General features: G+C 65.5%; 57 protein-coding genes and 1 tRNA gene. 44 read left to right on the top strand and 14 right to left on the bottom strand.

Translation table 11 applies throughout. The features are described from left to right. The first annotated feature begins 192 nt into the window (after nucleotides 1-192). From SPR01S_RS06990 to SPR01S_RS06955, 8 genes are all read left to right on the top strand, one after another. Nucleotides 193-1299 carry an ABC transporter ATP-binding protein gene (locus SPR01S_RS06990; protein ID WP_066587030.1) on the top strand — a complete coding sequence of 369 codons (1107 nt, stop codon included), beginning with the start codon at nucleotides 193-195 and terminating at the stop codon, nucleotides 1297-1299. 108 nt (nucleotides 1300-1407) lie between these two features. Beyond that, nucleotides 1408-2412: a LacI family DNA-binding transcriptional regulator gene (locus tag SPR01S_RS06985; protein WP_066587027.1), complete on the top strand. Its 1005-nt coding sequence runs from the start codon at nucleotides 1408-1410 to the stop codon at nucleotides 2410-2412. Beyond that, nucleotides 2405-3814: a glucoamylase family protein gene (locus SPR01S_RS06980; protein WP_066587017.1), complete on the top strand. Its 1410-nt coding sequence runs from the start codon at nucleotides 2405-2407 to the stop codon at nucleotides 3812-3814. The genes SPR01S_RS06985 and SPR01S_RS06980 overlap by 8 nt, the downstream gene beginning before the upstream one ends. Next, a complete protein-coding gene (locus SPR01S_RS06975; RefSeq protein WP_218016720.1) occupies nucleotides 3811-5103 on the top strand; it encodes a sugar ABC transporter substrate-binding protein in 1293 nt (430 codons plus the stop codon). Before SPR01S_RS06980 ends, SPR01S_RS06975 begins: the two co-directional genes overlap by 4 nt. Beyond that, a complete protein-coding gene (locus SPR01S_RS06970) occupies nucleotides 5100-5975 on the top strand; it encodes a carbohydrate ABC transporter permease (protein ID WP_066587091.1) in 876 nt (291 codons plus the stop codon). The genes SPR01S_RS06975 and SPR01S_RS06970 overlap by 4 nt, the downstream gene beginning before the upstream one ends. Then, complete coding sequence (locus SPR01S_RS06965; RefSeq protein ID WP_066587090.1) at nucleotides 5972-6787, top strand: carbohydrate ABC transporter permease; 816 nt, start codon at nucleotides 5972-5974, stop codon at nucleotides 6785-6787. Before SPR01S_RS06970 ends, SPR01S_RS06965 begins: the two co-directional genes overlap by 4 nt. Then, complete coding sequence (locus SPR01S_RS06960; protein WP_066587014.1) at nucleotides 6784-7581, top strand: carboxylesterase family protein; 798 nt, start codon at nucleotides 6784-6786, stop codon at nucleotides 7579-7581. Before SPR01S_RS06965 ends, SPR01S_RS06960 begins: the two co-directional genes overlap by 4 nt. Further along, nucleotides 7578-8921, top strand: a complete 1344-nt coding sequence (locus SPR01S_RS06955; protein WP_066587011.1) for a GH1 family beta-glucosidase — start codon at nucleotides 7578-7580, stop codon at nucleotides 8919-8921. Before SPR01S_RS06960 ends, SPR01S_RS06955 begins: the two co-directional genes overlap by 4 nt. A gap of 167 nt (nucleotides 8922-9088) precedes the next feature. Here the strand turns inward: SPR01S_RS06955 and SPR01S_RS06950 are convergent, their stop codons facing one another. After that, nucleotides 9089-10888 (bottom strand): aminopeptidase P family protein, encoded by a 1800-nt coding sequence (locus tag SPR01S_RS06950; RefSeq protein WP_066587008.1) that lies wholly within the window; start codon nucleotides 10886-10888, stop codon nucleotides 9089-9091. Between the two features lie 215 nt (nucleotides 10889-11103). Between SPR01S_RS06950 and SPR01S_RS06945 the strand changes: the two genes are divergently transcribed. Beyond that, complete coding sequence (locus SPR01S_RS06945) at nucleotides 11104-13167, top strand: S9 family peptidase (protein ID WP_066587006.1); 2064 nt, start codon at nucleotides 11104-11106, stop codon at nucleotides 13165-13167. Nucleotides 13168-13300: 133 nt separating this feature from the next. Beyond that, nucleotides 13301-13732: an acyl-CoA thioesterase gene (locus SPR01S_RS06940; protein ID WP_066586999.1), complete on the top strand. Its 432-nt coding sequence runs from the start codon at nucleotides 13301-13303 to the stop codon at nucleotides 13730-13732. 64 nt (nucleotides 13733-13796) lie between these two features. Here the strand turns inward: SPR01S_RS06940 and SPR01S_RS06935 are convergent, their stop codons facing one another. The 3 genes from SPR01S_RS06935 to SPR01S_RS06925 form a co-directional block, all read right to left on the bottom strand. Beyond that, nucleotides 13797-14069, bottom strand: a complete 273-nt coding sequence (locus SPR01S_RS06935) for a hypothetical protein (protein ID WP_066586997.1) — start codon at nucleotides 14067-14069, stop codon at nucleotides 13797-13799. 104 nt (nucleotides 14070-14173) lie between these two features. Further along, complete coding sequence (locus SPR01S_RS21480; RefSeq protein WP_157082021.1) at nucleotides 14174-14833, bottom strand: hypothetical protein; 660 nt, start codon at nucleotides 14831-14833, stop codon at nucleotides 14174-14176. Nucleotides 14834-14914: 81 nt separating this feature from the next. Continuing rightward, the gene (locus SPR01S_RS06925; RefSeq protein WP_066586992.1) at nucleotides 14915-16372 is read right to left on the bottom strand and encodes a glycosyltransferase family 2 protein; all 1458 of its coding nucleotides are present in this window, start codon (nucleotides 16370-16372) and stop codon (nucleotides 14915-14917) included. 91 nt (nucleotides 16373-16463) lie between these two features. On the opposite strand from SPR01S_RS06925, the gene SPR01S_RS06920 reads away from it, so the two are divergent. Together SPR01S_RS06920 and SPR01S_RS06915 are read left to right on the top strand one after the other, a co-directional pair. Beyond that, nucleotides 16464-17039: a cytochrome b gene (locus tag SPR01S_RS06920; protein ID WP_066586990.1), complete on the top strand. Its 576-nt coding sequence runs from the start codon at nucleotides 16464-16466 to the stop codon at nucleotides 17037-17039. 91 nt (nucleotides 17040-17130) lie between these two features. Then, nucleotides 17131-17616, top strand: coding sequence for a methylated-DNA--[protein]-cysteine S-methyltransferase (locus SPR01S_RS06915; RefSeq protein ID WP_066586988.1), 486 nt, complete (start codon nucleotides 17131-17133; stop codon nucleotides 17614-17616). Between the two features lie 135 nt (nucleotides 17617-17751). Here the strand turns inward: SPR01S_RS06915 and SPR01S_RS21940 are convergent, their stop codons facing one another. From SPR01S_RS21940 to SPR01S_RS06900, 3 genes are all read right to left on the bottom strand, one after another. Beyond that, on the bottom strand, nucleotides 17752-18741 hold the full coding sequence (locus SPR01S_RS21940) for a cell wall hydrolase (RefSeq protein ID WP_245661903.1): 990 nt from the start codon (nucleotides 18739-18741) through the stop codon (nucleotides 17752-17754). A 99-nt stretch (nucleotides 18742-18840) separates the two neighbouring features. Beyond that, nucleotides 18841-21510, bottom strand: coding sequence for a phosphoenolpyruvate carboxylase (gene ppc, locus SPR01S_RS06905; RefSeq protein WP_066586982.1), 2670 nt, complete (start codon nucleotides 21508-21510; stop codon nucleotides 18841-18843). Between the two features lie 266 nt (nucleotides 21511-21776). After that, on the bottom strand, nucleotides 21777-22343 hold the full coding sequence (locus tag SPR01S_RS06900; protein ID WP_066587088.1) for an HNH endonuclease: 567 nt from the start codon (nucleotides 22341-22343) through the stop codon (nucleotides 21777-21779). A gap of 92 nt (nucleotides 22344-22435) precedes the next feature. On the opposite strand from SPR01S_RS06900, the gene gluQRS reads away from it, so the two are divergent. The 10 genes from gluQRS to SPR01S_RS06850 all read left to right on the top strand — a co-directional run bounded on the left by gluQRS (nucleotide 22436) and on the right by SPR01S_RS06850 (nucleotide 29919). Beyond that, complete coding sequence (gluQRS, locus tag SPR01S_RS06895; protein ID WP_066586979.1) at nucleotides 22436-23299, top strand: tRNA glutamyl-Q(34) synthetase GluQRS; 864 nt, start codon at nucleotides 22436-22438, stop codon at nucleotides 23297-23299. 94 nt (nucleotides 23300-23393) lie between these two features. Next, a complete protein-coding gene (locus SPR01S_RS06890) occupies nucleotides 23394-23696 on the top strand; it encodes a PadR family transcriptional regulator (protein WP_066586977.1) in 303 nt (100 codons plus the stop codon). Beyond that, a complete protein-coding gene (locus tag SPR01S_RS06885) occupies nucleotides 23693-24337 on the top strand; it encodes a hypothetical protein (protein ID WP_066586970.1) in 645 nt (214 codons plus the stop codon). The genes SPR01S_RS06890 and SPR01S_RS06885 overlap by 4 nt, the downstream gene beginning before the upstream one ends. Nucleotides 24338-24439: 102 nt before the next feature. Continuing rightward, nucleotides 24440-24919 carry a hypothetical protein gene (locus tag SPR01S_RS06880; RefSeq protein WP_157082019.1) on the top strand — a complete coding sequence of 160 codons (480 nt, stop codon included), beginning with the start codon at nucleotides 24440-24442 and terminating at the stop codon, nucleotides 24917-24919. A gap of 127 nt (nucleotides 24920-25046) precedes the next feature. Continuing rightward, entirely contained in the window at nucleotides 25047-25280 is a 234-nt protein-coding gene (locus SPR01S_RS06875) for a twin transmembrane helix small protein (protein ID WP_066586966.1), read from the top strand. Nucleotides 25281-25291: 11 nt separating this feature from the next. Further along, complete coding sequence (locus SPR01S_RS06870; protein ID WP_066586964.1) at nucleotides 25292-25852, top strand: cob(I)yrinic acid a,c-diamide adenosyltransferase; 561 nt, start codon at nucleotides 25292-25294, stop codon at nucleotides 25850-25852. A gap of 74 nt (nucleotides 25853-25926) precedes the next feature. After that, nucleotides 25927-27186, top strand: coding sequence for an ergothioneine biosynthesis protein EgtB (gene egtB / locus SPR01S_RS06865; RefSeq protein WP_066586961.1), 1260 nt, complete (start codon nucleotides 25927-25929; stop codon nucleotides 27184-27186). A 33-nt stretch (nucleotides 27187-27219) separates the two neighbouring features. Continuing rightward, a complete protein-coding gene (egtD, locus tag SPR01S_RS06860; RefSeq protein ID WP_066586958.1) occupies nucleotides 27220-28197 on the top strand; it encodes an L-histidine N(alpha)-methyltransferase in 978 nt (325 codons plus the stop codon). 11 nt (nucleotides 28198-28208) lie between these two features. Beyond that, a complete protein-coding gene (locus tag SPR01S_RS06855; RefSeq protein ID WP_245661902.1) occupies nucleotides 28209-28970 on the top strand; it encodes a class I SAM-dependent methyltransferase in 762 nt (253 codons plus the stop codon). Nucleotides 28971-29049: 79 nt separating this feature from the next. After that, nucleotides 29050-29919, top strand: coding sequence for a 3-hydroxyacyl-CoA dehydrogenase NAD-binding domain-containing protein (locus SPR01S_RS06850; RefSeq protein WP_066586951.1), 870 nt, complete (start codon nucleotides 29050-29052; stop codon nucleotides 29917-29919). Nucleotides 29920-29938: 19 nt separating this feature from the next. On the opposite strand, the gene SPR01S_RS06845 is transcribed toward SPR01S_RS06850, so the two are convergent. Next, nucleotides 29939-31246 (bottom strand): NupC/NupG family nucleoside CNT transporter, encoded by a 1308-nt coding sequence (locus SPR01S_RS06845; protein WP_066586949.1) that lies wholly within the window; start codon nucleotides 31244-31246, stop codon nucleotides 29939-29941. A 252-nt stretch (nucleotides 31247-31498) separates the two neighbouring features. On the opposite strand from SPR01S_RS06845, the gene SPR01S_RS06840 reads away from it, so the two are divergent. From SPR01S_RS06840 to SPR01S_RS06795, 9 genes are all read left to right on the top strand, one after another. Further along, on the top strand, nucleotides 31499-31948 hold the full coding sequence (locus SPR01S_RS06840) for a hypothetical protein (protein ID WP_157082017.1): 450 nt from the start codon (nucleotides 31499-31501) through the stop codon (nucleotides 31946-31948). 293 nt (nucleotides 31949-32241) lie between these two features. Beyond that, nucleotides 32242-32646, top strand: coding sequence for a hypothetical protein (locus tag SPR01S_RS06835; RefSeq protein WP_169803390.1), 405 nt, complete (start codon nucleotides 32242-32244; stop codon nucleotides 32644-32646). Nucleotides 32647-32721: 75 nt separating this feature from the next. After that, nucleotides 32722-33375, top strand: a complete 654-nt coding sequence (locus tag SPR01S_RS06830; protein ID WP_066586941.1) for a queuosine precursor transporter — start codon at nucleotides 32722-32724, stop codon at nucleotides 33373-33375. 301 nt (nucleotides 33376-33676) lie between these two features. Next, entirely contained in the window at nucleotides 33677-34576 is a 900-nt protein-coding gene (argB, locus tag SPR01S_RS06820) for an acetylglutamate kinase (RefSeq protein WP_066587081.1), read from the top strand. A gap of 63 nt (nucleotides 34577-34639) precedes the next feature. Further along, complete coding sequence (locus SPR01S_RS06815; RefSeq protein ID WP_066586935.1) at nucleotides 34640-34942, top strand: YggT family protein; 303 nt, start codon at nucleotides 34640-34642, stop codon at nucleotides 34940-34942. Then, nucleotides 34882-35238: a DUF167 domain-containing protein gene (locus tag SPR01S_RS06810; RefSeq protein ID WP_369405262.1), complete on the top strand. Its 357-nt coding sequence runs from the start codon at nucleotides 34882-34884 to the stop codon at nucleotides 35236-35238. The genes SPR01S_RS06815 and SPR01S_RS06810 overlap by 61 nt, the downstream gene beginning before the upstream one ends. After that, entirely contained in the window at nucleotides 35235-36131 is an 897-nt protein-coding gene (folD, locus tag SPR01S_RS06805; protein WP_066586933.1) for a bifunctional methylenetetrahydrofolate dehydrogenase/methenyltetrahydrofolate cyclohydrolase FolD, read from the top strand. The genes SPR01S_RS06810 and folD overlap by 4 nt, the downstream gene beginning before the upstream one ends. Beyond that, nucleotides 36128-36742, top strand: coding sequence for a hypothetical protein (locus SPR01S_RS06800; RefSeq protein ID WP_066586931.1), 615 nt, complete (start codon nucleotides 36128-36130; stop codon nucleotides 36740-36742). The genes folD and SPR01S_RS06800 overlap by 4 nt, the downstream gene beginning before the upstream one ends. Continuing rightward, nucleotides 36739-37365, top strand: a complete 627-nt coding sequence (locus SPR01S_RS06795; protein WP_066586929.1) for a MarC family protein — start codon at nucleotides 36739-36741, stop codon at nucleotides 37363-37365. The genes SPR01S_RS06800 and SPR01S_RS06795 overlap by 4 nt, the downstream gene beginning before the upstream one ends. A 111-nt stretch (nucleotides 37366-37476) precedes the next feature. Here SPR01S_RS06795 and SPR01S_RS06790 read toward each other — a convergent pair whose 3' ends face one another. Next, nucleotides 37477-39273 carry an AcrB/AcrD/AcrF family protein gene (locus tag SPR01S_RS06790; protein ID WP_245661901.1) on the bottom strand — a complete coding sequence of 599 codons (1797 nt, stop codon included), beginning with the start codon at nucleotides 39271-39273 and terminating at the stop codon, nucleotides 37477-37479. A 106-nt stretch (nucleotides 39274-39379) separates the two neighbouring features. Between SPR01S_RS06790 and SPR01S_RS06785 the strand changes: the two genes are divergently transcribed. Then, the gene (locus SPR01S_RS06785) at nucleotides 39380-39760 is read left to right on the top strand and encodes a GtrA family protein (protein WP_084251008.1); all 381 of its coding nucleotides are present in this window, start codon (nucleotides 39380-39382) and stop codon (nucleotides 39758-39760) included. Nucleotides 39761-39794: 34 nt separating this feature from the next. Beyond that, entirely contained in the window at nucleotides 39795-40526 is a 732-nt protein-coding gene (locus tag SPR01S_RS06780; protein WP_066586927.1) for a class I SAM-dependent methyltransferase, read from the top strand. A 41-nt stretch (nucleotides 40527-40567) separates the two neighbouring features. Here SPR01S_RS06780 and SPR01S_RS06775 read toward each other — a convergent pair whose 3' ends face one another. Then, nucleotides 40568-41623: a glycosyltransferase family 2 protein gene (locus tag SPR01S_RS06775; RefSeq protein ID WP_084251004.1), complete on the bottom strand. Its 1056-nt coding sequence runs from the start codon at nucleotides 41621-41623 to the stop codon at nucleotides 40568-40570. Nucleotides 41624-41634: 11 nt separating this feature from the next. Then, nucleotides 41635-41781 (bottom strand): hypothetical protein, encoded by a 147-nt coding sequence (locus tag SPR01S_RS21805; protein ID WP_169803389.1) that lies wholly within the window; start codon nucleotides 41779-41781, stop codon nucleotides 41635-41637. Between the two features lie 234 nt (nucleotides 41782-42015). Between SPR01S_RS21805 and SPR01S_RS06770 the strand changes: the two genes are divergently transcribed. From SPR01S_RS06770 to SPR01S_RS06750, 5 genes are all read left to right on the top strand, one after another. Then, nucleotides 42016-42090 (top strand) — tRNA-Thr (locus tag SPR01S_RS06770). A gap of 177 nt (nucleotides 42091-42267) precedes the next feature. Further along, nucleotides 42268-42822: a hypothetical protein gene (locus SPR01S_RS06765; protein ID WP_169803388.1), complete on the top strand. Its 555-nt coding sequence runs from the start codon at nucleotides 42268-42270 to the stop codon at nucleotides 42820-42822. Nucleotides 42823-42890: 68 nt separating this feature from the next. Then, entirely contained in the window at nucleotides 42891-43598 is a 708-nt protein-coding gene (locus SPR01S_RS06760; RefSeq protein ID WP_157082013.1) for a hypothetical protein, read from the top strand. Nucleotides 43599-43600: 2 nt separating this feature from the next. Continuing rightward, entirely contained in the window at nucleotides 43601-44107 is a 507-nt protein-coding gene (locus SPR01S_RS06755; protein WP_066586919.1) for a GIY-YIG nuclease family protein, read from the top strand. Nucleotides 44108-44336: 229 nt separating this feature from the next. Next, nucleotides 44337-44903, top strand: coding sequence for an SAM-dependent methyltransferase (locus SPR01S_RS06750; protein WP_066586917.1), 567 nt, complete (start codon nucleotides 44337-44339; stop codon nucleotides 44901-44903). On the opposite strand, the gene hutC is transcribed toward SPR01S_RS06750, so the two are convergent. Then, nucleotides 44900-45571, bottom strand: coding sequence for a histidine utilization transcriptional repressor HutC (gene hutC, locus SPR01S_RS06745; protein ID WP_066586915.1), 672 nt, complete (start codon nucleotides 45569-45571; stop codon nucleotides 44900-44902). The two genes, SPR01S_RS06750 and hutC, sit on opposite strands and share 4 nt — an antisense overlap. After that, a complete protein-coding gene (locus SPR01S_RS06740; protein ID WP_066586913.1) occupies nucleotides 45568-46914 on the bottom strand; it encodes a formimidoylglutamate deiminase in 1347 nt (448 codons plus the stop codon). The genes hutC and SPR01S_RS06740 overlap by 4 nt, the downstream gene beginning before the upstream one ends. Before the next feature lie 57 nt (nucleotides 46915-46971). Between SPR01S_RS06740 and hutI the strand changes: the two genes are divergently transcribed. The 5 genes from hutI to SPR01S_RS06715 all read left to right on the top strand — a co-directional run bounded on the left by hutI (nucleotide 46972) and on the right by SPR01S_RS06715 (nucleotide 52991). Then, nucleotides 46972-48162, top strand: a complete 1191-nt coding sequence (gene hutI / locus SPR01S_RS06735) for an imidazolonepropionase (protein WP_066587069.1) — start codon at nucleotides 46972-46974, stop codon at nucleotides 48160-48162. After that, on the top strand, nucleotides 48153-49673 hold the full coding sequence (gene hutH / locus SPR01S_RS06730) for a histidine ammonia-lyase (protein WP_066586901.1): 1521 nt from the start codon (nucleotides 48153-48155) through the stop codon (nucleotides 49671-49673). The genes hutI and hutH overlap by 10 nt, the downstream gene beginning before the upstream one ends. Before the next feature lie 178 nt (nucleotides 49674-49851). Next, a complete protein-coding gene (gene hutG / locus SPR01S_RS06725; RefSeq protein WP_066586898.1) occupies nucleotides 49852-50649 on the top strand; it encodes an N-formylglutamate deformylase in 798 nt (265 codons plus the stop codon). Continuing rightward, the gene (hutU, locus tag SPR01S_RS06720; RefSeq protein WP_066586895.1) at nucleotides 50646-52310 is read left to right on the top strand and encodes a urocanate hydratase; all 1665 of its coding nucleotides are present in this window, start codon (nucleotides 50646-50648) and stop codon (nucleotides 52308-52310) included. The genes hutG and hutU overlap by 4 nt, the downstream gene beginning before the upstream one ends. A gap of 66 nt (nucleotides 52311-52376) precedes the next feature. Next, a complete protein-coding gene (locus tag SPR01S_RS06715) occupies nucleotides 52377-52991 on the top strand; it encodes a DUF4142 domain-containing protein (protein WP_066586892.1) in 615 nt (204 codons plus the stop codon). 115 nt (nucleotides 52992-53106) lie between these two features. On the opposite strand, the gene SPR01S_RS06710 is transcribed toward SPR01S_RS06715, so the two are convergent. Further along, nucleotides 53107-53700: an NADPH-dependent FMN reductase gene (locus SPR01S_RS06710; protein WP_066586890.1), complete on the bottom strand. Its 594-nt coding sequence runs from the start codon at nucleotides 53698-53700 to the stop codon at nucleotides 53107-53109. A gap of 128 nt (nucleotides 53701-53828) precedes the next feature. Here SPR01S_RS06710 and SPR01S_RS06705 point away from each other — a divergent pair, with 128 nt between their 5' ends. Beyond that, nucleotides 53829-55943 (top strand): transglycosylase domain-containing protein, encoded by a 2115-nt coding sequence (locus SPR01S_RS06705; RefSeq protein ID WP_066586888.1) that lies wholly within the window; start codon nucleotides 53829-53831, stop codon nucleotides 55941-55943. Nucleotides 55944-55950: the final 7 nt, after the last annotated feature.

Genomic DNA, 55950 nt, shown 5'->3' with positions numbered 1-55950 from the left:
CAATGAACTCGCCCTGTCGCGATCGTTCAGCCAGCGTTGTCTCGATCGCCGAGACCCGAATGGTGCCAGCGTGGCGCAAGGCGAGAAGGAGTCAATTAGGGGTCACACGTAACCGCACGCACCGGCGCCTTGCATCGCGACGCGACGCGGTTAGGGTCGCGGCAAGCGGCGCCGCCGCAGCAGGAGAGCGCGATGGCGACTTTACGCCTGAGACAAGCAGCCAAGGCGTTCGGCCCGATCGAGGTCCTGAAGGGCATCGACCTGGACATCGCCGACGGCGAGTTCGTCGTGTTCGTCGGCCCATCCGGCTGCGGCAAATCGACTTTGTTGCGCAGCATTGCCGGACTGGAAGCGCTCGGTTCGGGGACGGTCGAGATCGACGGGCGGGTGGTGAACGATGTCCCGCCATCCGAACGCGGCATCGCGATGGTGTTCCAATCCTATGCGCTCTACCCGCACATGAGCGTGCGCGAGAATATGGGTTTTGCGCTCAAGCTCACCGGGCGACCCAAAGCGGAAATCGCTGCCGCGGTCGATGCCGCCGCGGCGACGCTCGACATCGCGCATCTGCTCGACCGGCGGCCCAAGGAATTGTCGGGCGGCCAGCGCCAGCGCGTCGCGATCGGCCGCGCGATCGTTCGCCAGCCCAAGGTGTTCCTGTTCGACGAGCCGCTGTCCAATCTCGACGCCGCGCTGCGCGTGCGCATGCGCTACGAATTCGCGGGGCTGCACAAGGCGCTGGGGACGACGATGATCTACGTCACGCACGACCAGGTCGAGGCGATGACCCTGGCCGACCGGATCGTCGTGCTCAACAATGGCGTTATCGAGCAGGTCGGAACGCCCGACGAGTTGTACGAACGGCCCGACACGATCTTCGTCGCAGGTTTCATCGGGTCGCCGACGATGAACCTGATTCCGGCCACCTATGCCGGGCGGGGGGCAACGGGCGCGATGGTCAGATTGAATGGCGGGCAACTGATCGACACCGCGATCTCAGCGGAATCGCTGTCGCCGGGCGCGGCAGTGACGCTGGGCGTTCGCCCCGAGCGCCTGACCGGCGACGGTCCCGCTAATCGGCTCGGCGGTCATGTCCGGATGGTCGAATCGCTCGGCGCGGTGCATCACGTCCATCTCGCGATCGAGGGGCTCGCCGAGCCGTTGGTCGCGTCGCTGCCGACACGGCCTGCGAGTGAGACGCTGGCGATCGCGATGCAACCGGAAGCATTGCATCTGTTCGACGAACGAGGGCGCGCGCTTCCGCGCCCGACACTCGCCGTTCCACGCGCAGCGGCTTAGCCCCGCTCCGGACATAAAATGCCGCTTGGCGCAACGCCCCCAAGCCGCTTAGAAGAGGCGCTTGGAAACGGTTACACGCGCCCCCGAGGGCGCACCGGGGAGGAAGACATGTCGACCGTCACTATTCGCGATGTCGCTCGCCGCGCCGCGGTGTCGGTCGCCTCCGCCAGCCGGGCGCTCAATAATCATTCCAGCGTCACCCCGGCGACGCGCCAGCGCGTGATCGAAGCGGCGCGTGCGCTCGATTACGTGCCGCATCTCGGCGCGCGCAGCCTGTCGCGCGGCCGCTCCAACACGATCGGCGTCGTGCTGCCCGATCTGTTCGGCGAATTCTTCTCCGAAATCATCCGCGGCATCGATTACGCGGCGCACCGCCGCGGGCTGCAATTGTTGCTGTCGAACATGCATGGCAGCGCAGACGAAACCGAGCTGGCGATCCGGGCGATGCGCGGCCGCGTCGACGGGCTGCTGGTGATGTCGCCGCAAGTCGATGCCGAGTTCCTCGGCCGCAACCTGCCAAAGGGGCTCCCCGCCATCGTCATGAATGCCGCGGCCAGCGACGGCACGCATCCGACGATCGCGATCGACAATCTGGCCGGCGCGCGCGAGGCAGTCGCGCATCTGGTGGCACAGGGCTGCAAGCGAATCGCGCACGTCACCGGACCGCGAGGCAATGCCGACGCCGATGCGCGCCGGGCCGGGTTTCGCGCGGCGGTGACAGAATTGCTCGGCGCCGATGCGGGGATCGAGATCGAAGGCGATTTCAGCGAGGCGTCGGGAATCGACGCAGCGTGGCAGATCCTCAGCCAGCGTCCGCATATCGACGGCGTGTTCGCCGCCAACGACATGATGGCGGTCGCGTGCATGGCGACCCTGGCCGAAGGCGGCATGCACGCGCCCGACGATGTCGCAATCATCGGCTTCGACGGCGTCCCGATCGCGCAATATGTCACGCCCGCGCTGTCGACCATGGCGCTCAATCTTGCCGAACTCGGAGAACGCGCGCTGGAAAAGCTCGTCGCGATCACCGAGTCGGAGGATCAGGTCGAAGCGACCACCGAAATGCTCAAGCCCGAACTCGTCATCCGCGCCTCCAGTCGCCGCCATGCTTGATCGCCGTCACCTGCTGCTGGCCGGCGGCGCGGCGCTCGGCGCGGCAGCCTTGCCCGCAATCGGCGCGTCGCGCGCGCGTACCGGCGATCTGTTCGGCGATATCCAGCGCCGAACGTTCCGCTTTTTCTGGGAACGGTCGAACCCGGTAAACGGGCTGATGCCCGATCGCTGGCCGAGCCCGAGCTTCTCGAGCATCGCCGCGACCGGCTTTGCGCTCACCGCTTATCCGATCGGGGTCAAGCACGGCTGGATCACGCGGGCGCAGGCGCGCGACCGCACACTTGCGACCTTGCGCTTCTTCTGGAACGCACCGCAAGGCGACGCGCCGGCGGGAGTCTCCGGGTACAAGGGGTTCTTCTACCACTTCCTCGACATGAACAGCGGTCTCAGGTTCCGGCAGAACGAATTGTCGTCGATCGACACCACGTTGTTGCTCGGCGGCGTGCTGTTCGCCGGGCAATGGTTCGATCGGCCCGAGGAAGCCGAGATTCGCGACCTCGCCGCCAAGATCTATGCGCGCTGCGACTGGCGCTGGTTCCAGCAGCACGACACGCAGAAACGGGTGTCGATGGGCTGGCATCCAGAGAGCGGGTTCATCGCGCGGCCATGGTTCGGTTATACCGAAGGCCAGATTCTGTATGTGCTCGCGCTGGGCGCGCCCGATCACTATCTCGACCGCGACGCCTATGACGGTTGGTGCTCGACCTATCCCGACAGTTGGCGCGGCAGCGGCGCTACGCGGCACCTCGCCTTCGGGCCGCATTTCGCGCACCAATATAGCCAATGCTGGCTCGACATGCGCGGCATCCGCGATGCGACGATGCGCGACGCCGGGTTCGACTATTTCGAGAATAGCCGTCGCGCGACCTATTGGCAGCGCGATTACGCCAGGCGGAATCCGGGCAAGTGGGTCGGCTATTCGCGGGATATCTGGGGGCTGACCGCGTGCGACGGGCCGGGCGGCGGACAAGCCCCGGTCAACGGTACGCAACGCCGTTTCAGCGGCTATTCGGCACGCGGTCCCGTCGGTTTGCCCGACGGGTTCGACGACGGGACGATCGCACCGACCGCCGCGGTCGCCTCTCTGCCGTTCGCCCCGGAAATCGTCGAGCCGGCGACGCGCGCGCTCCGCGACCGTTATGGCGGCGCGATTTACGGCCAATACGGCTTCCTCGATTCGTTCAATCCCAGCTTCACTTTCGCGCGAGCCCGGGTCGACCAAGGCAAGGTCACCGCGACCGCGGGCTGGGTCGACAGCGATTATCTCGGGATCGACCAGGGCCCGATCGTGGCGATGATCGAAAACCACCGCAGCGGCATGATCTGGGACGCGATGCGATCGCACCCAGCGATCCGGCGCGGTTTGCAGCGGGCGGGCTTTACCGGCGGCTGGCTGGGGTGAAGCTGTTCGGCGTCCTGACCACCGGGCTGGCCGCGCTGTTGCTGGGATCGTGTTCCAATGCGCCCGCGACGACCGTGCTCGACGTCTGGGCAATGGGCCGCGAAGGCGAAGTGGTCGGCGATCTGGTTCCCGAATTCGAGCGCGAAAATCCGGGCGTGAAGGTGCGCGTCCAGCAACTGCCGTTCACTGCCGCGCACGAGAAACTGCTGACTGCATTCGTCGGCAACGCGATGCCCGACATGGCGCAGCTGGGGAATAGCTGGGTGCCCGAATTCGCGACCTTGGGCGCGCTCGATCCGCTCGACGGCCGCGTCGCCGCGACCCCGGCCATTCCGCGCGCGGATTATTATCCCGGCATCTGGGATTCGAATGTGGTCGACGGCAAGCTGTACGGCGTGCCCTGGTATGTCGACACGCGGTTGCTCTTCTATCGCCGTGACATTCTTAGGCGCGCAGGCTTCGACCATCCGCCGCGCGACTGGGCGGAATGGCGTCGCCAGATGGCGGCGATCAAGAAGCTGGTCGGGCCCGACAAGTACGCCGTCTATTTCCCGCTCAACGAGTACGAGCCGCTCGAAATCCTGGGGCTGCAAGCGTCCGCGCCGATGGTCACCGACGATGCGCGCGGCAATTTCCGCAGCGCGGGGTTTCGCAAGGCGCTCGATTTCTACCTCGGCACGATGCGCGACGGGCTGGCCCCGGTTGTCGCGACGACGCAGGTCGCCAATGTCTGGGACGAGTTCGACCGCGGCTGGTTCAGCTTCTACATCACCGGGCCGTGGCAGATCGGCGAGTTCAAGCGCCGCCTGCCGCCCGACCATCAAAGCGAATGGATGACCGCGCCAATGCCCGGCCCCGACGGCCCCGGCGTATCGAATGCCGGAGGGTCCAGCCTGGTGCTGTTCAAGTCGTCGACCAAGAAGGACGCGGCGTGGAAGCTGGTGCGGTTTCTGTCACGGCCCGACGTGCAAATTCGCTTCCATGCGCTGACCGGCGATCTGCCGCCCAGGATCAGCGTTTGGAAGACGCCCGAACTCGCCAAGGATCCCTATGCCAAGGCGTTCGGCGAGCAGATGATGCGAGTGCGCGCCACACCCAAGGTCCCCGAATGGGAGCAGATCGCGACCGACCTCAAGCTCGTCTCGGAAAAGGCCGCGCACGGCGAATTGACAACCGACCAGGCCGTCGCCGAGCTCGACAAACGCGCCGATGAGACGCTGGCCAAGCGGCGGTGGATATTGGCGCGCAAGAAGCAGGGCGGCGAACCCCGCGCGGAGGCGCGGTCGTGAGTCAGGAGCGGGCCGCTTGGGGATTCGTCGCGCCCGCGTTGGTCGCGCTCGGACTGTTCTTCTTCTTGCCGGTTGCCGCCGCGCTGGTCCTTAGCTTCACCGATTTCGACATCTATGCGGTGGCGGATATCGGCAATCTGCGCTTCGTCGGCCTCGATAATTACGTCCACCTGCTCGAGACGCCGTTATTCTGGAAAGCGCTCGGCAATACCGCCTGGTTCGTCATACTGGGCGTGCCGCTGTCGATCATGATGTCGCTCGCCGCCGCGTTGCTGCTCGACAATAAGCTGGCGCGGTTCAAGGGCTTCTTCCGCACCGTCTATTTCGCGCCGGTAGTCACCACGCTCGTTGCGGTCGCGGTGATCTGGCGCTACCTGCTCCACACCAAATACGGGCTGGTGAATTGGGTACTGGGCGGGATCGGCATTGGTCCGATCGACTGGCTGGGCGATCCGCGTTGGTCGATGCCGGCGATCGTGCTGTTCGCCGTGTGGAAGAATTTCGGCTACAACATGATCATCATCCTGGCCGGGCTCCAGACCATCCCCGAAGAGCTGCACGAGGCGGCGCGGATCGATGGCGCCAGTGCGCTCCAGCGGCTCCGCCACGTCACCCTGCCCGGCCTCGCCCCAGTGCTGCTGGTCGTGTCGATCCTGACCATGGCGGGATACTTCCAGCTGTTCGCCGAGCCCTATGTGATGACCCAGGGCGGGCCGGTCGAGAGCACGGTTTCGATCCTCTATTTCATGTACGAGCAGGGCTTCCGCTGGTGGAACCTGGGCTTTGCCAGCGCGATCGCGTTCGTGCTGTTCCTGATCATGTTCGCGCTGACCCTGGTCCAGCTGAAGGTCAGCGAGCGGTGGACGCAATGAAGCGCGGCGGTCTCCCCGTTCAGATCGGCTTATGGCTGATCGCGTTGTTCGCGATGGCGCCGCTCTTGTGGATGGTGTCGGTCAGCTTCATGACCCCTGGCGAAGCCTCGTCCTTCCCGCCGCCATTGCTGCCGGCGCATCCCACCACCGCCAATTTCGTCGAATTGTTCGCCAGCACCGACATGGCGCGATATCTGGTCAACAGCCTGACGCTGGCGACACTGGCGACCTTGCTGTCGCTGACCTTCAACGTGATGGCGGGCTATGCCTTCGCCAAATTGCGCTTCCGCGGGCGCGACCGGCTGTTCCGTTTCCTGCTGACCGCGCTCGTCATCCCGGCCCAGGTCGCGATGATCCCGCTGTTCCTGATCTGCAAGTCGCTCGGCATCGTCAACAGCTTCGCCGGCGTGCTGGTGCCGTCGATCGCGACGGTGTTCGGCATCTTCCTGGTCCGCCAATATGCGCTGTCGATCCCCGACGAGATGCTCGAGGCCGCGCGTATCGACGGCGCGAGCGAGGGCAGGATCTTCCGCTCGATCGTGCTGCCGACGTTGAAGCCGATCCTGGCCACCCTGGCGACGTTCAGCTTCCTCGGCTCCTGGTCCGATTTCCTCTGGCCGCTGATCATCCTCAACGACAGCCAGAAGCAGACCTTGCCGGTGGCGCTCGCCAACCTCAGCCGCGAGCATGTCCAGGACGTCGAGTTGATGATGGCAGGGAGCGTGGTGACCCTGGTCCCCGTGCTCCTGCTCTTCCTGGCACTGCAGCGTTACTACATCGCCGGATTGATGGCGGGGAGCGTCAAGGGATGAGGAGACTGATCTTGGTTCTGGCCGCCGCGGCGACGATCGCCGCGACCAAGCAACCGCCCGCGCCGCCGCTTCCGGAAGGCGTGCAGACCGCGCAACCGGCGCCGGCCGAGGGCGGCTATCCCTATCTGATCTTCAAGCCGCGCGGGTACGATGCCGACAGGACGCAACGATGGCCGCTGGTGATCTTCCTCCACGGTTCGGGCGAGCGCGGCTCCGATATCGAAGTGGTCAAGAAGAACGGCCCGCCCAAGATCATCGCGCAGCATCCCGGATCGCCCTTCATCCTGGTCTCGCCGCAGCTCGAGGCGGCTAGCGACGAAGACAGACGCTGGGACACGGCCAAGCTCGACCGGCTGCTTGCCTCGATCCGCGCAGAATATCGCGTCGATCCGAGCCGCATCTACCTGACCGGCCTCAGCCTGGGCGGGTACGCCACTTGGGCTTGGGCGCTCCGCCACCCCGAGCTGTTCGCCGCGATTGTGCCGGTCGCCGGCTTGTCCGAGGACAAGGACCTCGACCCGTGCGTGCTCAAAGACATGCCGATCTGGGCGTTCCACGGCGACCAGGATGATGTCGTCGATCCCCAGCAAGGCTTCGCCATCGTCAAGAAGGTCGATGCCTGCAAAGGCAGCATCCGCCCCAGAATGACGATCTATCCGCAGATGACCCACGGATCGTGGGAACCTGCCTATGACGACCCGGCGATGTGGCGCTGGCTGCTCGAGCAGCGTCGTACCGTCCCCGCCCCAGGCGGTCCCCAGGAAACCAGCAAGAAAAAGGCCGACAAGAAATGAGCAATCCGTTCCCCGACGATTTCCTGTGGGGATGCGCGACCGCGGCGTACCAAATCGAAGGCTCACCGCTCGCCGATGGCGCCGGCGCGTCGATCTGGCAGCGCTTCAGCCACGACCCGCGGCTGATGGCGGCCAAAGGCGATACCGGCGACGTCGCCTGCGATCACTATAATCGCATGGTCGACGACGTCGCGCTGATGAAGCGGTTGGGGCTCAAGGCCTATCGCTTCTCGGTCGCCTGGGGCCGCGTGCTGCCCGACGGCATCGGCCAGGTGAACGAAGCCGGATTGGGGTTCTACGAGCGGCTGGTCGACACGTTGCTCGCCAACGACATCGAGCCGTTATGCACGCTCTATCATTGGGACCTGCCAGCGGCGCTCGACGACCGCGGCGGCTGGCTCAATCGTGACAGTGCGGACTGGTTCGCCGAATACGGCCGCGTGCTGTTCGAACGGCTCGACGGTCGCGTGACCAAGTGGGTGACCCTCAACGAGCCCTGGGTAGTGACCGATGGCGGGTACCTCCACGGCGCGCTCGCGCCGGGGCACAGAAATGTGTTCGAGGCGCCGATCGCCAGCCGCAACCTGATGCGCGCGCACGGCGCGGCGGTGAAAGTCTATCGCGAGGTCGGCAAGCACGAGATCGGCCTGGTCGTGAACCTCGAGCCAAAATACCCGGCATCGGATTCGCCTGAGGATCAGGCGGCGACCGCGCGCGCCACCGCCTATATGAACCGCCAATATCTCAACCCCGCGATCCATGGCACCAACCCGGCCGAACTCGCTGACGTGTTCGGCGAGGCCTGGGTCGATTGGTCCGCGGAGGATCTGGCGCTGGCCAGGCAACCGATCGATTTCGTCGGGGTCAATTATTACACCCGCAACGTCACCAAGGCGGACGACAGTTTCCCCGTCCGCGCCGGCATGGTCGTGCAACCGCAGGCGACCTACACCACCACCGGCTGGGAAGTGTTCGGCCAGGGCCTGACCGACGTGCTGCTATGGGTGAAGGACAATTACGGCGACCCGACGATCTACATCACGGAGAATGGCGCCGCTTTCTACGACCCGCCCGCCGCCTCGCAAGGCCGGGTCGAGGACCCGCTGCGCGCGGCCTATCTACGCGAGCACATCACGGCGGTCGGCAAGGCGATCGAGCAGGGCGCGCGGATCAAGGGCTATATGCTGTGGTCGCTGTTCGACAATCTCGAATGGTCGCTCGGCTATTCGAAGCGGTTCGGCATCGTCCACGTCAATTTCGAGACGCAGGAACGCACGTTCAAGGATTCGGCCAAGCTGTACAGCGAAGTGATCGCGACCAATGGGGCGTGTTTGGGGTAGAACGTGATGATATCGACTTGATCCATTCACCCTCACCCTTCCCACCGGCGGGCCCCTTCCCTCTCCCACTGGGAGAGGGAAGGAGGCGCGAAGCGCCGGAAGGGTGAGGGTGAATAAGCCGGATCAGCGCGATTCCGTCATGTTCTATCCAAATTCTGAAGCCGCCCCTACCCCCCAATCGGCGCGCACTTCGCCAGCAGCCATGCCCGCTCCTCGGCAGTGAGCTCAGGCCCCAGCACGTCGAGCACGCGGCCATGATAGGCGTCGAGCCATGCGCGCTCGGCCCGGGTCAGCATCGCCGGCTCGATCAGCCGGCGCTCGATCGGCGCGAAGGTCAGCGTCTCGAAACCCATCATCGGCTGTTCGGCGCCCGCAATGTCGCGCCGCTCGACCAGGACGAGGTTCTCGATGCGGATGCCGTATTCGCCCGCTTTGTAGTAACCCGGCTCGTTCGAGATGATCATGCCGGGACGCAGCGGCTCAGCCGGACCGCCGCCGGGATAATTGGGCTTGGCGATGCGCTGCGGCCCTTCGTGTACCGCGAGATACGAGCCGACCCCATGGCCGGTGCCATGCGCGAAATCGAGTCCCGCTTCCCATAACGGCCGTCGCGCGAAACTGTCGAGCTGACCGCCATTGGTGCCTTCCGGAAACACCGCCGTGGCCAGCGCGATATGCCCCTGAAGCACGCGGGTGAAGCGGTCGCGCATTTCCGGCGTCGGCTCGCCCACCGGCACGACGCGCGTGACGTCGGTGGTGCCGTCGGCATATTGCCCGCCCGAATCGACCAGATAGAGCTGCCCCTGCTCGATCTTCAGGTTCGACTCCTCGTCGACGCGGTAATGCGGGCTGGCGCCATGCGGACCGGTCGCCGAGATCGTGTCGAAGCTCAGATCCTTGAGCAGCCCGGTCGCCTCGCGCAATTCCTGCAGCTTGGCCGCCGCCGACAATTCGGTCTCGGTGCCCTTGGGCAGTGTTTCCTCGCACCATTTGAGGAAGCGGGTCAGCGCCGCGCCGTCGCGCACGCTGGCGGCGCGATGGCCCGCGGCTTCGGCCGGGTTCTTGATCGCCTTGGCCAGCACCACCGGATCGCGTAGCGCGAGCACCGTGGCTCCGCCGCGCTGCAATCCGTCGAAGATCGCCGCGACCGCACGTTCAGGGTCGGCCGCGACGCGCTTGCCGCTATAGGCCGCCAGCGCCGGGGCGAAATCGGCACGATCATGCACGCGCACGGCATTGCCGAGATGCGCCGCGACCTCCTCGCTCATCTTCTCGGGCGCGACGTAAAGGTCGACCGTGCCGTCGGCATTGGCGATGGCATAGGCGAGCGCGACCGGCGTACGGTCGACATCGGCGCCGCGCACGTTGAGCGTCCAGGCGATCGAATCGAGCGCCGACAGCACGACCGCATCGGCCTGCTGCTCGCCCAGCCAGTCGACGATATCCGCGCGCTTTTCCGCCGAGGACTTTCCCGCGAGCGCATCCGGCTGAACCACCAGCCGTGCATCCGACGGCGCTGGCCGGTCGGGCCACACCGCATCGACCGGATTGGTGTCGACCGCGACCAACGTCGCCCCCTTGGCCGCCAACGCCCTTTCCGCCTCTTTCACCCAGGAAGAGGTATGCAGCCAGGGATCGTAACCGATCCGCGCGCCCTGTCCGGCATGGCGGCCGAGCCAGTCCGAGACGCTGGTCTCCGGCACGCCGACGAACTGCCAATGATCGCCATCGACCTGCTCGCGCACCTGGAGCGTATAGCGCCCGTCGGTGAAGATCGCCGCTTCCGCCGGCAGCACCACCGCGGTCCCCGCCGATCCCTGGAATCCGGTCAGCCACCCCAGCCGCTGCGCATAGGCGCCGACATATTCGGACATGTGCTCGTCGGTCAGCGGCACGACGAACCCGTCGAGGCGGTCGCGCTTCAATTGCTCGCGAAGGGCGGAAAGTCGGTCGGCATAAGTGGACATCAAGCAATTCCATCGGCGTCGCGGGGTGCGACTGGGTGGTTAACGCGCGAGAAGCGCAATGCACCACATTTGCTGGCCTGACGCTCAGGTCAAGCCGGATGAATGCGTTTGCTATAAGACGGCCGCGGCGTTGTGACGGAACGGGACAGGGGCGCATCGGCTTTCCCGTCACGCAGCCCCTTCGACAAGTGCCGCGGCGCCGCTATGTCGGGTCCATGACCGATAGTCCCAAGCCGCCCATCGCCGCGACCCGCCCGCATTCCTTCACTACCCATGGCATCACCATCGAGGACCCGTGGGCCTGGCTCAAGGATCCGAGCTATCCTGATGTGAAAGACAAGGACGTACTCGCCTACCTCGAGGCAGAGAACGCCTATTTCGAAGCGATGATGGCGCCGCACAAGCCGCTGACCGACCGGCTCTACGAAGAGATGAAGGGGCGCATCAAGGAAGACGATTCGTCCGTCCCGCAAAAGGATGGCGACTGGCTCTATTGGACCGCGTTCGAGACCGGCGGCCAGTACCGCAAATGGTGGCGCAAGCCGGTGGCGGGCGGCGCGGATGAACTGCTGCTCGACGAGCCGGCGCTTGCCGAGGGCAAGGAATATTTCCGCCTAGGCGCCTTTTCCGTGTCGAACGACGGCAAGCTGCTCGCCTACGCGATCGACGATAACGGGTCGGAGCGCTTCACCATCCGGGTCAAGGATTTGGCGACCGGCGAGCATCTGCCCGACACCATCCCCGGCATGTTATCGGAGATCGTCTGGACTGCCGACGACAGCGCGTTCCTCTACGGCCTCGCCAACGAGCAATGGCGCACCGACAATGCCCGCCTGCACAAGCTCGGCGCCGATCCCGCCACCGATGTCGAACTCTATCACGAGGACGACGAGGGTTTCCGCGTCGGGGTCAGCGAGACGAGCGACCGCCGGTGGATCGTCATCGGCACGGGCGATCACGTCACCAGTGAAGTCTATCTGCTCCCGGCGAGCGACCCGATGGCCGAGCCGATCTGCGTCGCGCCACGCAAGCCGGGCCGCGAATACGATGTCGAGACGCATGGCGACACGCTCTACATCCATACCAACGATACCGACCCGATGTGGCGGCTGGTCACCGCACCGATCGCCGATCCGAGCAATTGGGCCGAGCTGATCGCGCCTTCCAAGCATTTCTACATGACCGGGATCGAATGCTATCGCGACTATTTCGTCGTCGAGGGGCGCGATGACGGCCTCGATCAGATCTGGATCCATCGCTACGATCCGGCGATCGCGCCGCGGCAGATCGCCTTCCCTGAAGCGAGCTATACCGCGGGCCTGGGCGACAATCCCGAATATGACATGCCGGTCCTGCGGCTCGGCTATGAATCGATGGTCACGCCCGGAACGGTCTACGATTACGACGTCGCGACGGGCGAGATGACGACGCTCAAGGTCCAGGAAATTCCTTCGGGATACGACGCGGGCAAATACGCGACCGAGCGGCTCAAGATAAAGGCGCGCGACGGCACCGAGGTTCCGGTGTCGATCGTCTATCCCAAGGACTTTCCGAAGGACGGGTCGCGGCCGCTCTTCCTCTACGCCTATGGCGCTTATGGCTACGCCATCCCGCCCGGCTTCTCGACCGGGCGTCTGTCGCTGCTCGACCGCGGCTTCGCTTACGCTATCGCGCATATCCGCGGCGGCGACGATCTCGGCCAGCAATGGTATCATGACGGCAAGCTCGAGAAGCGCAGCAACACGTTCAATGATTTCGTCGATGTGGCCCAGGCACTGGTGGCGGATGGCTGGACCAGCGCCCGCAAGATCGCGATCGCGGGCCGCTCGGCGGGCGGCGAACTGATGGGCGCGGTGGTCAATTCCGACCCCGATCTGTGGGGCGCGGTGATCGCCGACGTGCCGTTCGTCGACGTGCTCAACACGATGCTAGACGACAGCCTGCCGTTGACGCCGGGCGAATGGCCCGAATGGGGCAATCCGATCGAGGACAAGGCGGCGTTCGAGCTCATCCGCTCCTATTCGCCCTACGACAACGTGAAGGCGCAGGCCTATCCGCCGATGTTCATTAGCGGAGGCCTCAACGACCCGCGCGTGACTTATTGGGAACCCGCCAAATGGGCCGCCAAGCTGCGCGCGACCAAGACCGACGACAATCTGTTGCTGCTCAAGACCAATATGGGCGCCGGCCATGGCGGCAAATCGGGCCGGTTCGACAGCCTGTACGAAAGCGCCGAGGAGCATTGTTTCGTGCTCTGGCAATTGGGGGTGGAGGAATGACCCCCTCTCCCCTCGGGGGAGAGGGGCAGTGTGTCTCACTGACCGAGCAGATTGCCCCTCTCCCGACTTCGCTACGCTCGTCTGCCAGCGTCCGGTGGACATCGCCCCGCGATGTCCAGTGCATGCCGGGGGCATGCGCGGCCGGACGCTCCCCGGAGGGGAGAGGGCGATAGTGGCCGGCCTGTCCTACCCCATCACCGCAACCGAGGCCGACATCGACGAGCTTGGCCACGTCAACAATGCGGTGTGGGTGAAGTGGATCCAGGACATCGCCGTCGCGCATTGGAACACGATCGCCACGCCCGAGCAGCGCGAAAGCATGATCTGGGTCGTGACGCGGCATGAGATCGACTATCGCGGCAACGTGTCGGCCGGAGAGACGGTGAAGGCGGAAACCTGGGTGAGCGACCCTCCGCAGGGGGCCCGGTTCGACCGACACGTGCGATTCACCGGCGCCGATGGCAAGGTAAAGGTCGAGGCAGTGACGACCTGGGCGCTGATCGATCGCGCGACAGGAAGGCTGATGCGGGTACGGCCGGAGCTGGCAGCACCGTTTCTCGGCTGACGGCCGACTAGGTCGGAAGGGGAACCGTGGCGCGGACTCGAAGCCCGCGCCACGCCGACGTCAATCAATAGCGATAGTCGTCATAGTCCCGATCGCGGTGATGGCGGCGATGCTCGCGGCGCCATTCGCGCTCGCGTTCCCAGCGCCGGCGCGCTTCCCAGCGCTCGCGGCGTTCACGCCAATGGTTGCGCCCGCCATCGCGATAGCCGTCATTATAGCCATAGTGCCGATAGCCGTCGTTATACGACCCCCAGCTCTGCGCCGATGCGCTGGTGGGCATGAGGGCGAGAAGACCGCCTGCCACCGCGGTCGAAAGAAACATCATGGTACGCGTCATTACAACCTCCTGTCGGTGCTGACTGAGGAGGGTTTATCGAAGGCAACATTGGTCGGCCCTGAACCGGCCGTACAGGTGAGGTTTAGGGTCCGCTTGTCGCCAACCTACCCCGTCAGACCGCGGACTTTGCAATAGCGGTCGACATCCGCCGCCGGCCATTGTTCCTGTGCGGCGAATGGACACCGCTCCGGGGAATGTGGGGCTGGCGCGGCGAGCGTCACGTGGAAATCGACATCAGCCGTCGAACAACCCAGATATAGATCGTTGCGCTTCGGAAATGACGATACTCCCGTCACCACGCCGGTGCCCACTTCAAGCCTCAGCTCGCCGTCGCGGGTAAAGGTCAGCTTGAACGATACCGGCTTGTCATACGGCACCAACCCGAGGGAAGTCTCTTTACCGTCGACCAACAGAGAGACCAGGAAGTAATCGGGCTTATCCGGATACCAAGTAGCGACGACACCGTTGCACCGGCATCCTGAAGGATCGCGTTGGAGGTCGGTAAACGCAACTCTCGCTGTCGGATGCCACCGACTAAGCCCATTCGCCCTGCGTATCATCATCTCGCCCGTGAACTGCGTTACAGTCTCGGAGACGGCGATATCGTGGTCGGAAAACGTTCCTTCCGGAGCGTGGCACTGCCAGGATTGCGCACCCGCGACCGAACAGGAGCTGGAAAGCATCGCGCAAAAAGCCAGGAGCGAAATGATTCGATAGGACGGCCGGCGGACATGACCTCCCGAGAGGGCTGAGCTCTTTCTCATTTCCGCTCCTTCGACAGCGCGTCGTTGCGATATCCGTTATGAGTAAAGCTCTGATGAAGGCCTGTAGAAACGTGCCGAGCGTCATCCCTCCCGCTTAACCTCGGCGATCGCCGTCCGGCTCTGCCGCGCCCAGGTTTCGCGGCCGGTCAGGAAGGCCTTCCACCCCAGGATCGCGCCCCAGTGGCGGAACAGCTGGAAACTGAACGGCTCGAGCACCGCCGCCGCCAGCGCCGGCACGAAGCGCAGCCCCTTCGTCTGACCGGTCCAGCGCGAATAGAGGTGGAGCGAAGTCAGGTGGAAGCTGAGGTCGACCAGGATCTTGACCGCCATGATGATCAGGATCGGCAGCACGATGTGGAAGCGGCCGCTGAACAAGACCACCAGCAGGATGATGAACGCGGTCAGCCCGAACACCGGCTGCACCGTATCGGCTGCCTTGACCGGCAGCATCGCGGTGCCGAGCTTCCCGAAATGGCCGTTAGCGACCATGTCGCGGTTCCAGTGCTGGGTCTGCAGGAATCCGCCGAACCAGCGGCGGCGCTGGCGCAGGAACGCCGGTAGCGTCGCGGGCGCGTCGGTCGAGGCGAGCGCGTCGCCGACCACGCGTACCTGCCAGTCATGGCCGTTGTCGTGCGCGAACCGATGCAGGCGGTGGATCAGTTCGTAATCCTCGACCAGACAATCTGGATCGAACCCGCCGACCTCGACCACTGCCTTGGTCCGGAACGCGGCGAACGCGCCCGACACCAACAGCAGTCCGTTCAGCCGTTCCCACGCATAACGCGACAGGAAGTTGCGGACATATTCGTAGGTCTGGAACCATTCGAACAGCCGGCCCGACAGGCTGGGCCCGCACATCGGGCGGATCACCCCGGTCGCGGCGACCAGTTCGGGTTCGGCGGCGAAGGCGTTGCGCATCGCGGCGATCGCACCGGGTTCGAGCAACGTATCGGCATCGACCGTGACGACAATCTCTTCGTCGACATGCAGGATCGCGGCGTTGAGCGCACGTGCCTTGCCGCCATGCGGCAACCGCAGCCAGCGCAGCGACGGCAATTTGGGCGCGAGCGGGCTGATCGCGCCCACATCCGGCTGCGCCAGGCCATAGCGCGCGAGCGTTTCCGGCGTGGCATCGTCCGATCCGTCATCGGCGATCAGGATCAGGTCGGGCGCGTCCTTCTGCGCGGCGAGCCGATCGATCGTCACATCCAGCACCGCGGCTTCGTTGCGCGCGGCCACGATGATGGCGAGGCTCGACTTGGCGTCGGATGGCGGTGCGGAACGCGCGCCGTGCCGCAGCGGCCAGATCTGCACCGCAGTGAAGATCAGCAATGCGGTGTCATAGAGGATGTACGCGACGCCCACCGACCAGACCAGGAACCCTTGGCGCAGAAAGGCTTGAACCACCAGCGCGACGAACGTCACATATACCAAAGCCGTCACCCCAATGCTCGGCCAGCCGACGCGACGCGGATTGAGGCGCGGAGACAGGATGTCAAAGGACTGGGCGAGCGCGTCCGCCGGCGTACGCTGGAGCATGGAATAGAGGACTTCGTTTGGGGGGCGGATATTCCTAGCGTTCGTTTCGGCCCCGCACTAGCCTGATTGCCAATGCGTTAGGGAGTACGTCGTGGAGAGCGAACGGTTCACGAAAACCGCGATCTGGTTGCACTGGCTGATCGCGATCGGCGTGGTGATCAACGTCGCCCTCGCCTGGATCTGGCCGCTCGGCGACCATAATGACGCGATCGGCGAATATGTCCGACCGATGATCGACAGTCACAAGTCGATCGGCATCACCATCCTGGGCCTCGCCATCCTGCGCCTGCTATGGCGGATAGGGCACAAGCCGCCGCCCTACCCGGCCAGCTACAAGCCATGGGAGCGGACGACAGCGCATATCGTCCATTGGGGACTGTATTTCGTCATCCTGGCGATGCCGATCACCGGATGGGTGATGGATTCGGCGTGGAAGGATGCGGCGACGCACCCGATGCTGTTCTTCGGCACGTTCGAATGGCCGCGGCTGGGCTTCATCATGACAATGGCGCCCGACACCAAGGAGTGGATCCATTCCACCTTCGGTGAGGCACATGAGCTGATCGCCAAGCTGGTCTATCTTTTAGTCGTCCTGCACCTGGCCGGAGCGATCAAGCATCAAATGGAAGGGCATAAGGAACTGCAACGTATGGGAATCGGGCGCTGAGATTGGTGAAAGCACATTGAGCGCAAAGCCCGGGAAGCCGGCGGTCGGCGGCGCGCCTAGATCCTTGGTCCAAGCTACGAAGGACCAAGCCATGACCTTTGCCTATACCTGCTTCGCTTCCCCGGTTGGCATGCTCAAGCTCGTCGCGAGCGAGCGCGGGCTGGCCGCGATCCTGTGGGAGAATGACGACCCCGATCGTGTCCGGCTGGGTACGATGACCGAACAGCCCGAGCATCCGGTGCTGATCGAGACGGTGCGCCAACTGGGCGAGTATTTCGCCGGCACGCGCACGCGTTTCGACCTGCCGCTCGATTTCCACGGCACCGATTTCCAGAAGAGCGTGTGGGCGGCATTGCTGACCATCCCGTTCGGCGAGACGCGGTCCTATGCCGAGATCGCGCGCCAGCTCGGTCGCCCGACCGCGTTCCGCGCGGTGGGTGCGGCGAACGGCAAGAACCCGATCTCGATCGTCGCGCCATGCCACCGCGTGATCGGCACCAACGGCACGCTTACGGGCTTTGCCGGTGGCTTGGAGGGCAAGGCCTTCCTACTAGAGCTTGAAGGCGCAGCGGCCTAGAACGCCAATGTCCCTCCGTCATCCCAGCGAAAGCTGAGATCTCGAGCCGAATTGCGCTACGGATTGAAACCAGCATCGGGTCGTTAGGGGCGGCTTGGCGGAAACCGCACGCAGCCTTGCGCGCCGCGTGATGCCTTAATCAGCGGCGGGAAGAGCGGCCGGCACGTCACTGATGTCCGCCAGCCCCACGCCGCGATGGACGCGAACGCCGCTTTCGGAACGGGGGCCTCCGCCGACTCGGATGTGCTTGCCCATCGGCAGCGGCGCCACCGGCACCGGCGCGGACAGCGCCGCGGCGACCGGCGCGGGCGGCGTCGAGCCCCCGCGATGGACCATGACGCCCGAGACGATTTCGCCCGCGTCATATCCCCCGGCACCGGCGACGGCCACGCCGCCCTCGCTGCTGGGCCAGGGACTGGTACGGCCGGTCAGGCTGGGCTCGAGCCCCGAATAATTCTGGCTGTTGGCGAGCGCACCTTCGAGCCCGCCGCGCCAGCGGTAGAATATATGCGCGCCGACCGTCGCGACGCGATCCATGCTCGATGCCCACCAGGGCAAAACGTAATTGGCGTGATAGAAAGTGGCCGACCCGATCGGGGCATAGACTTGTCCCGAAAGCGCCGACACCGCGATATCCCGCGCATGCGCCCAGGATGCGGGATCGCGGCGAAACGCCATCGATCCGTCGCAGGTAAAGCTGAACTGGCACCCGGTGCGCCGGGTTGATCCCTGATAGACCACGCCGCAGACGCTGTCGGGAAAGGCGCGATCGCGCACACGATTGAGCACGACCTGGGCGACCGCGCGCTGGCCATCGTCGTTTTGCGACCGCGCTTCATAATAGACCGCGGCGGTCAGGCACTCGATCGCGCGCGCGGCATCGTCGGGGCTGCGCGTCGCCGATAAAGCGAGCAAGGGCTGCGCGGCGGCAATCGCGGTGACCGGGCCACTCGTGTCGACCAGCGCCGGAAGCTTGGCGGCGATGTCCGCGGGCAGGTCGAGCGCCAGCTTGTTGATCATGGTGACGGTCGCGATCGGCCGCGCCTCCAGCCGCTGCGGCAGCTCGGCCTGCGGCAGGCATGATGCGGCCATCGCCAGCAGGCCGAGGCCCGCGGGCGCGCGCAATCTGAGGAGAACCCACCGCCGCTTCACGGGCGACGGGTTAGACAATCAGGGTTAGTAGCAGGTTAAGAAGGGAACTCGCCGGCGATTTCAGCGTCTTGGCTAGCCCGAATTCCTCAGCGCCGTGGCGATGGCGTTGATCGACAACAGGATGCCCTCGCCGATCCGCGGATCGCCTTCGCCCGCGCGATGGCGCTTCATCAACTCGATCTGGAGCAGGTTGAGCGGCTCGATATAGGGCAGGCGCAAGCGGATCGAGGCATCGAGCCCGGGATTCTTTTCGAGCAGCCGCGACTGGCCGGTCGCGTCGAGCAGACCGTCGCGCGCCAATTCCCAGCCATTGCGGATGCGCGGGAAGATCGCGTCGGCCAACGCGCGGTCCTTGACCAGCGAGCAATAGCGTTCGGCAATCGCCATGTCCGATTTGGTGATCACCTGCTCCATATTGTCGAGCGTCGCCGCGAAGAACGGCCAAGCTTGCGCCATTTCGCGCAGCAATGATTTGTCCTCGAATGCCGCCAGCGCCTGGCCGACACCGTACCAGCCCGGCAGCATCACACGCGCCTGCGCCCAGCTGAACACCCAGGGAATGGCACGCAGATCCTCGATCGCGTCGGACTTCTTGCGGCTTGCCGGGCGGCTGCCGATCTTGAGGTTGGCGATCTCCGCGATCGGGGTCATTTCGCGGAAGAAAGTGCGGAAGCCCTCCGTCTCGTAGACCAGCCCGCGATACGCCTTGAACGCGGTGGCCGACAATTCGTCCATCGCCGCCCCGAACCTTTTGTGATCGGCATCGGACAAAGCGGACGGCGCCAGGCTGGCGAGCAAGGTCGCGGCGGCCATCGCCTCGAGATTGGTCTTGGCGCTTTCGGCGGTGCCGTATTTGGCGGCGATCACTTCGCCCTGTTCGGTGATGCGGATACGCCCCTGAACCGATCCCCGCGGTTGCGCCTGGATTGCGGCGAAGGACGACCCACCGCCCCGGCCGACCGCACCGCCGCGGCCATGGAACAATTGCATGCCGACATGCGCCATCTCGAACACCGGTTCGAGCGCTTCGGACGCGCGGCTCAATTGCCAGGTAGAGGTCAGGTAGCCGCCGTCCTTGTTCGAGTCGGAATAGCCGATCATCACTTCCTGGACGCCGCGCTCGACCGCGAGCCCGGCGATTTCGGGCAGCGCGAACCATTCGGCCATGATCGCCGGCGCCGCCTCGAGGTCACCGACCGTCTCGAACAGCGGCACCGCCATGATCGCGGCGCTGGGCGGGTCGCCGGGGACATAGAGCCCGACTTCCTTCAGCATCAGATGGACTTCGAGCAGGTCGCTGACCGACATCGCCATCGAGACGATATATTGGCGGATACAGGCCGGCCCGTATTTGCCATGCGCCTCGGCCGCCGCGCGCAGGATCGCGAGTTCGGAGGCGGTGTCGGCGCTATAGGCCGCATAAGGGCTGACCAACGGGCGGACATTGGCGAGTTCGCGGCGCAGCAGGGCCACCCGCGCGGCTTCGTCGAGCACGAGATAGTCCGGCTCGACGCCGGCGACCTTGAGCAATTCGGCGACGGTGCGTTCGTGGACCGCGCTGTTCTGGCGCAGGTCGAGTGTCGCCAGATGAAAGCCGAACGTATCCACCGCGCGGATCAGCCGGCCGAGTGCGCCGCCCGAGGCGAGCGGCCCCGCGCCCTCTTCCGCCAGTGCATGCGCGATCGTCACCAGATCGCGGCGCAGTGCCTGCGGATCGGCATAAGGCTCGCCCTTTAGAGCGGCGGGCCGCGGTGCGGGCTTGCCCGTGAGCGCGCGGTGAGTCGCGGCCAGGCGGGCATAGACACCGGACAACGCGCGGCGATACGGCTCGTCGTTGCGGCTCGGCGCATCATCCCCGCTCGCCGCCGCCAGCTGGAGCAGCTCGTCGCTGACTCGCGTATGATCGGTCGAGATCGACAATTCGGCGCCGAGCGCGTGAACCGCGTCTAGATAATAATCGAGCACCGCCTCGCAGGATCGCGCCAGTGCGGCGGTGAGCGATTCCGCGACGACATTGGGATTGCCGTCGCGGTCGCCGCCGATCCAGCTTCCCGGCTTGAGGAAGCTCGGCGTGCGTTCGCCGAGCGCGCGGTCCCAGCGCTGGTACAGGCCGGGCAACACCGGCAGGAACACGTCGCGCAGATAGGACAGCGCGGTTTCCACCTCATCCGCGACGTAAAGCCGCTCGCGCCGCAGCACGCGCGTCTGCCACAACAAGGCGATCTGCCGCGCGATCGCCTGCTCGACATCGTCTCCTTCGGGAGTCGTCGCGATCTTGCGGTCGCGCAACGCCATCAGCTGGGCGATGCGGTTGCGATGGTCGATCATCGACTTGCGCCGCACTTCGGTCGGGTGCGCGGTCAGCACGGGCGCGACCAGGGCATGGTCGAGCAGACGCATGACCTTGTCCTTGCCGATCCCCTGATCGGCCAGCCGCTGCAGCGCCGCCGCGACATCCGCGCCCGGTTCGGCCGCGACGCCCTGACGGTCCTCAGCCAGATTGGCGAGCATCGAGAACAGCATGAAGCCGCGAACGAAATCCAACGTCTCGTCCAGCGACAGGCGGTCCAGCCCGAGATCGACGTCCCCGCCGACGCCGCGATGGCGGTCGACTGAGGCCGAGCGGATATATTCGGTGCGCTTGAACAGCGCGTCGCCGCCATAAGCGCGAATCACGTCGCCGAGCAATTTGCCCAGGAAACGCACGTCGGGATTGTTGGTGATGGTGGGGAGGTCAGCCATGTCAGCTTGCTGCACCGCAGCGCGAGTCGGGTCAATCGTTTCGTTATCGGACCCATTCATGGCATTTTATTCCAATATCGCGCGCAGGAGGATGCATACGTTTGCATGGCACGGCGGCGCACAAACTAACCTCATGCGTCATCCCCGCGCACGCGGGGACCCAGCTCCTCAGCAAGCGGCGCTTCACAGCGGTTGTAGCAACGGTGCGCACACGAGATGGGTCCCCGCTTTCGCAGGGACGACGATGTATTTGTGCGGAAAAGGCCCTAGGCCTCCAACTCGACATCCCAATACAACCAGTCGTGCCAGGTATCGTGCAGATGGTTCGGCGGGAAACTGCGGCCATGTTCCTGCAATTGCCAGCTGGTCGGACGGATCGGCTCGACATGGAGCGGCATCTTGGCTTCGGCCGGCGTGCGGCCGCCCTTGCGCAGGTTGCACGGCGCGCAGGCAGTTGCGACATTCTCCCAGGTCGTGCGGCCGCCATAAGCACGCGGGATGACGTGATCGAAGGTGAGATCCTTGTGGGTGCCGCAATATTGGCACTGGAAACGGTCGCGCAGGAACAGGTTGAACCGCGTGAAAGCCGGGAACTGGCTCGGCCGGACATATTGCTTGAGCGCGATGACGCTGGGCAGCTTCAGCGCGAAATTGGGGCTGCGCACCTCGCGCTCGTAATGCGCGACGATGTCGACCCGATCCAAAAAGACCGCCTTGACGGCGGTCTGCCATGGCCAGACGGAGAGCGGGTAATAGCTGAGCGGCGTATAGTCGGCGTTCAGCACCAACGCGGGACAACTGTCCGGATGTCGCATCAGGTCGGGATGAAACACGCTTTCCCCCATCGCTTTCCTGGCGAGCGTAAAGCCGATCAGGATGACGCCATGATGACAGCACAGCGCGCGACTCGCGGTCAAGGGCCGGATTGGTGATCGTCAGCCGTTTCGCGCCGAGTCCCACCGGGGGGTTGCATTTGGGTCACGCCTGGTCGGCGATCCAGGCGCATGACCGCGCCCGCGACCATGGCGGGCGCTTCCTGCTGCGGATCGAGGATACCGATGTGACGCGCTCGCGGCCCGAACACGTCGCCGGGATCCTGCAGGATCTCGAATGGCTGGGGCTCGGCTGGGACGAGATGACGGTCCAGTCCGACCGCCTGGCGCTGTATGACGCCGCACTCGACCGCTTGCGCGACGACGGCCTGGCTTATCCCTGTTTCTGCACCCGCGCCGAGATCGCGCGCGAAGTTGCCGCCAGCCTGCATGCACCGCATGGTCCCGACGGGCCGCTCTATCCCGGCACCTGCCGCTCGATCGATCCCGCTACACGCGAGGCGCGGATGGCGGGCGAGCCGTTTGCGTGGCGGCTCGACGCCGGCGAAGCCGCGCGGCACGCCGGAGCGCTCACCTGGACCGACGAAGTCGCCGGCACCATGCCGGTCGAGCCGCTGATGCTTGGGGACCTCGTGCTCAAGGGCAAGGACCGCCCGGCCAGTTATCATCTCGCCGTAGTGGTCGACGACGCCGCGCAAGGCGTGACCCATGTGGTGCGCGGTCGCGATATCATGCCCTCGACCCATGCCCACCGCTTGCTTCAGGCCGTGCTCGGCCTGCCCGAGCCGGTCTATCGCCATCACGCCCTGGTGTTGGACACCCCGGGCAATCGCCTCGCCAAGCGGCATGGAGCGCCGACGCTGGCCGACTGGCGCGCGCAGGGAATGGACGGCGTGGCCCTCGCCAACGCGCTGCGCGCCGGCACGCTTCCTGCCGGATTTTCCTTCGATCGCTAGTGCTCGCAGTTCCAACAGAGCATTGTGGATGCGTGGCGCCCTTGTCCTCCGGCGCCGGCTTGACTCCTAAATCTACATATGTTGTATTTACCCCATGGCCACCGCTCGTCGCCCCTCCAAACAAATGCTCCGGCTCCTCGACGCGCTGTCCGTGACGCCGAACGAGTGGCGCCATGGCTATGACATCATCAAGGAAACCGGCCTGCTGTCGGGCACGCTCTACCCGTTGCTGATGCGGATGACCGATCAGGGTCTGGTCGAGGCGGAATGGCGTGAGCCGGCGCAACCCGGCCGGCCCGCACGCCATGCCTATCGGCTGACGGCGCAGGGCCTCGCGCTGGCGAGAGCAACGGCCGATGAGCGCGCCTCATCCGGTTTCAAGGAGGTATCCGTATGACGGCGATCCTGGCGCGTGCCGTTATGGCGCTGGCGGAAGCCTGCCTCGGCGATGATCGCCGCGACTGGGCGCTGGCGATGCGCGGCGAACTGGACGCCGCCATCGACCATGGCAAGCCGCTGACCTTTGCAGCGGGTTGCCTGATCGGCGCGCTGCGCGAGATGCCGAAGCATGAGGAGGGTCGGTTCGCGCTGACCAGCCACGCCGTCGCGCTAGGCCTGCTCCCGCTCGCCGCGCTATTGATGGTGGGCACGGCGGCCGGGTTTCCCTTCCTGCCGACCGGCCATGCCGGGATAGCCGGCTGGTTCGCCGGCGCAGGCGAACATCAGCCATTGCTCACGCCTTGGAACCGCGGTTTCGCCCCGGCCCTGGCGGTGCTCGTCTGGGGTATCGTCGCCGGGCATGTGCTGATGCCGTGGTTCGTCCTGGAGAGGAATTGGGACCGCGTCGCCACTCTCGCGCGCGTGAACAGCGCCGCCACGGTCACTCTCTTCCTGTTCACCGGCGTGTTGTTCCTCGACATGGCGTTCCTGCTGCTGCCGGCGGCCGTGCTCACGATCGAACTCGTGGCGATCTGGCAGCTGCACCGGTGGCAGGCGCATATTTTCGCCGGCGCTCCGCCCGGGACGCCCGCGGCGTAACTTCCGAAATTTTTGCCTGCACCATGTGAACTGCACCGGGCCGCCCGCGGTCCGTCGAGAACGTGCGCCTTTCGTTCAATACAGCGTGAATGGAGAGAAGAGATGAATTTGCCCCTAGCGATGATCGCCCTCGCCATGGCGATGCCCACCGCATCGGCGCCGGCACCGCAACCCTCGGCCTCGCCTATCCTTGGTCGATGGACTCTCGACACCGGGTCGATGACGATCCCGGTCGAGGCTCGTCCCGCCAGCGTGACCGCCGAATTCGCCGACGCCGGCGAGGGCATGTGGAACACCACCTATGTGATCACGGCGAAGGACGGCAGCGCCCGCCGCATGACATCGCAGGAGCGCCTCGACGGCCAGGCCGTCCCGATCGCAGGCGACCAGACGGAGGCCGACAGTGTCGCGATGACTACCCCCCAGCCGAACGTGCTGGTCATGGGACTGAGCAAGAGCGGCAATCTCGGTTCGGTCAGGGTCTATACGGTGTCGCCGGACGGCAAGGAAATGATCGAGAGTGCGACCGTCGTCGGCGCGGACGGAAAGCCGACCGTCCGGCGCTTCCGCTGGATTCGATGACATCTGAGACAGCTTGCGGAGGAAGTGCGCGCCCCGCGAACCGCCACGGCACCGCACGGCTCTCGCAAGCTGCCTCTCGTTCATTGCGCCCATTGGCTTCGCGCCCGGCGGAGCCTAGATAGGTCCCATGACCGTCTTCCTCGCCCTGCTGCTCATCGCCGCGATGATCGCGACCGTCGTTGCCCTGGTCCGCGGCGTCGTCCTGTTCCTCAAGGGCGCGACCGATGATGTGAAAAGCGGCGACGGACCCAGCGCGACCTCGCTGCGGTCGAACCAGATGATGATGTACCGCATCATTTTCCAGGCGGTCGCGATCCTGATCGCGGTGCTGTTGCTGTTGCTCGTCGGCCGCCAGCATTGAGCAACTGACCATTGGTCAAACTCAACAAAATCTACACGCGTACGGGTGACGACGGCACGACCGGCTTGGTCGGCGGCGGGCGGATTTCCAAGGCCGATCCGTTGATGGCGGCGATCGGTGACGTCGATGAGGCGAACAGTGCGATCGGCGTGGCGTTGGCGGCGATCGACGATGACGGCACCGCAAGCGCCTTGCGGCGTATCCAGAACGAATTGTTCGACCTCGGCGCCGATCTCGCGACCCCGCTCGATATGGAAGGCGGGTTGCGCGTGACAGAGGAGCAGATCGAGCGGCTCGAGCGCGAGATCGACGCGATGAACGCTTCACTGTCGCCGCTGACGAGTTTCGTCCTGCCCGGCGGCGCGGCCGGTGCGGCGCAGCTCCATCTGGCGCGCGCAATCGTTCGCCGTGCCGAGCGCAGCGCGGTCGCCGCTTCAACCGACACTGCGCTCAATCGCAAGGCGTTGACCTACATCAACCGCCTGTCCGACTGGCTGTTCGTCGCGGCGCGGCGATTGAACAATTCCGGCGCCAGCGACGTTCTCTGGGTTCCTGGCGCATCGCGTCAATAACCCTTGGGCATTGGCCCATAATTCCTATCTGAGCGATTGACTCCGTCGGCGAAACGACCGAAAAGAGGAACATAATGAGAACGCGACTTGGCCTCCGCCCGACTCCGGAAGCGCTCGGCGCCCGTTATGCGGCCGTTAGGGACCTGAGCGTGGCGCTGGTCGCGCCGCTGTCGGATGCGGACGCGACGGTCCAGTCGATGGAGGATGCGTCGCCGGCCAAATGGCACCTGGCGCACACCACCTGGTTCTTCGAGACGTTCGTGCTGCGCGACTTCGTGTCCGGCTACACGCTCCACGACGAGCGCTTCCCGTTCCTGTTCAACAGCTATTACGAAGCCGAGGGCCGTCGCCACAGCCGCGCGCGCCGCGGCATGGTGACGCGGCCGAGCCTGGATGAGGTACTGACCTATCGCGCCGCGGTCGACGCCGCTCTGGCCGCCGCCTTGCCGACATTGCCGGAAGAGGCGCGCGAACTGGTCCGGCTCGGCTGTCATCACGAGGAGCAGCACCAGGAATTGCTGCTGACCGACATCCTTCATCTGTTTTCGGAAAATCCGATCGAGCCGGCGATCTGGCCCGGCGCGCGCAAGGTACCGGTTGGCATGCCCGGTGCGCCGGGCTGGATCGAGCATGCCGGCGGCGTGGTCGAGATCGGCCATGACAGCCCGCATTTCGCGTTCGATTGCGAAGGTCCCAGGCACAGCACCCTGCTTCACCCTCACGCCATCGCGGACCGTACCGTGACCAATGGCGAGTGGGCGGCGTTCATTGCCGACGGCGGCTATAGCGAGCCGCGCCATTGGCTGTCGGACGGTTGGGCCTGGGTACAGCGCGAGGGGATAGAAGCGCCGCTTTATTGGGGGCGAAGCGACGGCACCTGGACGCGCTTCGGGCTAGACGGCCGCCGCCCGATCGACCCGGCGGCGCCGGTCACCCATATCAGCTTCTTCGAGGCCGATGCTTATGCCAGCTGGGCCGGCGCGCGATTGCCGACCGAGATGGAATGGGAATCGGCGGCGGCCGGATACGATCCCGACAGCGGCAACCAGCTGGACGTCGCGGGACCTGTCGAACCGCGCCCCTCGCCCGGCGGCCCCGCCTTTTTCGGCGACGTCTGGGAATGGACCGGCAGTGCCTATCGTCCCTATCCGGGCTTCCGCGCGGCAGAGGGCGCGGTCGGCGAGTATAACGGCAAGTTCATGAGCGGGCAGTTCGTGCTGCGTGGCGGATCCTGCGCCACGCCGCGCGGCCATGCTCGCGCCAGTTACCGCAACTTCTTCTATCCCCATCAGCGCTGGCAGTTCACCGGCGTGCGCCTTGCCAAGGACGTTTGATTTGTCACGGCGCCGGCCCGCAAAGGATATCTGATGCTCAAACAGGAAATCGAGGACGGCACCCGAAGTTTCGCGGATCCCGCCTTTCGCGCCGACGTGATCGACGGGCTGACCCGGCGGCCGCGCGCGATTCCGGCGCGCTGGTTCTATGATCATCGCGGCTCGGAATTGTTCGAGGCGATTACCGAATTGCCCGAATATTACCCGACGCGGACCGAGACCGCGCTGCTGCGCTCGGTCGCCGGAGAGATCTCCGAGCGCGTCGGGCCGGGCCGGGCCATGGTCGAATTCGGATCGGGATCGTCGACCAAGACACCGATCGTGCTCCAGGCGCTCGATCCTTCCGCCTATGTCCCTATCGACATTTCGGGCGATTTCCTGCGCGAATCCTCGCGCGCGCTGTGCGAGCGATTCCCCGGCCTGCCGGTTTTCCCGGTCGAGGCGGACTTCCTGAAACCGATCGCGTTGCCGCATCAGGTCCATACGGCGCCCAAGCTGGGCTTCTTCCCCGGATCGACGATCGGCAACATGATCCCCTTGTCGTCGACCGACCTGCTGCGTGCAATGCGCGCCTCGCTCGGCGAAGGAGCGATGCTGCTGATCGGGATGGACCGGATCAAGGACGTGGGCGTGCTCGAACGCGCTTATGACGATGCTGCCGGAGTCACCGCGCAGTTCAATCTCAACCTGCTCGAGCGGATCAATCGCGAGCTCGACGGGACGATCCCGATCGACGCGTTCCGCCACCGTGCGATCTGGAACGACGATCGCGCACGGATCGAAATGCACTTGGAGGCCGTGCGCGACGTGGTGTTCACGGTCGAAGGCCGGCCATTCGAAATGTCGGCGGGCGAGACGATTCACACCGAGAACAGCCACAAATACGGCCGGCGCGACGCGCGTCTGTTGCTGCGCTCGGGGGGCTGGACGCCGATCGCCGAATGGACCGATCCCGACGATCAGTTCGCACTCTACCTTGCCGAGGCCCAGCCGCCGCGCCCCGCGCCGTGACGACGGCCGGCGTGCATCGCGCCGCCGCGACCGGTTTCGCGGACGGCGCGGACGTTTACGCCGCCAGTCGCCCGGCCTATCCGGGCGAGGCGCTCGACTGGCTGCGCGACCGGATGGGAATCGGGCCGGACAGCCGCGTGGTCGAAGTCGGCGCCGGAACCGGGCTGTTCACCCGCCTGCTCGTCGAAACCGGCGCCATGGTACTCGCCACCGACCCCGTGGCCGAGATGCTTGTCCATCTGGCGTCGACAGTGCCGGGCGTCGCGACCGCTATCGCCACCGCCGAAGCGTTGCCGGTCGCCGCGGAATCGGTCGATGCCGTGATCTGCGCCACGGCCTTCCATTGGTTCGCCACCCCGCAAGCGCTGGCCGAGTTCCGCAGAATATTACGACCGGGCGGGACGCTCGGGCTGATCTGGAACGTGCGCGACGTCGAAGTGCCTTGGGTGCGGCGATTGTCGGAGATCACCGATCGCTACCAGGACGATGCTCCTCGCCAGAAGTCCCAGGCATGGCGCGCCATATTCCCAGCGCCGGGCTTCTCACCTCTCCACGAAACCACGATGCGCTACGATCACGCCGGGGCGGCCGAGGAGGTCATAATCGGCCGCACATTGTCGACGAGTTTCATCGCCGCTTTGCCAGATGATCGCCGGGCCGCCCTGGTCGAAGAAGTCCGCGCGATGATCGCCGCGACGCCTGAGCTGGCCGGCAAGCACAAGCTACGCTTTCCCTATGTGACTCACGCCTACGATTGCCGCCGGATCGACTGACCGGTTGCCGCGCGCCCATCGCTATGGCTAGGGCGAACCACATCGGCCTCGGCCGCGGAATCATTTGCGAGGAAGTGACATGCAAAGCGTGGGCGTGATCGGGGCGGGACAGATGGGCGCAGGGATCGCGCAGGTGTCGGCACAAGCCGGCTATCACGTGCTGCTGGCCGATGTCTCCAAGGAGCGCGCCGACGCGGGCAAATCGGGCATCGCCGCGCAACTCGCGCGCGCCGTGTCGAAGGAAAAGATCACCGCGGAAGTTGCCGATCAGACGCTCGCGCGGATCGAGACGATCGAGGGCCCGTCGGCGATGGGCAAATGCGGGCTGATCATCGAGGCGGCGACCGAGCGCGAAGAGATCAAGCGCGCCATCTTCGCAGAGGTGGGCAAGGTGCTCGGCACGACCGCGGTGCTCGCCTCGAACACCTCGTCGATCCCGATCACCCGCCTCGCCCAGGCGACGCCTGATGCCAAGCGCTTCATCGGCGTCCACTTCTTCAATCCCGTGCCGGTTATGGGCCTGATCGAGATCATCCGCGGCCTCGCGACCAGCGATGAGACGGTGACGTTGATCGAAACCTATGCCGCAGCGCTGGGCAAGCAGGTCGTCCGCGCCAACGACGCGCCTGGCTTCATCGTCAATCGCATCCTGATGCCGATGCTCAACGAGGCGTGTTTCGCGCTCGGTGAAGGCGTGGCGACGATCCGCGACATCGACCTCGCTTGCCAGCTCGGGCTCAACCATCCGATGGGACCGCTCACGCTCGCCGATTTCATCGGGCTCGACACCTGCCTGGAGATCACCCGCGTGCTGTTCGAAGGGACCGGCGATCCCAAGTTCCGTCCCGCGCCCTTGCTGGTCAAATATGTCGAAGCCGGCTGGTACGGCCGCAAGGCCGGGCGCGGCTTCTACGATTATTCGGGCGCGGAGCCGGTGCCGACACGGTGACCGCTCAAGGCTGCGACTCCTACGAGATCAGCAATCCGGCCAGGGCCGCCGACATCAGATTGGCGAGGCTGCCCGCGGCCAGTGCGCGCAGGCCCAGCTTGGCGATCATCGGCCGCTGATTGGGGGCGAGCCCGCCGGTCACCGCCATCTGAATCGCGATCGACGAGAAATTGGCGAAACCGCACAAGGCGAACGTCACCACCGCGACTGTGCGCGGGCTGAGCTGGGCCTGCACCTTGCCCAGGTCGATATAGGCGACGAATTCGTTGAGCACGATCTTCTCGCCAAAGAATCCGCCGGCGGCGCCTGCTTCGTTCCATGGCACGTTGAGCAGGTACATGACCGGCTTGAAGATATAGCCGAGCAGGCCCTGGAACGTCAGGTTGGCAATCCCGAACCAATGGCCGATTCCAGTCAGCATGCCGTTGGCGAGAGCGACCAGCGCCACGAACGCCAGCACCATCGCGCCGACCGCGACCGCTAGCCGCACGCCCGTCTGCGCTCCCTGTGCCGCAGCCATGATGATGTTGGCGGGCTTTTCCTCGTCGTGCGTCGCTTCGGGCAGCGGCTCGCCGGGCGTGCCTCCTTCGGGCAGCAAGGCGGCCGGGCCCTGGCCGCTGATCCTCGCCTCGGGCAAGTCGATCACCGCGTCTTCGACAGCCAGCGACACGGTGTCGGGCATGATGATCTTGGCCATCAGGATGCCGCCAGGCGCCGCCATGAAGCTTGCCGCCAGCAGATAGTCGATGCTGATCCCCATCGAAGCATAGGCGGCCAGGATCGTACCTGCGACGCCCGCCATACCGCTGGTCATTACGGTGAACAGCTGCGCCGGAGTCAGGTTGGCGAGATAAGGGCGGATGACCAGCGGCGATTCGGACTGGCCAACGAAGATGTTGGCGGCCGCGCAGAGCGATTCGACCTTGCTGACGCCGATTACCTTTTCGATCGCACCGCCGATCCAGCGGACGACGAACTGCATGATGTTGAGGTAATAGAGGATCGAGACGAGCGCAGCGAAGAAGATGATCACCGGCAGCGCGGAGATGGCAAAGCTGTGTCCGCCGATCGCATCGGAGGCGAGTGGGCCGAAGATGAAGTCCACGCCGGCCTTGGCGTAACCGAGCAGATTGGCAACGCCCCCGGACATCCAAGCCAGCACCGCCTTGCCCGCCGGGACATACAGTACAAGCACGGCGATCAACGCTTGCAGCGCGAAGGCCGCGCCGACAACACGCAAGCGGATCGCGCGGCGATTGGTCGATAGCAGCAGCGCGATCCCCAGAATCACGGCGATACCGGCAATGCCGATCAGGAAACGTTGCATTCTCGAATAAGCCCCCACTGCCTCCCATGAACGATACGGCAGCAATGCCGCACGCGCTCTCATGGGATCGGTCGATTTGTACGCAACTATGACGGCAAAAAACTGACTAGGACAGCCCCCGCATCCCGATGCAGTTAGGCTGCCCTCGATGATAAAGGCTCAGTCATCTGGCGTTCATGTTTGCGGGATCACGCCGTATAAGGCGGCAGCCCGGGCCGCGTGGCTATGGGCGCCTGCGAGGGAGCATGGAAGATGACCCATATCATGAAAATGGCTTTGGCTGCGGCGATGTTGGCGGGGATCGGCACGGCCGCTCCCGCGTTCGCCGCTGACAATGCGATGAAGGTGTGCGGCGCCAAATATCAGGCCGCCAAGACCGCCAAGACGTTGCCCGCGGGCCAGACCTGGAGCCAGTATCTGGCGCAATGCCGCGCATCCTTGCCCAAGCCCGCCGCGGTGACGATACCAGCGAAGCCGATGGTCGCCGCCAAGCCGGTCGTCGTGACGAAACCGGCTCCGACGCGGGTCGCTGTGGCCAAACCGCCCAAGACGCCCGGCCAGCCGAGCCCTGCTCAGGCTGCTATGTATGCGCGCGAGCGTCAATGCGGCGCGCAATACCGCGCGGCAAAAGCCGCCGGCAAGATTCCGGCCGGACAGACCTGGCCGCAATATTGGAGCGCGTGCAACAAGCGTATGAAATAACTGCTCCAAGCGCCCGGCCGGCGGCAACCGGCCGGGCTGTTTACAGAGAGTTCTCGGCAGGCTTGGGTCTGGCGCCGCAGAGCGGCCTCCCGCCTCTTTCCTTCTAGGTGCCCCCAACGGTGCGCATCTCAGTTACCGGCCCGAGCCGGGAACGAATGCCGAACAAAATGATCGATTTTGGAGGTAATCGAGGACTCGGGTGCCCCGAGTGCGATATTTCCCATCCCACGGCCGCCGGTATCCTCCGGTCGGCCACCGCCTCCGGCGAGCGAGCCGCAAAGGAAGGACGTGGGATGATGATATTGAAAAGCGCGATGGCCGCGATCACGATTGCAGGACTCGGTGTGCTGGCGACCCCGGCGCTGGCCGCCGATAATCCGATGAAGATTTGCGGCGCGAAATACCGCGAAGCGAAGGTCGCCGGCACGCTGCCCGCCGGACAGACTTGGATGCAGTTCCTCGCGCAATGCCGCGGCACGCTGCCCAAATCCGCCGCCAACGAACCCGCCGCCGTTAGCGGCGACAAGCCAGCCACGCTGACTGGCGCCAAGCGTCCTCGCAGCGCGGCGCAGACCGCGACCGCGTCTCGCCAGCACGAGTGCGGCAATCAGTGGAAGGCCGACAAGGCCGCCGGCAAGATCACGCCCGGCCAGACCTGGCCGCAATATTGGAGCGCCTGCAACAAGCGTCTGAAGTGACCAGGGGGCGGCCCGGTCGATCGCTGTCGATCGGGCCGTTTGACGTTGGCGGAATTGCCGCTAGCGTCGCGCGGCATGGAAACACCCGCTACCGCCCCAGAGGTAAAGCTGCCTCGTTCGCTCTTCGTCTTTTCGATCCTCTATGGCGGCATGGTCTGCATGGCGGGCGTGCTCGGCGTCAAACAGGTCGCGCTGGGGCCGCTCGCGGTCGAGGCCGGCATTTTCGGCTTCCTGCTGCTCGTCGTCTTGTCGAGCGCGGTTGCCGAAATTCATGGGCAGAAGACCGCGACGATGCTCGTCCGGCTGGGCTTCGTGCCTTTATTCACCTCGGCCGCTTTGATCCAGATCGTTCTCGCACTGCCGCATGATCCTGGCATGTATCCGCCGGCGATCGACGCTTTCCCGATCGTCGTCGGCCAGAGCGTGCGGATGATGCTGGCGGGCTTCGTCTCCTATGGCACGTCGCAGACGCTCAACGTCTTCATCTTCTCCAAGCTCAAGGGTCAGGAGGGCAAGGGCCGTCTGGTCTGGTTCCGCGGCATGGTGGCGAGCGTGATCAGCCAGATTGTTGATACCCTGTTGTTCATCACCATCTCCTTTTACGGCGAGCGCCCGATCCTCCAGTTGATGGAAGGGCAGATGCTGACCAAGATCGTGCTGTCGATCGTGCTGGTGCCGTTCCTGATCACCGGCTTCGTTGCGCTGGGCAGGAAGCTCGATCGCGCCTGAGCCGCCCCAGTCGCCGTGCCAGCGAAAGCTGGCAGCTTTCTCTTTATAACGTCTCGCTCGCAGGACGATCAGGCGACAGAATTCTGCCGTATCCGACGCGCGCTTCGGAACGCATTCCCCTCCCGCTTGCGGGAGGGGCTGGGGGAGGGCATGTTCATAGCGCGTCGACTTATAGACAGGCCCTCCCCCGACCCCTCCCGCAAGCGGGAGGGAGAAGAAGGACTCTTCCTTCACCCGATCGCGCTCATCCCGCTCAAGCGTCAGCTTTCGCTGAGGTGAAGGAATGAGTATGGCGCGCCCCATGACCGACCATTCCCCTTCGCCCCAATTGCTCGCCAAGGCCGAAACGCTCGTCGAGGCGCTGCCGTACATGCAGCGTTATGCGGGCCAGACCTTCGTGATCAAATATGGCGGCCACGCTATGGGCGATCCCGAGGCGCAGCGTGACTTCGCCGAGGATGTGGTGCTGTTGAAGGCGGTCGGCATCAACCCGGTGGTCGTCCATGGCGGCGGGCCGCAGATCGGCGCGATGCTCAAGCGGCTGGGCGTCGAATCCGAATTCATCGGCGGCCTGCGCGTCACCGACGCCGCCACCGCCGAAGTCGCCGAGATGGTCCTGGCCGGCAAGATCAACAAGGAAATCGTCGGCTGGATCGCCGCGCTCGGCGGCCGCGCGGTCGGCATTTCGGGCAAGGACGCCAATTTGGTGATCGCTGAAAAGGTCACCCGCACCGAGCCCGACCGCAATTCGGGGATCGAACGCCACGTCGACCTGGGCTTTGTCGGCGAGCCGGTGAAGGTCGATCCGTCGATCCTCAAGAATCTGGCGCGCGACGGCTTCATCCCGATCGTCGCCCCGGTCGCGTTGGGCGAGGATGGCGAGACCTACAATATCAACGCCGACACGATGGCGGGCGCGATCGCCGGCGCGCTGGGCGCCACGCGCTTCTTCCTGCTGACCGACGTCGCCGGCGTGCTCGACAAGGCAGGCGACCTCCAGACCGATCTCGATCGCGCGGCGATCGAGGCGATGAAGGCCGACGGCACCATCTCCGGCGGGATGATTCCCAAGGTCGACACCTGTGTCGCCGCGGTCGAGGCGGGCGTCGAGGCGGCGGTCATCCTGGACGGCCGCGTGCCGCACGGCATGCTGCTCGAAATCTTCACCCGGCGCGGCGCCGGCACGCTGGTTCGCGCCTGAGGGCTGTTCGCAGCCGGTTCGTTCCTATATCGATACGGACAGGGCCGCACCCCGGAGAAGAACTTGATTACCATCCTCAGTATCCTGCAGGTCCTGCTGACCGTCGCGCAGTGGATCATCATCATCCAGGCGATCCTGTCCTGGCTGATCTCGTTCAACGTCATCAACACGCATAACGACACCGTGCGTGCCATCTGGATGGCGCTCGATCGCATCACCGAGCCATTCTATCGGCCGATCCGGCGCATCATGCCCGATTTCGGGGCGCTCGATCTGTCGCCGCTGGTCGTCTTGCTGATCATCTGGTGCCTGCAGATCGCGATCGGGCGGCTGGCTTTGTGGTGGGTCGGCGCGGGCGCGCTCTGAGCGGCTGGCGCACGACACCAGAGGGAATCGAGATCGCGGTGCGCGTGACGCCGCGATCGTCCCGCAATGAACTCTCGTCTGGGCCGGGCCATGCCTTGGCACGGCTCAACTCGCCGCCGGTCGACGGTGCCGCCAACGCCGCGCTGATCGAGCTCGTCGCGAAGCATTTCGGTCTCGCCAAGCGCGACGTGCGGTTGATTGCCGGCGATCGCGCGAGATTGAAGCGGCTGGCGATCGCCGGGGACGCCGAAGCGCTGGCGAAGATCGCCGCTGCGCTCTATCAGGCCGAGCCATGACGGCGAACATCATCGATGGCAAAGCATTCGCGCTGGGATTGCGCGAGCGGATCGCAACCCAGGTCGCGACGTTTCGCGAGGCGACGGGACGCGTGCCCGGCCTCGCGGTCGTCCTGGTCGGCGAGGATCCCGCCTCGGCCGTCTATGTCCGCAACAAGCACAAGGCGACCGTCGCCGCAGGCATGGCGAGCTTTGAACACAAGCTGTCCGCGCATACGTCTCAAGCCGACCTGCTGGCGCTGGTCGACCAACTCAACGCCGATCCCGCGGTGGACGGCATCCTGGTGCAGCTGCCGCTGCCCGGACATATCGACGAGCGCGCGGTGATCACGCGGATCGATCCCGACAAGGATGTCGACGGCTTCCACCCAGTCAATGCCGGGCGGCTGGCGACCGGGCTCGAAGGATTCGTGCCGTGCACGCCGCTCGGCTGCCTGATGCTGCTCAAGGATCAACTGGGTGACCTCGCCGGCCTCGACGCGGTGGTGATCGGGCGGTCGAACATCGTCGGCAAGCCGATGGCGCAGCTCCTCGTCAAGGAAAGCTGCACGGTCACCGTGGCGCATTCGAAGACCCGCGATCTGTCGAGCGTGGTCAAGCGCGCCGACATCGTCGTGGCGGCGGTCGGACGGCCCGAAATGGTCAAGGGCGAGTGGATCAAGCCGGGCGCTTGCGTGATCGACGTCGGCATCAATCGCGAGCCGGCGCAACCCGGCGGCAGCAACGGCCGGCTGGTCGGTGATGTCGACTTCGCCGGCGCACTGAGCGTCGCGGGGGCAATCACGCCAGTACCGGGCGGAGTCGGCCCGATGACGATCGCGGTGTTGCTAAGGAATACGATGATATCCGCGCATCGCCGTGAGGACGTGTCCTACGACAAGGACGCCTGGTGATCCCGCTGCTGCTAATGCTGGCGGCATCGAGCGCCGCCCCACACAGCGCGGCCGACGCCGAGCGATCCTTCGCTCGCGATGCACAGATCGAAGGGCAATGGACCGCGTTTCGGCGCTGGGCGGACGACGATGCGGTTATGTTCCTGCCCCAGCCGACCAAAGCACAAGCATGGCTGAAGGATCGCAAGGATCCCCCCAATTCGGTGATGTGGTGGGCCGCCGACAGTTTCGTGTCGTGCGACGGCGCCCACGCGGCCAATACCGGCCCGTGGATCCGCGGCTGGGCCAAGGCCAAAGGCTATTTCTCGACGATCTGGGCGCGACAGGCCGGCGGCGAATGGAAATGGCTGGTCGATAGAGGCGATACCTTGGCCAGCCCACGCGCTGCCGGCGACCGGCCGCGCGTGACGCGTGCAGCATGCAAAGGCCGTCCGACGACGGTAGCAGCCGTACGCTATCGTGATGGCGAGACGGGCGAAGGCCAATCCGACGATCGCACGCTCGCGTGGCGCTGGCACGTTGCCCCGGATGGCGGGCAAAGCTTGGACGTGTGGCTGTGGGACGGCCATCGGATGAAGCAGGTCATTGCCGACCGGACCACTGCGGGATGATCGAGCTCTATCTTTCCGCGCTCGTCACCTTCTTCGTCGTCATCGACCCGCCCGGCTGCGCGCCGATCTATGCCGGCCTGACCAACGGCGCGACACCGGCCCAGCGCCGGTCGATGGCGATTCGCGCCGTGCTGGTCGCGGCGATCATCCTGTTCGTGTTCGCGGGGGTCGGCGAGGCGATGCTCAAGGCGCTGGGCGTCAGCCTGTCTGCGTTCCGCATCGCCGGCGGCATCATGCTGTTCCTGATCGCGCTCGAAATGGTGTTCGAAAAGCGCACCGAACGCCGCGAGGACCGCGCCGCCAAGATCGCGCAGACGCCCGAAGTCGAAGATGTCTCGATCTTCCCGATGGCCATGCCGATGATCGCGGGGCCGGGCTCGATCGCATCGGTCATGTTGATGATGAGCCGCAATCACGGGCTCGAGAAGGTGGCGGCCGTGCTCGCCGCGCTGGCGACGATCCTGGCGCTGACCCTGGTAGCGCTGCTTGCCGCCGGGCCGTTGATGCGGTTGCTCGGTGCGCGGATAGAGGCGGTCATCACGCGCATCCTGGGCGTATTGCTCGGCGCGCTGGCGGTGCAATTCGTGATCGACGGCATCCGGATCAGCCTGGGGCTGAGCTGACCCATAACCGTCACCCCAGCGAAAGTTGGGGTCTCAAGCCGTATCGCGCCATCGCTGGAGACCCCAGCTTTCGCTTGCGTGACGGATGGGCGTGCTGGGGAACGGACGCGCCTATTTGATCCGGAACAACCGCAGCGGCGAGTTCCTCGGCAATTCAAGCGGCTCGAGGAACGCGAACATCTCGCCCTTGGCCAGGCGATCATAGAACCCGCCTGGGTTGCGCGCGCGATAGATCGTCGATTCAGCCATGTTCGGACAGACCAGCAGCATCGTCGCGCCATGCTTCCTCGCGATCGCGCGGAACTGATCGGGCGATCCGCCAAAGGCATGCTGGACGTCGAGGATCGCGTCGCCGTTGCGGTGATAGGGGCCCGCCACCGCCTTGTGATGCGTGACGACGATGATCCGCGGCCCGAGATCGACGAAGCTGAAGATCGTCGCGCTGGGATATCGATTGAGTGGCGCGAGGCTGCTGATGGCAGGGCATCGTGCGCTCGCGCGGTTGATCGTCGTCATGCGGGCGTCCGGCTTGTCGATCGGCAAGAACCGTAGCGACAGTCCGCTGAACATGCCCGACGCGACCAGCACCACCACGACCGGGCCGAGCACGCGGACCAGCAAATTGGGGCTGTCGAGCAGCAACGGCACCGCGACCCAGATCAGCGCCGCCGCGCCCGGCACCGCGAGCAATTGCGCCGCCGGGCCCGCGCGCGTCTGCCACAACAGCATCAGGCACGCGAACAGGGTGAACAGGGTCACGGCCGACCAGCCGACCATGATGGGCGCGCGATCGGTGATGGCACGCCTGGTCGCGATCGCCGCACCCAGCAGGCCGATGATCGGCAAGGTCACGATCGGGAACGCCTGGCGGAAGGGATGCTGATAGATCGGTTTGGCCTCGCGCACATTGTCGAGCCAGTTGCGCACCAGTTCGGGCGACGCCTGTTCGGGCCGCCCCAGGCATTGCGGGAACAGCCAGGCGAAACCCGCGACGATCACCGCGCCGGCGGCAAACGCGAGGCCGAGCCGCGCCCAACGCGACGCCGGGCTCAACCAAGCCAGGACGAAGAGCAAGCCGCCCGCCACCAGCATCACGGTCAGATAGACCGGCGTCAGCGCGTCGCAGCGCATCACCGAATTGGCGTAGGAAGCAAACGCGCCGTAGCCGAGCGCGGTGCCACTCGCCAGGCTGACGCCATAAGCGGCGACGCGCCGCGCCTCGCCGCGATCCCAGATCCATTGCAGCGCGATGATCGCCCCCGCCATCGCGGCGTAAGGCAGCATTTCCAGACCGATCGAGATGCTGACCGCGCTCGCCAGCCCGACGATCACGCCGCCGCGCGCACCCTTGGGGTCACACAAACCGGCGACGGTCAGGCTGAGCATCGCCAGCTGCCAGCCATGGTGATCGATGCGGTCGGGCGCGAACATCAGCATCGTCGGCGTGCACGCACAGACCAATAGCGCCATCGCCAATGGCCAGGCGTGCGGGCTGACCAGCCGCCGGACGGTCGCGCCCAGGCCGATGAACGCGATCGACAGCGGCAACAGCGGCGCGATGCCGCACGCCACCCGCTCCGCCCAGGGCGTGCCGATGAACGGCCGCAGGATCAGGATCAGGCCCGCAATCGGCAAGTCGACGATACGGCTCCAGTGAATGTCGAAGCCGCCCGGCGGATTGAGATAATAATCGCGCAGGTCGTACCAGCCCTGCCCGTTGAGCAGCGCGCGGACCTGCATCAGCCGCATATTGTCGTCGGTGTCGCCCAGCCCCAGCGAGCGAATCTGCGGCCAGGCGCTGACGAAATACCACAAGCCGACGATGAACCAGGCGAGCAGCGCGTATTTGATCCAGTGCCGGTCGAGTTCAGCGACCAGGTCGGACCACCAGCTTTCGATCTTGCTCAAAATGCTTCCCTCGCGCCTCCGAGCGCTTTAGGGGGGCGCCCACGCTCTGGGCAAGGCTGTGACGGCAATTCTCAAACAAATCGATACATGGCGCGAGAGCGGGCTGATGGGCCAGCTGATCCGCTTCGGTGTTGCCGGCGGGGTATCGACGCTGATCTATTCGGCGGTGTACCTGCCGCTCACCACTTGCGTGTTTCCTGCCGCGCACGCAGTCTATGCCGTGCCCTTCGCCTTCGCCGTCGCGGTGACCGCCGGGTTCTTCCTGCACAGCCGCTGGAGCTTCAAGGGGCATGGCACGCGCCAGCCGGGCGGTGCGCAGCAGATCAAGTTCGTCATGGTGCAGGCCTCCGGCATGGGGCTCAACGCTGTGATCACCTGGGTGGGAACTGCTCTATTGGGCTATCCGGCCTGGGCGCCGCTCTTGCCGGCGATCGCTTTGGCGACGATCTTCACGTTCATTCTCAATCGCTGGCTGGTATTCGCCTGATGGCCTGCCCCTGGCTAATGGATCGCCCCGAATAATGGACCGTATCGTTTACGACCGCATGGCGGAGCATGACTCGTCGCATTGGTGGTATGTCGCGCGCCGCGACATCCTGCACGATTATGTCGCGCGCTACGGCGGTCTGCCCAAGCAGGCGCGCATCCTCGAGATCGGCTGCGGCACCGGGCACAATCTCGCGATGCTCCAGCAATTCGGCGAGGTCGACGCGATCGAGATCGATCCCGCCGCCGCAGCGATCGCCAGCAAGCGGCTGAACAAACCGGTCAGCAATGCCCCGCTGCCGACGCTGCCGGGGATTGAGCGCGGCGCCTATGACATGATCGCGGTGCTCGACGTGGTCGAGCATATCGACGACGATGTCGCCGCCTTGCGCGCGATGAAGGATTGCCTGAAGCCCGGCGGCAAGATCCTGATCGCTGTGCCCGCGCACCAATGGATGTGGTCGGCGCACGACGTCGTGAACCATCATCACCGCCGTTATTCGAAAGCGAGCCTGAAAAAGGCGATCGATGCGGCCGGGCTGGAGACGCGCAAGTTCGGCTATTTCAACTCGCTGCTATTCCCGCTCGCCGCCGCCGCGCGCGTGGCGGGCCGGATGACCGGCCGAGACGACAGCGACGATTCGCCGCCGCCGGGTCCGGTCAACAAATTGTTCGAGGCCATCTTCCGGCTCGAGCGCCACATGGTCGGGCGCGTGCCGATGACGCCGGGTGTGTCGATCCTGACCTTGGCGGTGCCGAAGGGCTGACTCTCCCCTCCCGTTTACGGGAGGGGTCGGGGGAGGGCCTGTTATTCCGCGGCCTTCGTATCCGGAGCGGGCGACACGCCCTCCCCTAGCCCCTCCCGCACGCGGGAGGGGAATGCTTGATCACGATCTTCCGCCCGGTATCCCAACGTCGCCTTGCCCTGCACCGGTCCCGCGACATCCGACACCAGGTACAGCGGCCGCCGCTTCGACTCGACGTACAGCCGCCCGAGATATTCGCCGATCATCCCCAGCACGAACATCTGCACCGCGCCGAGCAGCACGACGATGAACGCGAGCGACGTCCAGCCGGGCACCGCGCTCCCAGAGAAGAAGCCGACCGCGATATAGATCAGCAGCAGGAACGAGGCACCAGTCAGCGCCAAGCCGACATGGCTGGCGAAAGTCAGCGGCTTGGTCGAAAAGCCGGTCATCGCGTCGAATGCCAGGCGCAGCATCTTCGACAGCGGGTAATTGGTCTCGCCGGCGAAACGCTCGGCGCGGTCATAGGGGAACGGCACCTGGCGGAACCCGATCCAGGCGACCATGCCGCGAATGAAACGCGCCTGTTCGGGCAGCGCCAGGAAGGCGTCGAGCGCCCGCCTGGACATCAGCCGGAAATCGCCGGTGTCGAGCGGGATCGGCGTGTCGGTCACGCGATCGAGCAGACGATAGAAAGCCGCGGCGGTCGCCTTCTTGAACAAGGTCTCGCCTTCGCGTTTGCGGCGAACGGCATAGACCACGTCAGCGTCCTCGGCCGCCATCATCTTGCGCATATCGCCCAGCAGTTCGGGCGGATCCTGCAGATCGGCGTCGATAATCAGAATCTGCTCGCCCGCACACAGATCGAGTCCGGCGGTCAGCGCGAGCTGGTGGCCATGATTACGCGACAGGTTGATCGCGACCAGCCGCGGATCGCCTTGCGACAGCCGGCGCATGATCGGCCAGCTGTCGTCCTTCGACCCGTCATTGATCAGGACGAGCTCGTAATCCTCGCCGACCTCCGCCTTGGCGGCGGCGGTGACGCGAGCGTGCAGCGTTTCGAGGGTCAGTGCCTCGTTATAGCAGGGGACGACGATCGAGAGCTTGGGGCGTTGCATGGCGGTGCTGCTTAGTCGTCCGCGCGGTCCGCGTCATCGCCTTTCGTGGTTTCCACGGCGGCGCCCTCACGCGCCTGCGCCTTGCGGCGGCGCAGATTGGCGCGCAATTGCTCGGCCAGGCGGGCGGCGCGGTCCGGTTTGTCGTTCTTGGCGGTCATTACGGGGAATCGCTTTAATCCGATTTCAGCGAAGCTGAAACGGTTGCGGTGCCGGCCCACTCCCCCACCCCGGCCGCCCAACAGCGTATTCTATGGGCGGCCGGGGTGGGGGAGTGGGCCGGCGCCGCTTCAGCGGAGCTGCAAATGACTCTAAACCCGCCGACCGCGCCTTGACAATATCCGGGTCGACGGACATAGGCGCGCCTCCGTCGGGGCCTTTGGTCCCGCGTGAGTGCTGCCGTAGCTCAGTGGTAGAGCGCATCCTTGGTAAGGCTGAGGTCGTGAGTTCAATCCTCACCGGCAGCACCATCACTTCAATGACTCAGCGATATTTCCCCGGCCGGGGGCCGCTCGGGGTAGCACCCGGGGCAGCACGTAAGGCTAGGTGATGCCCACATTGCCGCATGGCATGTTCGCCCATGTTCGATAGAGTGCGCCAACGATACGAACTGCGGGGGTGGCATGAAGAATAGGGCGCTGACTGCGATGAAGCCTTATGTCGGCTTCGCAATGCTCCTAGCGCTTGCGGCGTGCGACAAGCCTTCATCGCCACCGAAAACGCCGTTGGCCGACACGGCCGATATGGACTTCGTTCAGGCATTCGTTGGAAGCTGCGTTCAAACATTCCCCGACTTCGCTCGCATTGAAGCGGCTGCTCGAGCGATGAAATGGAAGCGCGTCACCGATCCCGACATGTTGAAGATGATCGGCCCCGCCGATGGCGGCTCGGGCTGGAAAGCTTGGACGTTCAAGACCGGGAAGAAGGGCTTTCTGCTATCGACCGGCGAACGCGACGTTGAGGGTAAGGCGCTGAAGTTCTGCGTTCTGATAGCGGAGCCGAGCGACATTGAGGCGACGCGGAACCACATCGTCAAATTGCTGAATGCGAAGCGCGAATATTCGTCGGAAGAAGGCGGGCAGCGATATGCGACGTATAGCTTCCTTCAAGATGATAAGCCCTTGATCCTCAACTTCATCGATGCGGTGCCTATGAGTATGAAGATGCTGAATGTTAGCACGATGACGCCGCCCGGTTCGTGAATGGCTATGGCTACTTCATTGGCTTCGCATCATATTGCCAGCCCCGCCTTTTGATGTGTGCGTAGGCTTTGACGAACCTTTATCGCCATCGTGATTGGGTTCAGTTTCGGGGTGAAGTCATTAAGCTTCACGGCGGGCGCTGCGCTAGATGCGATCGTTCGGCCGCTTCGGACGGCGTTGTTCTTCAAGTTCATCATAAGCACTACGTCACCGGCCGGAAGCCGTGGGAATACGGGCACACCGAATGCGAGGCGCTATGCAAGGGGTGCCACGCTGAAGAGCATGGCAAGATCATGCCGCAGAGCGGTTGGGGGCTCCTAGCATCCGATGATCTAGGCGACCTATCCGGCAACTGCGAACTATGCGGCACCGAGCTTCGCTATATCTTCGCGATCGAACACCCGACTTGGGGCGCGATGGCCGTTGGCACTGACTGTTGCGACAGGCTGACGATGACAACCGAAGCGAGCGAATACCACGATCGCTACATCAAGCTTGTCGATATGCGGAAGCGGTTCGTCGGCTCTTCGAAGTGGAAGCAAACGCCTTCAGGCTTCTTCACGATCAAACGCGCCGGGATCGCGGCGTTCATATTCCCTAACGGCGACAAGTTCCGCGTCGGTTTCGACGGCGTTGAAGGCAAGGTAGATTACGACACGTTGCTAGATGCGAAGCTTCGGATATTCGAGTTCATCGAATCCGGTGAGGCAGCGACGTATCTCGCAAATCGGAAGAAGAAGCTTGCCGAACGCCTGCGGCGCAAACTTGGATTTTGAAGATGCCGGTCTATTTCATTTCCCAAGTGGAACGCGATCGGATCGTCACGAAGATCGGCAAGGCGAAGGATATTCAAAAGCGCCGCCGCGAGCTTCAGACGGGCAATCCCACGCTGTTAGAGGTTGTGGGATGGATCACGTCCGATGATGACTTCGCTCTTGAACGCACGTTGCACCGGCACTTCGCGACGCGCCGCGTATCCGGTGAATGGTTCGATATTCAGCCCGGCGACGCTCTCCCGGTGTTGATGCACGCGGGAATCAACGGCTTCGTTGCGAAGAACGCCGATGCTTTCGAGATTGTCGGTTATGACAGGGACGCCGTTCCCGAATATCTAGGCGTGTGGAATTGGGGCGATCTTGAATTGGAAGAATGCTGCCCGTTCTGCGGCTGCATGTGCGGGATGCATTTTCAGGACGCATCATGGATGCACCATTGCTTGAACTGCGATGCGCTAACCGACTTTTCCGAGCTTTCGCCGCCCGAACCCGATGATGAAATGCGGTGATTTTCGGTGCCGGTGCTACCCCGGCGCTGCCCGCGCCGACTGCGCCAAGTTGGACGGTTTTCAAGCCTTTGAGTTAACTCCGTTATCTTGCGATCTTCGTGTATTCGGGCCCGCCTTCAAGGGGGCAGCGGGACCTAGTTCAGCGTAATTGTTTTGATTTTGGGTATCCAGCCTACCATTCTCTTCATCGAGCGGGTTCAGACACGCCATGATCGGGTCAACAGTGAGCATGGATTTCGACAAGAAACAGGGCATGGCGGGTGTTCGCCCCGGCATGAGCGGCGCAGAAAACGCCGGGGACCGCGCGTTCAAGGCACTCCGCGGGCCCTGGGCGGGCACGCCGTATCATCTCGATGCACCCTTCTGGCCGACGCCCGAGCCGCTGGTCGAGCGCATGCTCGATCTTGCCGAGGTCGGGCCCGGCGATCATCTCATCGACCTTGGCTGCGGCGACGGCCGCATCGTCATTGCCGCCGCACGCCGCGGCGCCACCGCGCTTGGCGTCGACATCGACGCGGAGCGGATCGCCGAAGCCGAGGCGGCAGCGCATGCGGCCGGCGTCGAGCAGCTTGTCAGTTTCCGCTGCGAGGATCTATTCGCGACGCGGCTCGAGGCGGCCAGCGTGGTCACGCTCTATTTGATCCCGCACATCCATGGCCTGCTTGGCGCGCGTCTGAAGACCGAATTGGCGCCCGGCAGCCGCGTGCTCAGCCATGCCTTTGCGATACGCGACTGGACGCCGCGCGCGCACGAGACCATCGACCAGCGCGAACTGTTCCTCTGGGTCGTTGACTAGGGTCTGAACTCGGCGACGAGATCGTAGCGGTCCCCGCGGAACAGCTGGCGGACATGCGTCACGATCTGCCCGGCGCGCCAGGTCGTTCGGTCGAGTTCGAGGCAAGCGCCGCGCGGCCGCAAGCCCAGCGCTTTCGCTTCCGCCGTCGTCGCTTCCACCGCACGGATGCGGTGGCGCGCGGCGGTCCAGGGGACATGGCGGAGGAGCCAGGTGCCCGGGGCTTCGTCGGCGAAGCTTTCGTGTGCGGCGTCAGGTACGGCGGCCAGCGCGATCAGGCGGTGTTCGAGCGCGAAGGGTTCGCCGCCACCGTGATGCACGCCTTCGACCAGCAAGGCAGGTAGCGGGACGTCGCCCGCCTGATCGGCGATGCGGCGATTGGTCAGTCGCCAGCGATACTCCTCGCCTCGCGCGGCGATGACTTGCGCCAGATCCGGGACTTCGAGCACCGCCGAATGGACCTGGGGATGCGCGACGAACGAGCCGGCCTTGCGACGGCGCTCGATCAGGCCGTCCTTGGCGAGGCCGCCAAGCGCCTTACTGACCGTCGCGCGGGCGCAGCCATAAGTCGCGACCAGTTCGTGTTCGAACGGGATGCGATGGCCGGGGCGCCATTCTCCCGAATGGATGCGTGCCTCGATATCCCGGCGGATGCGCGCCTCGACCGTCATGCCAGCAGGGCGGTGACCGTGCGACGATAGCGGTCGGCGATCGTGTCGGCGGCGATGTGGCGGCCGCGGTCGACCAGCTTGCGGCCCGCGCGCCAGACCGAATCGATCGCGCCGGGCCGCGCGGCGAAGATCCAGCGGTCGAGCAAATCGGTCCCCGCACCGACCAAGGCGGGGTGCTGGAGGTCGAGCGAGACGATATCGGCGGCATTCCCGACCACGATGTCGCTCGCCACGCCGAGCGCCTGGGCGCCCCCGGCCTGCGCCCTGGCGAACAGGGTCGCACCGACCGACGGATCGGTCTCGTCGACCAGTAGCGCGCGTTTCCGGAGCGTCAGGCGTTGCGAATATTCAATGGCGCGGAGTTCGCTCGCCGCGTCGATCAGGATGTTCGAATCAGTGCCGACGCCGAACCGGCCGCCCGCTGCGAGATAATCGACCGCGGGGAAGACGCCGTCGCCGAGATTGGCCTCGGTCACCGGACACAGGCCGGCAACCGCGCCGCTCGCCGCAAGCCGCGCGGTTTCGTGCGCGTCGATATGGGTCGAGTGGATCAGGCACCAGCGCGCGTCGACCGCGGCATGGTCGAGCAACCATTCGACCGGACGCGCGCCGCTCCACGCGACACAGGCTTCGACCTCGCGGACCTGTTCGGCGGCGTGGATATGGAGCGGCCCCTTCTCCGCCAGCGGCATTATCGCGGCGAGTTCGTCGGGTGTCACCGCGCGGAGCGAGTGCGGCGCGATGCCCAGCACGGCATCGGCGGGCAGTTTGGCGCGGCTCGCCTCGACCAATCGCGCGAAGCCGTCGACGTCGGAAATGAAGCGGCGCTGGCCCGGCGCGGGAGGAGCGCCGCCGAAATCGGCATGCGCGTAGAAGACGGGAAGCAACGTCAGCCCGATGCCCGTCGCCTCCGCCGCGGCGACGATCGCGCCTGCGGTTTCGGCCGGATCGGCATAATGCGCGCCGTCGACATCGTTGTGGAGGTAATGGAACTCGCCGACGCGGGTGAACCCGCCTTCGATCATCTCGACATAGGCCTGGGCAGTGATCGCTTCGATATCGTCGGGAGTCAGGCGGTCGAGGAAGCGGTACATCACCTCGCGCCAGCTCCAGAAATCGTCGTCAGGGCGGCCGCGGCGCTCGGACAGGCCGGCCATGCCGCGCTGAAAGCCATGGCTGTGGACGTTGCAGAGACCGGGCAACGCCGCGCCATGACGCTGGTCGTCTGACTCGGGCGCCACGCCGGTTGCGACGGCGGAAATAGTCGCGCCGTCGACCGCGATGCGGACCTGTTCGGCCCATCCGTCGGGCAGCAATGCGCGTTCGAACCAAAGTGTCGGCATCGGTCCTCCTGTCGATTATGTCTAGACATAATAATTGGCGCGGGCAAGATGGAGGCCATGGAGCGGACCTGGACCAATGCCCGACTCGCGACCATGGCCGGCGATGCGCTGGGCGTGATCGAGGATGGCGTGGTCGCGAGCCGCGACGGTGTGATCACTTACGCAGGGCCGCGCGCCGATGCCCCGGCGGTGGCCGGCGAGGTTATCGACTGCGGCGGACGCTGGATCACGCCGGGACTGATCGATTGCCACACCCATCTGGTCCATGCCGGCGACCGGTCGGGCGAATGGGCGATGCGGCTCGATGGCGCATCCTATGAGGACATCGCGCGCGCCGGCGGCGGCATCGTGTCGACGATGCGCGCGACGCGGGCGGCGAGCGAGGCCGATCTGGTCGCGACCGCCTTGCCCCGGCTCGACGCCTTGCTTGCCGAGGGCGTGACGACGATCGAGATCAAGTCGGGTTATGGCCTGACCGTCGCCGACGAACTCAAGATGCTGCGCGCCGCGCGGTCGCTGAGCGATGAACGGCTGGTGCGCGTCGCGACCACGTTGCTCGGCGCGCATGCGCTGCCGCCTGAATATGCCGGCCGGGCCGATGACTATGTCGCCCTGGTCGCCGACGAGATGATCCCCGCCGCATCGGAGCTCGCGGATGCCGTCGATGCGTTCTGCGAAGGGATCGGCTTTACGCCCGAGCAGACGGGACGGGTATTGGCAGCGGCGCAGCGCGCGGGGCTGCCGGTCAAGCTCCATGCCGAGCAATTGTCGGCGCTCCACGGCGCGAGCCTCGCCGCCAGCTTTGGCGCGCTGTCCGCCGATCACCTCGAATATGCCGATGAGGCGGATGCTCGGGCGATGGCAGCGGCGGGCACGGTCGCGGTGCTCCTGCCCGGCGCTTTCTATTTCATGCGCGAGACCAAGCTGCCGCCGGTCGACCTGTTCCGCGCGCATCAGGTGCCGATCGCGATCGCAACCGACTGCAACCCCGGCACCTCGCCGACCACCTCGTTGCTGCTGATGCTCAACATGGCGGCGACCCTGTTCCGCCTCACCGTGACCGAGGCATTGCGCGGCGTAACCGTCAATGCCGCTCGCGCCTTGGGTCTCGCCGACCGCATCGGCACGCTCGAACCCGGCAAGGCCTGTGACCTGGCTGTGTGGGACATCTCCGAGCCGGCAGAGCTGGTTTACCGGATCGGCTTCAACCCTCTCCATCTACGCGTGAAGGACGGCGAATGCTGCTGACTCCCGGTGCCGTTCCCTATTCGGCATGGCAGGCCATCTACGAAGGCGCGGTGCCGGTGCTCGATCCGGCCTGCCGTCCGGCGATCGCGGAGAGCGCAGCGGCGGTGGGCCGCATCCTGGCGCGGCACGAGCCGGTCTATGGCATCAATACCGGCTTCGGGAAGCTTGCCAGCGTCCGGATCGGCGACGAGGATCTGGCGACCCTCCAGCGCAATATCGTGCTGAGCCACGCCGCCGGCATCGGCGAGCCGATGCCGGTGCCGATCGCGCGGCTGATGATGGCGCTGAAGCTCGCCAGCCTCGCGCGCGGCGCGTCGGGCGTGGCGCCGGCCACGGTCGAATTGCTCGAAGCGATGCTGGCCAAAGGACTGGTGCCGGTGGTGCCCGCGCAGGGGTCGGTCGGTGCGTCGGGCGATCTCGCGCCGCTCGCCCACATGACCGCGGCGATGATCGGCGTGGGCGAGATCTTCGTCGGTGACGAGCGCCTGCCTGCAACCGATGCGCTGGCACAGGCGGGGCTCGCGCCGCTCGTCTTGGGTCCCAAGGAAGGGCTGGCGCTGCTCAACGGCACGCAATTCTCGACCGCCTATGCCCTCGCCGCCTTGTTCGAGGCGGAGCGGCTGTACCGCGTCGCGTTGGTCACGGGCATCCTGTCGACCGAGGCGGCGAAGGGATCCGACGCGCCGTTCGATCACCGCATTCACGCGCTGCGCGGCCATCGCGGCCAGATCGAGACGGCCGACGCGCTGCGCCGGATGATGGAGGGCTCTCCGATCCGCGCCTCGCACCGCGAAGGCGATACGCGCGTCCAGGACCCCTATTGCCTGCGCTGCCAGCCGCAGGTGATGGGCGCCGCGCTGACCGTGCTGCGCCAGGCCGGCGAGACATTGGTGACCGAGGCCAATGGCGTATCGGACAATCCGCTGATCTTCCCGGAGACCGACGAAGCCTTGTCGGGCGGCAATTTCCACGCCGAGCCGGTTGCCTTCGCTGCCGACATGATCGCGCTCGCCATTTGCGAGATCGGGAGTCTGGCAGAACGCCGCGTCGCGATGCTGGTCGATCCGGCCTTGTCGGGATTGCCCGCGTTCCTGACGCCCAAGCCAGGGCTCAATTCGGGCTTCATGATCCCGCAAGTGACCGCCGCCGCGTTGGTGTCCGAGAACAAGCAGCGCGCGACCCCCGCCAGCGTCGATTCGATCCCGACCTCGGCCAATCAGGAGGACCACGTGTCGATGGCGGCGCATGGCGCCCGGCGGCTGATCGAAATGGCCGCCAATGTCGACGCAGTGCTGGGGATCGAATTGCTGGCCGGCGCGCAGGGGTGCGATTTCCACGCGCCGATGCTGTCAAGCGAGCCGGTCGAGCATGTCCGGCGGTTGCTGCGCGAGCGCGTGCCGTCGTTGACCGACGACCGCCATATGGCCCCAGACATGGCGATCGCGACGGAATTGGTGCGGTCGAAGCGGCTATTGGTGGCGGTGGGGGAGTTGCCGGGAGTGGTGGGATGACTGCGACCCTCTCCCTTACCCGTCACCCCAGCCTTGTGCCGGGGTCCACCGGGCAACCGAGCGCGAAGCTTGGGCCTCTTGTCCGGAGCCTGCGGCACGGTGGATCCCGGCACAAGGCCGGGATGACGAGGGAAGTACGGACGGCTTTGGACTCTGAGGCGAGCGCAGGAGCGACCGTATGACCTGGCTCCGCGTCGAACGCCGCGACTCCCCGCTGATCCTCTCTTTCCCGCACGGAGGCACCGACATCCCAGACATGCTGCTCGGCGATTTCCGCTCGCGCTGGTGGGCGATCCGCGACGCCGACTGGCATATCCGGGAGCTGTACGACGGTCTCGCCGACGCGACGATGATCTGGACCGACGTGTCGCGCAGCGTGATCGACTGCAACCGCGATCCGTCGGGTGCGTCGCTCTATCCGGGGCAAGCAACCACCGGTCTATGCCCGACCGAGACGTTCGACGGCGAACCGCTCTATCGCGACGGCGCCGCGCCCGACATGGCGATGCGGCGCGATACCTGGTTCACGCCTTATCACGCCGCGATCCAGGCCGAGATCGAGCGGCTTCGCACGCTCCATCCGCGCGTCGTGCTGTACGATTGCCACTCGATCCGCAGTCGTGTCCCACGGCTGTTCGAGGGCGAGCTTCCCGAACTCAACATCGGCACCGACAACGGTTCGACCTGCGACGCGGCGCTCAGCGATGCGGTGGTCGCGCAATGCGCCGGCCGCAGTCATGTCCTCAACGGCCGTTTCCGCGGCGGTTGGACGACACGCCATTACGGCCAGCCCGACCAGGGCGTCCACGCGATCCAGATGGAGATCGCGATGCGCGCCTATCTCGACGAACCCGCGGGCGAACCCCACGAGAACAACTGGCCGCCTGTCTACGATCCCGACTTCGCCTCCCCGCTGCGCGCCGACCTCTCGCGCGTACTCGCCGCCGCCCTTTCCTTCGGCAAGGATTCCGCATGACCCGCATCGACAATCAGCGCCACATCCAGGCCGCGACCGGCACTGAACTCTCCGCCAAGTCCTGGCTGACCGAGGCCCCCTTACGCATGCTGATGAACAATCTCGACGCGCGCGTGGCGGAGAATCCGCAGGAACTCGTGGTCTATGGCGGCATCGGCCGTGCCGCACGCGATTGGGAAAGCTATGACCGCATCGTCGAGACGCTGCGCCGGCTCGAAGGCGACGAAACCTTGCTGATCCAGTCGGGCAAGCCGGTCGGCGTGTTCCGCACGCACGAAAATGCGCCGCGCGTGCTGCTGGCGAACTCCAACCTCGTCCCGCATTGGGCGACCTGGGAGCATTTCGCCGGGCTCGATCGTGCCGGCCTGATGATGTACGGCCAGATGACCGCCGGGTCGTGGATCTATATCGGCACCCAGGGCATCGTTCAGGGCACTTACGAGACCTTCGTCGAGATGGGCCGCCAGCATTATGGCGGCGATCTGACCGGCCGCTGGCTGCTGACCGCCGGCCTGGGCGGGATGGGCGGCGCGCAGCCGCTCGCCGCGGTGATGGCGGGCGCGTCGTGCCTGGCGATCGAATGCCAGCCGAGCCGGATCGAGATGCGGCTGGCGACCGGCTATCTCGACCACAAGGCCGACACGATCGAAGAGGCGATGGCGATCCTTGACCGGGCGAAAGCTGAGGGCAAACCGGTGTCGGTCGGCCTGCTCGGCAACGCCGCCGAATTGCTTCCGGAGATGTTCCGCCGCGGCATCCGCCCCGATCTGTTGACCGATCAGACCTCCGCGCACGATCCGGTCAACGGCTACCTGCCGATCGGCTGGACGCTCGATCAATGGTTCGACGGTCGTGAGCGAGACCCCCAGGGCGTCGCCAAGGCGGCCAAGGCGTCGATGGCGGTCCATGTCCGCGCGATGCTCGACTTCCAGGCGGCCGGCGTGCCGACGGTCGATTACGGCAACAATATCCGCCAGGTCGCCAAGGACGAAGGCGTCGCCAACGCGTTCGACTTCCCCGGTTTCGTGCCAGCGTACATCCGCCCGCTCTTCTGTCGCGGCATCGGCCCGTTCCGCTGGGCGGCCTTGTCGGGCGATCCGGAGGATATCTACAAGACCGACGCCAAGGTGAAGGAGTTGCTGCCCGACGACGCGCATCTTCATCGCTGGCTCGACATGGCGCGCGAGCGAATTCACTTTCAGGGCCTGCCGGCGCGGATCTGCTGGGTCGGCCTGGGCGATCGCCACCGGCTCGGCCTGGCGTTCAACGAGATGGTGGCGAAAGGAGAATTGAAGGCGCCGGTGGTGATCGGCCGCGACCATCTCGATTCGGGGTCGGTCGCCAGCCCCAATCGCGAGACCGAGGCGATGCGCGACGGGTCGGACGCGGTCAGCGACTGGCCGCTGCTCAACGCCCTGCTCAACACCGCGAGCGGCGCGACCTGGGTGTCGCTCCATCACGGCGGCGGGGTGGGCATGGGCTATTCGCAGCATGCCGGCATGGTGATCGTCGCCGACGGGACGCCCGAGGCGGCGAAGCGGCTCGAACGCGTATTGTGGAACGACCCGGCGACCGGCGTGATGCGCCACGCCGATGCCGGCTACGACATCGCCGTCGACTGCGCGCGCGAAAAGGGGCTCGACTTGCCCAGCCTCGGCTGAGTGCTCGCGAGCCGGAACGTCCGTCGCCGCCAGCGCGTTCTTGCGCTCTCGAAGGAGAGTAACGTCATGAACGCCAGACTTCGTTTCGCGCCGCTCGTATTGGTGGCCGTGCTCGCCGCCTGCTCGCAGAAGGCGCAGGACCAGACGACGAACGCCGTAACCGACATCGGATCGGACATCGGCAACACGACCGGCAATGCGATCGACGCGACCGGCAACGCCTTGAGTGCTGCCGGTGAGTCGCTCAATCCCACACCGACCGGCCAGGAGTTCGCCGACAAGGCGGCCAAGAGCGATGCGTTCGAGATCGCCGCTGCCAAGCTCGCCAGGACCAACTCGGATTCCGCCGACGTCAAGAAATTCGCGGCGACGATGATCGAGGCGCACACCGGCTCGACCGCCAAGATCAAGGCCGCCGCCGCCAAGGCCACGCCGGCGATCAAGCCCGATCCTACGCTAACCAGCGATCAGCAGTCCAAGCTCGACGACCTCGGCAAGCTGAAGGGCGCGGATTTCGACAAGGCCTATGTCGACGGCCAGATCAGCGCGCACGAAGACGCGCTGTCGCTGATGAAAAGCTATGCCGACAAGGGCGACACGCCCAGCCTGAAGACCGCCGCGGGCGAGATCGCGCCGAAGGTGCAGGAGCATCTCGACATGGCGAAGAAGTTGAAGAAGTAGTCCTTTAAAAGCCCCTCCCCCCTAGGGGGGTTGGGGTGGGGCAGTTCCAAGCGATGCGCTCTGCGAGGCATCCCCCACCCGTACCCCTCCCCTGAAGGAGAGGGGCTCGTGTTGCCTAACTGCTTGTGCGCTCGACCAAGGGCGCGAAGCGGGCGACCTGCCGCCCGATCAGGCACAATTGCTCGACCACCGCCGGATCGGTTGCGCCGCCCTGATCGTCGAATTGCGTCACCTGGGTATTGATCGCAGCGGCGAACGGCGTCGGCCAGCCGCGTAGCGCATGGACGATCGAGCGCAGCGCCGCGATCGTCGATCCAGTTGCCTGCCAGCCATAGGCCGTGGCGATCAGGCCGACCGGCATGTCGGCGAGATAGGGCCGCGCGTCCTTGGCGGTTTCCTCGAGCAGATCGAGCGCGTTCTTGACCACGCCGGACAGGCTGCCGTGGTAGCCCGGGCTAGCGATGATCACGCCGGATGCCTTGCGCACCGCATCGACGAACTCGCGCTCCTGCGAGGTCCGTGAGGTCGCGCGCGGGTCGTAGAGCGGCAACCGCGCCATGTCCTCGCCGCCGAACAACCGGGTCGCGAATCCCTCTCGCTCGACGGCATCGAGCGCGATCCGGAGCGCGCGTTCGGTCGACGAAACCGCGCCGATCGTTCCCCCGATCCCGACGATCAACGGCCTGTCCGACAACGATCTATCCGGCATCCCAGCTCCTTCGCCACTCATACCCCCGCGATAGCCTCCCTGCGCGCGATCTGCTACAGCGGCATTGCACGGCCTGTGTTATTTGAGTAATACGCCTGTTGGCCCGGTGGGCCGTGTGGAAGCAGTGGATGCGCGACGACCCCTTTGACGGCAACCGACGAGCCGACCCCCGATGGGGCGCGCATTCGGCCTATCCCGACGATTATCTGAGCCAGGCGGCAACGGCGGTTCCTCCACCTGAGTCGCCGGGCGGCGGAGGTCAGCCGGAGCCCGGCTACACCGGCAATCTCCCGGTCGTTCGCAAAAAGCGCCGCTGGGGCCGGATCATCGTGCGGGCGATGGCCGCATGCGTGGTGCTGTTCGTGATCCTGGTCGGCTGGCTGGCGGTCACCGCGCCGCTCTCCAAGTCGCTTCAGCCGCCGACCCCGCCGTCGGTCACCTTGCTCGCCGCCGACGGCACGCCGATCGCCCGGCGGGGCGCCACGGTCGACAAGCCGGTCGATGCGTCGAAGCTGCCCAAATACGTGCCCGAAGCCTTTATCGCGATCGAGGACCGTCGATTCTATTCGCATTGGGGCGTCGATCCCTGGGGCATCATGCGTGCGATGGCGCATAATGTCATGGCGGGAGGCGTGCGCGAAGGCGGCAGCACGATCACCCAACAGCTGGCCAAGAACGCGTTTCTCGATTCGGACCGCACCGCCGGGCGCAAGCTGCGCGAGGCGCTGATCGCCTTCTGGCTCGAGGCGTGGCTGTCGAAGAACGACATTCTGTCGCGCTATTTGTCGAACGTCTATTTCGGCGACAACGTCTATGGCCTGCGCGCGGCCTCGCTCCATTATTTCGACGTCGAGCCCGAACATCTGAGCGTCAGCCAGGCGGCGATGCTGGCGGGGTTGGTCAAGGCGCCGTCCAAGCTCGCGCCGACCGGCAATCTGCGGGGTGCACAGGATCGCGAGAAGGTTGTGCTCGGCGCGATGGTCGCCGCCGGGTTCCTCAATCGGGGTCAGGCCGACGTCCGGCTGGCCTCGGTCCGCGTGCGACCGGTCAAGGAATTGCCCGACGGCACCTATTTCGCCGACTGGGTCCTGCCCGAGGCCCGCGATACGCAAGGTGACCTGAGCCAGGAGACCAAGGTCGTCACCACGCTCGAACCGCGGCTGCAAAAGGCCGCCGAGCGCGCGGTCAAGCGCGCCGGCCTGCGCCAGGCACAGGTCGCGATCGTCGCGATGCGCCCCGACGGTCGCGTCGTCGCGATGGTCGGCGGCAAGGATTACAAGACCAGCCCGTTCAACCGCGCGACGCAAGCGCGGCGCCAGCCGGGATCGACCTTCAAGCTGTTCGTCTATCTGGCGGCGATGCGTGCCGGCATGACCCCCGACGACATGATCGAGGACGAACCCATCACGATCGGCGGCTGGAGCCCCAAGAACAGCGATGGCCGCTACGAAGGCAAGATCACGCTACGCCGCGCCTTCCAGAAATCGAGCAACGTCGCGGCAGCCCGGTTGATCCAGAAGGTCGGCATCGACAACGTCATCAAGGCAGCGCGCGACCTCGGCATCTCGACGCCGATCGCGCACGACGCGTCGATCGCGCTCGGCACCTCGACCGGCTCGCTGCTCGAACTAACCAGCGCGTTCGCCGCGATCGCTGGCGACGGCTATCCGGTCAGCGCGCGCGGTATCGAGGCGAGCGAGGGCAAGCCCTGGTATTCGAACATCGTCGGCGGGCCGCGGTCGCTCGGCGGCAATATACGCGACGAAATGCTCGACCTGCTGTCGTCCTCGACCGACGGCGGCACCGGGCGCCAGGCGGCACTATCGGTCCCGACCTATGGCAAGACCGGGACGACGCAGGACAATCGCGACGCGCTGTTCGTCGGCTTCGCCAAGGATCTGGTCGTCGGCGTGTGGGTCGGCAATGACGACAACACCCCCAATGCCGGCCTGTCCGGCGGCGGCATTCCGGCGCGGGTGTGGAAGGACTTCATGCAGAATGCGCTGGGCATCGCCCCGCCGCCACCACCGGTCGTGCCGGCGACGGTCGATGACAACGCGATCGACGGCGACGAGGACGGCACCACGATCGACCCTGGCACCGGACCGCTGCCGGTCGAGGGCAATATCTCGGGGCTCGGCGTCAACCTCCAGGTCAAGCGCGACGGCACCTTGCGACTGTCGCCCGCGCCCGACCCCGGCGACCGCCCGCCGCGGCCGCCGAACGAGGACGACGGGCAGTAAGCTCTAG

The sequence above is a fragment of the Sphingomonas pruni NBRC 15498 genome (assembly GCF_001598455.1).
Taxonomy (GTDB): domain Bacteria; phylum Pseudomonadota; class Alphaproteobacteria; order Sphingomonadales; family Sphingomonadaceae; genus Sphingomonas; species Sphingomonas pruni.
This window is presented reverse-complemented; position numbering and strand designations above follow the sequence as displayed.

Coding starts and splice junctions, on each gene's coding strand:
- SPR01S_RS06845 (WP_066586949.1), bottom strand. CDS start 31,246: ATGCAACGTTTCCTGATCGGCATTGCCGGTATCGCCGTGATTCTGGGG.
- SPR01S_RS21480 (WP_157082021.1), bottom strand. CDS start 14,833: ATGAGAAAGAGCTCAGCCCTCTCGGGAGGTCATGTCCGCCGGCCGTCC.
- SPR01S_RS06850 (WP_066586951.1), top strand. CDS start 29,050: ATGCAAAGCGTGGGCGTGATCGGGGCGGGACAGATGGGCGCAGGGATC.
- SPR01S_RS06795 (WP_066586929.1), top strand. CDS start 36,739: ATGATCGAGCTCTATCTTTCCGCGCTCGTCACCTTCTTCGTCGTCATC.
- SPR01S_RS06785 (WP_084251008.1), top strand. CDS start 39,380: ATGGGCCAGCTGATCCGCTTCGGTGTTGCCGGCGGGGTATCGACGCTG.
- SPR01S_RS06830 (WP_066586941.1), top strand. CDS start 32,722: ATGGAAACACCCGCTACCGCCCCAGAGGTAAAGCTGCCTCGTTCGCTC.
- SPR01S_RS06965 (WP_066587090.1), top strand. CDS start 5,972: ATGAAGCGCGGCGGTCTCCCCGTTCAGATCGGCTTATGGCTGATCGCG.
- SPR01S_RS06950 (WP_066587008.1), bottom strand. CDS start 10,888: ATGTCCACTTATGCCGACCGACTTTCCGCCCTTCGCGAGCAATTGAAG.
- SPR01S_RS06980 (WP_066587017.1), top strand. CDS start 2,405: ATGCTTGATCGCCGTCACCTGCTGCTGGCCGGCGGCGCGGCGCTCGGC.
- SPR01S_RS06885 (WP_066586970.1), top strand. CDS start 23,693: ATGACGGCGATCCTGGCGCGTGCCGTTATGGCGCTGGCGGAAGCCTGC.
- egtD (WP_066586958.1), top strand. CDS start 27,220: ATGCTCAAACAGGAAATCGAGGACGGCACCCGAAGTTTCGCGGATCCC.
- SPR01S_RS06740 (WP_066586913.1), bottom strand. CDS start 46,914: ATGCCGACACTTTGGTTCGAACGCGCATTGCTGCCCGACGGATGGGCC.
- SPR01S_RS06915 (WP_066586988.1), top strand. CDS start 17,131: ATGACCTTTGCCTATACCTGCTTCGCTTCCCCGGTTGGCATGCTCAAG.
- hutH (WP_066586901.1), top strand. CDS start 48,153: ATGCTGCTGACTCCCGGTGCCGTTCCCTATTCGGCATGGCAGGCCATC.
- SPR01S_RS06780 (WP_066586927.1), top strand. CDS start 39,795: ATGGACCGTATCGTTTACGACCGCATGGCGGAGCATGACTCGTCGCAT.
- SPR01S_RS06755 (WP_066586919.1), top strand. CDS start 43,601: ATGCCGGTCTATTTCATTTCCCAAGTGGAACGCGATCGGATCGTCACG.
- SPR01S_RS06840 (WP_157082017.1), top strand. CDS start 31,499: ATGACCCATATCATGAAAATGGCTTTGGCTGCGGCGATGTTGGCGGGG.
- SPR01S_RS06710 (WP_066586890.1), bottom strand. CDS start 53,700: ATGCCGGATAGATCGTTGTCGGACAGGCCGTTGATCGTCGGGATCGGG.
- SPR01S_RS06940 (WP_066586999.1), top strand. CDS start 13,301: ATGCGCGGCCGGACGCTCCCCGGAGGGGAGAGGGCGATAGTGGCCGGC.
- folD (WP_066586933.1), top strand. CDS start 35,235: ATGACGGCGAACATCATCGATGGCAAAGCATTCGCGCTGGGATTGCGC.
- SPR01S_RS06880 (WP_157082019.1), top strand. CDS start 24,440: ATGAATTTGCCCCTAGCGATGATCGCCCTCGCCATGGCGATGCCCACC.
- hutC (WP_066586915.1), bottom strand. CDS start 45,571: ATGACGGTCGAGGCGCGCATCCGCCGGGATATCGAGGCACGCATCCAT.
- argB (WP_066587081.1), top strand. CDS start 33,677: ATGACCGACCATTCCCCTTCGCCCCAATTGCTCGCCAAGGCCGAAACG.
- hutI (WP_066587069.1), top strand. CDS start 46,972: ATGGAGCGGACCTGGACCAATGCCCGACTCGCGACCATGGCCGGCGAT.
- SPR01S_RS21805 (WP_169803389.1), bottom strand. CDS start 41,781: ATGACCGCCAAGAACGACAAACCGGACCGCGCCGCCCGCCTGGCCGAG.
- SPR01S_RS06890 (WP_066586977.1), top strand. CDS start 23,394: ATGGCCACCGCTCGTCGCCCCTCCAAACAAATGCTCCGGCTCCTCGAC.
- egtB (WP_066586961.1), top strand. CDS start 25,927: ATGAGAACGCGACTTGGCCTCCGCCCGACTCCGGAAGCGCTCGGCGCC.
- SPR01S_RS06925 (WP_066586992.1), bottom strand. CDS start 16,372: ATGCTCCAGCGTACGCCGGCGGACGCGCTCGCCCAGTCCTTTGACATC.
- ppc (WP_066586982.1), bottom strand. CDS start 21,510: ATGGCTGACCTCCCCACCATCACCAACAATCCCGACGTGCGTTTCCTG.
- SPR01S_RS06750 (WP_066586917.1), top strand. CDS start 44,337: ATGGATTTCGACAAGAAACAGGGCATGGCGGGTGTTCGCCCCGGCATG.
- SPR01S_RS06945 (WP_066587006.1), top strand. CDS start 11,104: ATGACCGATAGTCCCAAGCCGCCCATCGCCGCGACCCGCCCGCATTCC.
- SPR01S_RS06835 (WP_169803390.1), top strand. CDS start 32,242: ATGATGATATTGAAAAGCGCGATGGCCGCGATCACGATTGCAGGACTC.
- SPR01S_RS06960 (WP_066587014.1), top strand. CDS start 6,784: ATGAGGAGACTGATCTTGGTTCTGGCCGCCGCGGCGACGATCGCCGCG.
- hutG (WP_066586898.1), top strand. CDS start 49,852: ATGACCTGGCTCCGCGTCGAACGCCGCGACTCCCCGCTGATCCTCTCT.
- SPR01S_RS06765 (WP_169803388.1), top strand. CDS start 42,268: ATGAAGCCTTATGTCGGCTTCGCAATGCTCCTAGCGCTTGCGGCGTGC.
- SPR01S_RS06985 (WP_066587027.1), top strand. CDS start 1,408: ATGTCGACCGTCACTATTCGCGATGTCGCTCGCCGCGCCGCGGTGTCG.
- SPR01S_RS06935 (WP_066586997.1), bottom strand. CDS start 14,069: ATGACGCGTACCATGATGTTTCTTTCGACCGCGGTGGCAGGCGGTCTT.
- SPR01S_RS06705 (WP_066586888.1), top strand. CDS start 53,829: ATGCGCGACGACCCCTTTGACGGCAACCGACGAGCCGACCCCCGATGG.
- SPR01S_RS06775 (WP_084251004.1), bottom strand. CDS start 41,623: ATGCAACGCCCCAAGCTCTCGATCGTCGTCCCCTGCTATAACGAGGCA.
- SPR01S_RS06955 (WP_066587011.1), top strand. CDS start 7,578: ATGAGCAATCCGTTCCCCGACGATTTCCTGTGGGGATGCGCGACCGCG.
- SPR01S_RS06715 (WP_066586892.1), top strand. CDS start 52,377: ATGAACGCCAGACTTCGTTTCGCGCCGCTCGTATTGGTGGCCGTGCTC.
- SPR01S_RS06875 (WP_066586966.1), top strand. CDS start 25,047: ATGACCGTCTTCCTCGCCCTGCTGCTCATCGCCGCGATGATCGCGACC.
- SPR01S_RS06990 (WP_066587030.1), top strand. CDS start 193: ATGGCGACTTTACGCCTGAGACAAGCAGCCAAGGCGTTCGGCCCGATC.
- hutU (WP_066586895.1), top strand. CDS start 50,646: ATGACCCGCATCGACAATCAGCGCCACATCCAGGCCGCGACCGGCACT.